Consider the following 53,085-nt stretch of genomic DNA (forward strand, 5'->3'; position numbering starts at 1 on the left):
AAGGTCGTATGGGGCTTCTTACTATTTAATAATGGACTAGTATTGCGTGCGCGGTTTATTATTTTTTCCGGCTGTTCCGCATTGCCGCCACTACAGTAACACTCTTGTCTTCCCCGTTTGCATAGCGTTCATATTCGGGTGAACCAACCTCATATAAAGCCAGTTTGCCTTCGGCGTTGAAATGAATGCCCCAGCCGTATTTTTTCGGCAGCATCGAAGCCCTCAGACATGCCATCGGCCGCTGGTAAAACTCATCTTTTAGCTGCGTTCCGTTCGCCTCAATCTCTTCCTGCGGTATCTCCTTGTGACGAACGTGCACCTCGAAGAGTAAATCTTCCTGGCTATATTGATAAGGATGATCAGCAACAAGATCGTACTCGATGCCGGGTTTGGTCTTGCCAGTTTTCTTCTCAGGCGGAACCAATCCCATCTCTGCGGGACAATCCGGCGCCACTTTGATAAAGGTATTATAGTAGTTCCACTCCATGCTAAGAATCCCCCTATTATCAATATTCCAATATCATCCATTATAAACGAATCGAGTTCAAATGATAAGGCGGCTACCAGATTCTACATCTGGCCGTTCCGGCTATAGTGTAACATTAATTTGCAAAACTGCTTCCCAAGCTAGATGATGTGTATTGCGCAAAATTTACTTGTCACGCCTCAATCATGAAGATCAATTACAATGATCAAATTCAAAGTAACATAGTTAGTTGGTTTATAGCGAAATAAGCAGCTTTGGCTTTATGGAGCAGGGTCGGCTCAGGCACACCTTTCTACAGCGAAACTGACTTCGCTATTTTGCGAACTTGATTCGCTGTAGACCTCGCATTCACTTGCAAAGCGAATTAGCGAAGCTGGTTCGCTTTTTAACGAACCTAACTTCGCTATGCACTATCTCAACGCAGGCGTTTCCCACATTAGCGAAGAGATTTTCGCTATCCGTGAACCTACGTTCATGAGTAGCGAAGATTGCTTCGCTGCGCTCTGGCTTGGCTCAGGCATACCCTCCTAGAGCGAAACTGACTTCGCTATTTTGCGAACCTGCTTCGTTATAGCCCCCGCATCACGCTTACAGCGAATGCAGCTTCGCTATTTGCGAATTCGCTTCGCTACTCCCCAGTGACTTCCGGCAGCTCCCCCGCTAATTGCCGGGCGAGCTGCCGGGCAACGTGAATGCCGCTCGCTGCCGCTTGCGACAGCGAATGCGTCACGCCGGAGCAATCACCGGCGGCATACAAACCAGGGACGCGCGTCTCCAGCGCTTCATTCGTCTCAATGCTTGGCGCGTAAAACTTGCCATCGATGCCGTATACCATCGTATCCTCGTCAATCGGCTCGCCAAGCAACCTCTCCAGCGCGGCCAAAAAATCAAGCAGCGCCTTCGTGTACAGCTCGGGAACCTCGTCCGCTAACTGACCTGGGTCGACCTGAAGCGTTGGCTTTACACGATTCTGCTGCATTATCCCCTGCTCAGTCGCCCTGCCGAGCTTCAAGTCTTCTAGCCGCTGAGCAACAATCCGCTCGCCGCCACGATTAATGCCACTAATAATGCCGCGTGCGAAGCTATCGGCCGCTTCCATAGAATCAAAATACCTCGGGACAAACAGCGTAAAGTTCAAGTTAGCCGAACCTTCCCCTTCGCGCTCCCGGAAATTTTGGCCGTCGGGCATGACCATTCCGTCCTGATGCTTGCGAATGACGCGGCCGCTCGGATTCATGCAATAGGTTGTCGCCATGTAGTCCTCGCCCACATATTGCAGCTTCGTCTCGAACGTTTCCCCCAAGATGGCATCCAGTTGGTTACCGCGCATCTCTACCCGCAGGCCAAGGTCCACTCTAACTGAGTCTTGTCCGATGCCAAGTGCCTGACATTGCGCAGCCATCCAATCGGCACCGCTTCGCCCCGTCGCAAAGACAAGCTTCCGCGTAGTCAACATCCGTCTTCCTTCCGCACCATCAAGCTCAAGTTTGAAGCCGCCGCCCTCCATCAACTGAATCGCCGCCACATCCGTCTCAAACGACAAAATGATACGGCTTAGCAAATAACGCTGCAGCTTCTCCAAAACAACAGTCGACAGCGCCGAGCCCAGATGGCGGGTTCTCGTCGTCAACACCGCTAGCCCTGCCTGCCGTGCGCGCTCTGTTAGTACCGGATTTTCTGTACTATAGTCGGCAGCAGCAGCCCCGCCATATTCACAGAGAACCGCATCCACTTCATCCATTAAAGCCATAGCGTTCTCGCTGCCGACCTTCCTTTCCAGACCGCCGCCAAAATCATTCGTATAGTTAAACTTTCCTTCCGATTTGCCCAGACCGCCAAAACCGATATATTTAGCACAGGCTGCACAGCTGCAGCTTTCTCCGAGGTCTAGCGGGCAGAACCGTTCCTCTACTCTTTTCCCCTTATCGATCAGCAAAATATTCAGCGGCTTCATTCCCTTCCGCCGTTCCTGAATTTTCGCCAATTCATGGGCTGCGAATACACCGCCAACTCCAGCACCAATAATCGTAACGTCATAATCCATATCTATCTTCACGCTTTTAGAGCTCCGAGGAATGGAAATCATATTCTTTTTCCACCTTGCATATTTTCACCTGATAGCTGGAGTACCATTGCTCCCGACCGGTCCGTTGAGCGGTCAAATGCTCCTCATTTCGCTTCCATTCGCGAATAGCCTCCAGGCTGTCCCAGTAGGATACCGTAATGCCTGCTCCTGAAGAATCTCTTACACTTTCAACACTAATAAAGCCGGGCTGCCGCGATGCAAGCTCCTCCATACGCTCGGCAATTACCCCATATCCATTATCGCCTTCCGTCCGTTTGCTGGTAAAAATAACGGCGTAGCGGCTGTCCAAATGTCCCGTTGTCTCCATTCGCTTCTCACCCTTCCAACCTAATCTTCCTACATTATAGCGCACCTGCTTCCCAGCCAACGACAAAAAAAGAGCCCCGCCGGACTCATCCGGACAAGGCTCCTTGCTTCCTATTATTCAAAAAGATCGGTTACTGCGCCTTTCGAAGCCGAGGACACCAGCCTAGAATACTTGGCCAAAACGCCTTTCGAAAATTTCAACGGCGGCTGAACCCAAGCTTGTGCCCGGCGCTCTATCTCCTCGTCCGTTACCTCGAAGCCGATTTCCTGTGTTTCACTGTCAATGACAACCTGATCGCCGTTTTGCAGCAGTCCGATTGGCCCGCCCACTTGCGCCTCAGGCGCGACATGCCCAATAACGAAGCCATGCGATCCGCCCGAAAATCTGCCATCCGTAATAAGTGCGACTTCTCCGCCCAATCCTTTGCCAACGATTAATGCCGTTACAGACAACATCTCCGGCATACCCGGCCCGCCCTTCGGCCCGCAATAACGGATAACGAGAACATCCCCTTTATGGATTTCATCGTTCAAAATCGCTGCCGTCGCCTCATCCTCGCTGTCGAACACTTTGGCCGGACCTGTAAAACGAAGCTTTTTCATTCCCGACATTTTCGCAATAGCGCCTTCCGGAGCTAGATTGCCTCTCAGAACGACAAGCGGACCCGTTGGCTTCAACGGCTGGTCGAACGGCCGAATGATTTCTTGATCCGCCTGCAGCGGTTCGGCATCCGCCAAGTTTTCAGCGAGCGTCTTGCCCGTTACGGTCAAGCAGTCCCCATGCAGCAGTCCTTGCTCCAGCAGCAGCTTCATTACGCCCGGCACGCCGCCGATATCATTCAAATCCTGCATGACGTATTTGCCGCTTGGCTTCAGATCCGCAATATGCGGTACGTTCAGACGAATCCGTTCAAAATCATCATAGGTAAGATCGACGCCAACTGAATGAGCAATTGCAGTCAAATGAAGAAACGCATTGGTCGAGCCGCCGAGTGCCATGACAACGGTGATCGCGTTTTCGAACGCTTTTTTCGTCATAATGTCCTTCGGATAAATTTCTTTCTCCAACAGCTCCAGCACCTGCTTGCCCGCTTCGGCGCATTCCACAGCCTTGCCTGGCGAAATCGCCGGCGTTGACGACGAGCCGGGAAGACTCATCCCCAGCGCCTCAGCAGCGGACGCCATCGTATTAGCAGTATACATGCCCCCGCAAGCGCCCGGTCCCGGACATACGCTGCATTCTACTTTATGCAGCTCTTTTTCCGTCATTTTACCATCATGATATTGGCCAACCGCTTCAAAAGCGGTAACGATATCGACGTCTTTGCCATCCAACTTGCCAGGCTGAATCGTTCCGCCGTACACATATACAGCGGGGATATTCATTCTCCCGATCGCCATGAGGCATGCTGGAGTATTTTTATCGCAGCCGCCAACAGCAACGAGACCGTCGAATCGCTCCGCATTCGTTACAATTTCGATCGAATCCGCAATCGTTTCCCGGCTTGGCAGTGAGAACAGCATGCCCTCATGCCCCATAGAAATACCGTCGGATACCGTAATGGTATTGAAAATAAGCGGGGCACCGCCGCTCGACTGAACTCCTTTTTTCGCATGAAGAGCTAGTCCGTCAATATGCATATTGCATGGCGTAACCTCGCTCCATGTACTGGCAACGCCAATCATCGGCTTCTTGAAATCCTCATCTTTAAATCCAACCGCCCGAAGCATCGCCCGGTTCGGCACCCGATTTGCGCCCTCGCTGATTACTTTACTCCGAATTCTTAAATCCTTACCGGTTGTCATTCTGATCCTTCCTTTCAACATGATCTGCTTATTAAAGGGGCTACACTGATTTTTATGATATATGCAATATATCGCATACATATATGGAATGCAAGATGTTTGTTTCTCGCTTTGCCTCTATTCAGTTCTTGCTGGCTTATGCTATGACTTCCGACATAAACAGCTTACGCCCCGTTATAGTAAATTACACATTGCGGAAAATAAAAAAACGCCTCTCGGCGTTTTTTTTAGATGGGTTTAAATGAGCGAGTACAACTCATTCATCGGCCGGATTAAATTTTGCTTCATAATGGCGGAAGCAGCTGCAGCATCTCTCTTTTCCAATGCGGAGATTAAAGCGGCATGCTCCTCAACTGAGCCTAGGGTCGTCGTGTTTGGCTGCTTCAAAAAAACATATTTAAATCTTCGGATATGGATTTGCAACGATGCGCTGAATGAAGCGATATAGGCATTATCCGACGCTTCCACGATCATATTGTGCAGCTGCTCATCGATCTCCATCGCCTGATACGGCTGTCCGCTATCAATTGCAGCGCCGAATTGTTCATTTAATAACTTCAGCGTCTCAATCTGCTGCGGCGTTATGAGGGCAGCGGCATGCTCCGCGGCTAGAGCGTGAAGCACAGCCATCGTCGGGTACATTTTCAAAATATCGTCTTTCTCGATGAGCGTCACTCGGGTTTCTTTTCCCGGATGCATAGAGACAAGTCCTTGCACCTCCAGCAGTTGGAGCGCCTCCCGAATCGGCGTGCGGCTTACCGCGAGAGATTCCGCCAGCTCGGCGTCGAGCAATTTTTCCCCAGGCAGCAATGTGCCTTCGATAATCCATCGTTGAAGCTGGGAGAAGGCCCGCTCTTTGGCCGTCATTCGGATCGGCGAAGCAAAATCTTTCGGTACCGGCATTGATCTCATCCTTCTCTATCTTTTTCTTCGCAATATATCGCATAAACATGCAGAATGCAAGCGTCACGGAGGTGAGTTTTGAGACCTGTTGGACTACCCATTGTGCTCGAATATGTGCAGGTTCAAGAACATAAAATGGTCCCATATTAAGCAGTATAATGAAGAGCATTTCAATGTCTACACCTTTAGCAGATACAACTGAAACGATTGCCTTGCATAAAAAATTTCGTTGACAGTCTCACATAACGGGTGATATATTGTTTTCATTCTAAAGCATAGTAATCAGGTCGGTTTTATTCAAATACTATGTTTATTTCAAGAGAGGATGTTCAACATGGAAAACAATCTGGTCACTGCCTTTCAGGAGAACTGGATTACACTAGGCGTTTCCGCAGTTCTTCTTGCACTGCTTTATTTTATGGCTAAAAAACGGGTCGGCTTCGGCACACGGGTGCTAGTCGCACTTGGTCTTGGTCTCGTTGCAGGCGTTATCTTCAACAACTTTCAATTGAAGTTTGAAGGCGTCGGCACAATCGGCTCGATCTATGTCAGCTTGATCCGCATGATCGTAATTCCGCTAGTATTTGTACTCGTCATTAACAGTATTATCTCTATAACCAACATTGCTTTTCTTAAAAAAATCGGTATCAAAACCGTTGCCTGGTTCCTCGGTACAACTGGCGTAGCTGCTATTATCGGCTTACTCGTTGCACTGGCAATCAACCCGGCCGGCACATTTGAGGCTAGTCAGCCTGAAGGATTCGAAGCCCGTGAAGTGCCAAGCTTCTTCCAGGTTATTCTCGATCTCGTGCCATCCAATCCGGTTAACGAAGCCGCTACTGGCAAAGTCCTTCCGGTATTGATCTTTGCACTATTCATTGCAATCGCAATCGTTAAAGTAGGCTCCAAAAAGCCCGAAGCCGTTCAGCCGGTTAAAGCGCTGTTCGCTTCCTTAACTGAAGTGCTGCATCAAGTTGTAAAATTCGTTCTTCGCTTCACTCCATACGGCGTGTATGCTCTGATCGCCGTTATGGCAGCCAAATATGGCTTGGAAACATTGAAGCCGCTGGCAACACTCATTCTTGTTAGCTATATTGCATTGATTTTGCATTTTGTCATCGTATTCGGCGGCCTCGTTGCCTTCGTTGGCAAGCTGAATCCGCTTCGCTTCTTTAAAAAGGCTTACCCTACAGTTGCCGTTGGATTTACAACCCGCAGCAGCTACGCAACTTTGCCAATCAACCTTGAAGTCATTACGAAACGCCTCGGCGTATCTCCGCGGATTGCCAGCTTTGTTGCTCCGCTTGGCGCTACGATGAACTTCAACGGCTGCGGCGGCATTTGGCCGGCTATCGTTTCCGTATTCGTTGCCAACATTTTTGACATGCAATTAAGCATTACGGACTACATCCTGATTGTTGCTGTCAGCGTTATTTCTTCCATCGGCGTTGCAGGTGTCCCTGGACCTGCCTCGATCTCAACAACTGTCGTATTGACGGCGCTTGGCCTTCCGCTCGAAGGACTTGCAATGGTTGTTGCCGTTGAGTCGCTGATCGACATGGGCCGTACTGCAGTTAACGCAACAGGAACTACGGTTACAGCCGTACTCGTTGCCAACTCCGAAGGCGAGCTCGACCGCGAAGTATTCAACAGCAATGACAATGATGCACTGGAATTGAACCCGGCTTAATAGCCGGCTTGCAGCAAAACTGCCCCTGATCACCAATGGTGATAGGGGCAGTTTTTTTGTTGCTTTGAAACTGGGATACTCCATCAGCTACAACTGTATTTCACCACTATCCTTATTCTAAGGTTTGGGATAGCACGAGCACTGCTGCTAGCCGCGAGAATAACGCCAACAGCGAAACGGCTTCGCTATTTTGACAAGTTTGCTTCGCTATCCGCTGATATGACTCGCTTCACAGACCTACAGCGAAGCAGGTTCGCTATTTTGCGAAGTTTGCTTCGCTACCTGATGATATGCCCCGTTTCACAGGTCTAGAGCGAAGCAGGTTCGCTATTTTGCGAACCTAACTTCGCTCTAGCATGCTTAGCAGCGTGCACTACCTCCTAGAGCGAACCTAATTTCGCTATTCGTGAACCTAGGTTCTCCAGTTGCGAAGCTAGCTTCGCTATTGGCTGATATGCCTCCCTTCACCAGCCTACAGCGAAGTTTGCTTCGTTATTTAACGAAGCTGCTTCGCTATCGGCTGATATGCCTCTGTTCCACCAGCCAACAGCGAAATTTGCTTCGTTATTTAACGAAGCCACTTCGCTGTTTGATGACTCCGTCTACTAACACCAGTATTGCTGAGTTAACGAAGCTACTTTGCTACAGAACAAAATCAGAGGTTACTCTAAATAACGTGTAAGTTACTGCTTCCTCGAGCCAACGTCGCTTAATCAAGCTACTCTATATTCGTCCTTACACCGTACTGTCCCGTTAACTCCCACCTCTACCCTACTCCCAGTAAACAACACTTCTTCGGCTAGCCGGCCGAGCAACTTGGCTAGTCTGCAACTCTACGCCATCAAACCCAGTTAGATCCTACCGCACACCTGCATGCATGTTTAGAACTCTGTATCTTCCCCGCCCTAACCACACATCCACGCAAGCAAACAAGGGCAGCCGATTGGCTGCCCTTGTTTGAATCTTTCTTATTTGCTAAGCAAGTTGTAAATAACTTGAGCTGCTTCTGCTCTTGTCGTGACGCCCAGCGGGTTAAGCTTGGCGTTGCTGCCGGAGACAACTCCGCCTTCAACCAGCGCTTTGAATGCTTCTGCAGCATAGCCGGCGATTTGATTCGCATCGCTATAGCTCGTAATCGTTGCATTCGTTTTCTTGGTTGGAAGCTCTCCGAGAATCGTTAGCGAACGATGCAGCAGCGTAAACAGATCTTGACGCGAGACGGCTTTGTTTGGCTCGAATTGATTGTCACCTGTGCCATTGGCAATGCCAAGACGCTTAGCTGCCGCCAGATACGGCGTGTAATACGTATTGCCTGCATCTGAGTAGTTATCTGTAGTATTGGCGTCTGCTTCGATACCATACGCATTAAGCAGCAGGACGATAAACTGGCCTCTAGTAATCGTTGCATTTGGACTAAAATGCGTATCGTCTGTTCCGTTAGCGATTTCCCTTGCCGCCAAATAATGTACCGCATTGGCATACCAAGCAGTTGGCGACACGTCCGCGAAGGTTACTGCATTCAGACCGATAATGTATTGCGAGAAATGCTTCGTTGCAAACTCTACCGTTCCCGTCTCCGCACGATATTGGCCGCGGATCGTCTCCAATCCTTCATCCGATACGTAATAAACGACAATCGCGTTCGCATCTTCTCCAGCTTTGAGTGTGTACGGAATGCTCACGTTAACCGTTCCGCCTCCGAAAGTAGTAATCTCCTTCTCGCCCGCAAAAATAGTCAAGTTATAAACCGGGCGGTCACCCAGCACTTCCTTGCCCTCTGCAGTAAGCTCACCCTTCGAGATTCTTACGTTAATGTTGTTCGAACCAGCTTCCGTTCCGATGCTTTTAACCGCTGCCGCATCCAGTACAATTGTGCCTACATTTGCAAAATCAAACTGTACAGCCGCTTTCGTGCTATCTCCAATTTGGGAGAAAGCACTGCCTGGAATCGTTACATCTGCGGACTTTGTTTGTGCAGGCGCATCGATCTTGATCGCTGCAAAAGCCGGTTTTCCTTCCGCTTCTGCCTTCTTGATATTCTCAAGCAGACCGTTCACCGCAGTCGTCGTAACGGTTGCACTTGTTGTGCCATCCGCTGCATTAGAGCTGGACACAGCCGTTATCGTTGTGGATCCAGAAGTACCCGGATTTGTCGTACCAGATCCGCCGGAAGCTGGAGGCGTACCGCCGCCTGTGTTGCCGTTGCCACCGTTACCACCATTGCCGCCATTACCTCCGCCGTTGTTACCGCCATCTCCGCCCCCAGTTGGAGGAACATATGCCGGAACGTCCAATTTCACAGACGGACTTGCCTTGTAGCCTTCTTTGGCAGCATATCGGATATAGTAAGTACCGGCGCCGAGACCCGTAATTGTAGTATCCGCAACTGGAGTGTATACCGTTGCTTGCGCCAGCTTGTACTCCAGACCTGCAACTGCACCAGTAATTTTGCCGTCATTATTGCTTGCTGACGTTGGCGCCGATGCCGCGAGTGGCAGTGAAGGAGCTGCCTGCGACGATTGACCTGTTAACGTTGGGAAGAGATTGTCCAATCCCTCTGTGTAGTTGTTATAATTGACACCCGTAGCGCCATTGCGCACATAATTTGGTTGGATATTTGTCCACGAGTACATGAGCTCAACATGGCCCAGAATTGGAGCCGCTTTGCCTTCCCCGTCTTTATGGTCTTTATCGTAAGTGAACAAGTACGGTACTTGAAGCTTGTTCGCAACAACCGTGTTGTTGTTAGCATCTACATAGCTTACATTGTTTCTCGACTTGTCGTAGAGCGTTACGATATTCGTCAAGTAAGTATTGACCAGATCGACATAAAGATTTGCATCCGGATGGCCGGTTGCCCGCACTTGAAGCCGGTTATTTGCGTGCGGGTCGTTCGTTGGGTTGGAGGCGTATACGCCTGCATCAAGCTTTGGATCCCACATGTAGATTTTATCGACATTGTAGGCTTTGGCATATTTGTTGATAAATTTGATCGCTGCTTGCGTATTCGGGCACCATGATCCTCCGAATAGAATCGCATACTTGCCTTCGCTGCCCAGTAAGCCCAGCAATTGATCATAAGTGACATGCTCAAATACGATCGATTGGTCTGAGCTATCAAAAATCGTCGCTTTTCCGTTCGTATTAAAGGCCGTCGTAAAATAATCAAAATCGTTAATCGTATCGATATTAGCCTTCCTAACGCCTTCAACTTCCTCGGAAACTTGGTCAAATAGTGCCTCTACCTGACTTCTATAGCTATCTGCTGCCAAATCACCAGCCTCTAAAGAAGCGATAATCGGAGCACGGCCGCCCTCCTCATCTACATGATCCTTATTGTAGATAAGCAAGTATGGCTCGTTCACTTTAGGCGCAGTTACTGCTCCCGCGCCAGCTTTATCATAGCTGACTAGTTCTTCCGAAGCCGTCTGCAGGTTAGTCAGATATTTATTGACAAGCTCCACGTAATAATCAGCAAACGGGCTGCTGCTGTCTGCAATATCCAGCGTTGCACCGTCCAGCTTGGTATCGAAATTATAAATCGTCTGAACACCGTATTGTTTGGCCGTTTCATTAATAATTCCGATATGCTCCTGTGTGCTGCCGCTCCAAGCCCCGCCGATCAAGACGGCAAAGGTGCCTGCACTGTCAAACAGATGAACGATATCCTCATAAGTGGCCGTTCTGAACACATGGTTCTCATCATTTAATCCGCTGTATACAGAATTGAAATAATTATAATGGCTTACTGCGCTTGATGAAGCTGCCGATGCACTTGGCGTTTGAAAAGCGGGCACGAGCAGCAATGCGGTCAAAAGCAAGGCTACGATTTTTTTAGAATTATAGGCTAGTTTCATATTGCTTCGATTCTCCTTTGGTTGAGTCTGATTTATCTAGGTTGAGTAAACTTCAGATTAGCAAATTTCTTCGTCCGAGCTGGAACCGGAAGAACCAGAACCGGAGGAAGAAGACGAAGAGCCGGAGCTAGAAGAAGAGCCCGATTCCGACGAACCGGAAGGCGCTGCTTTTTTCTCTTCCTTTTGAACGAAGCTTCCCGATTTCTTGTCCTTCGGCTGGGCTGTTGGCGCAGGTGCCGGAGCTTCTTGTGCTGGCGCGCTCGCTTGCGGCTGCTTCACTTCTGCAGCAGGCTTCGCTGTCGGCTGCACTTTATTATCCTCTGCCTTTGGAGCAGCGGTTGGTTGCACAGCAGGCTTGTCGTCACCTTTTGCTGCTGCCTGCGGCTGCTGCTTCGTTTCCGGTTTTGCAGCCGGCTCTGAAGTCTTCACTTCAGGCTTCGCCGTTGCTTCTGCCGCTGACAACTGCTGCTTCGTTTCCGATTTTGCAGCTGGCTCTGCCGCTGCCTTCACTTCAGGCTTCGCAACCGTCTCCGCAGCTGGCTGCTGTTTCTCCTCCGATACCGTCGTTGCTGTTGCATCTGCCTTCGGCTGCACGTCTGCCGGTGCCTCTGTCGCCTTTGGCTGCTCTCCAGCTGTCGTCGCTTGCTGCACGGCCGGTTCTTTCGTTGCCGCTGCTGCCGAATGATCACCAGATCCGTTATTTGCGAATACCGCCGCATACGTTACAACAAGAACTACTGCGGCGGCAGCAATAATTGATGCCGTTAATTTTTTTGTCCCGAGCTTTTTCATGATATAAAACAACCCTTTCGTTTCGCTCTTTGAGCTTAATGTTTTGCCATGACCCTGCTGTGTTCTTTTCTTTATTTGGATAAAAAAAGAAGACCCAACAAAGAGCAGTATTCGCTCATTGTTGAATCTCTGGCCGTCCAGTAGATTTATCATCCAATGTTATCCGATCAAGATGGTAAACTTTACATCCTGTTTTTTTATATTAACGGGCTATTTACATAGTGTCAATACATTATTCAATTTATCCTATCGTTTTTATAGGAATTATACTGAATAAAGTTTTAATTGACAGCATTTAAGAATAAATGGTAATATCTTCTCCCTGTCAAATTTACAAAGTTAGGAGGGATTTACACTTGATTCAGGTAGAAGGAATAAGCAAAGCCTTTCTGGTAGCCAAGCGGCCGCCAGGTCTTAAGCATGCTGTCAAATCGTTATTCCACCGGGAGTACACGAGAGTAGAAGCGCTTCAAGACATCAGCTTCCATATCCCCAAGGGAGAGATCGTCGGTTATATCGGACCTAACGGAGCTGGAAAATCGACCACCATCAAAGTAATGAGCGGCATTCTGGTGCCGGATCGCGGCAGCTGCACTATTATGGGTCATACACCATGGAAGGATCGCGTGGCTTATGTCAAAAATATCGGCGTCGTATTCGGACAGCGAAGCCAGCTGTGGTGGGACGTGCCGGTCATCGATTCCTTCGAGCTGCTTCGCGATATTTATCGGATTCCGCAGAGTGAATACAGCAGCATGCTCACCTTATTGACCGAGACGCTTGATCTGGGCAGCCTTCTCCACATGCCCGTAAGGCAGCTCAGTCTGGGACAGCGGATGCGCTGCGAAATTGCTGCTTCACTGCTGCACAGCCCCGACATCCTGTTCCTGGACGAGCCCACGATCGGTCTGGATGCCGTCTCGAAAATCGCGGTACGCAACTTCATCAAGACGATCAACAAGGAGAAAGGCGTTACGGTCATTCTCACCACGCATGACATGAACGACATTGAAGCGCTCGCCCATCGGATTCTGCTGATCGGCAAAGGCACCTTGCTCTACGACGGGAGCGTGCAAGGCTTGCGCGGCCGGTTCAGCACGAAACGGACGATTACGGCGGATTATCGCGAGAGCACAGTGCCGCTGCAGCTTCCGGGAGCATCTATCCTGTCCTGGACGCCAGACCGGGCCATCATTAGCGTGGATACCGAACAGGTGCTGATGGCGGAAGTGCTGACTCAGCTGTCCAGCCAAGTCGAGCTGCTGGATGTCGCCATTGATACACAGCCTATCGAGGATATAATCGTCCAAATGTACAAGGAGTACCAATTGTAATGAAGGCCTATATTTCTGTTTTCAAAATGCGCTTGAACAACGGCCTGCAGTACCGGGCGGCAGCGCTTGCCGGAATCGGTACTCAGTTTTTTTCGGATTCATCTTCATTATGATCTTCGAAGCCTTTTACGCCCATGCTGCTGCACCTCCTGAAATGACGCTCTCCGAGGTCATTACCTACACCTGGCTCAAGCAGGCTTTCTTGGCCTTTGTTGTCCTATGGCTGCGGGATAACGAGCTGTTTCAACTCATCACAAGCGGGAATATCGCCTATGAGCTGTGCCGGCCCAATGGCCTTTACGGACTTTGGTACGCCAAGCTGCTTGCCCAGCGCATCTCAAGCGCCCTGCTTCGCTGCTTCCCAATCCTTATCGTCACGATCTTTCTTCCCGAGCCTTACCGGCTTAAATTGCCGCCAGACCTGCTTTCTCTGCTTCTGTTCCTCGCGGTACTGATCGCCGGACTGCTCATGCTGGTTGCGATCTCGATGCTCATCTACATATCCGTGTTCGTTACGATGTCTCCAGCAGGGTCACTGCTCCTATTCAGCGTCTTTGGCGAATTTTTAGCCGGACTTATCATCCCCGTTCCGCTCATGCCGGATTGGATGCAAAAAATCGTCTATGTACTGCCCTTCCATTGGACGGCCGACTTTCCCTTCCGGGTATTCACCGGTAACATCGGCATCGAAGAGGCTTCAACCGGCTTGTTGATTCAACTCGTCTGGTTAGCTGCCTTAATTGCCCTAGGGTATTTTACGATGAAAAAAGCGCTGAGACGCATCGTGGTACAGGGAGGGTAATGGAGATGACTTTATATTTGAAATACATGCTCATGTTGTTTAAATCGCAAATGCAATATCGCGTTTCCTTCTTCTTCCTCGCAATCGGACAATGCTTAACGCCGTTTATTGCGTTTGCAGGCATTTACTTCCTGTTCGATAAATTTGGACAGCTGCAGGGATGGAGCTTTTATGAGGTCGCATTATGCTTTGCTATTACTCATATCGCATTCACCATTACGGAATGCTTTGCCCGGGGATTTGATTCCTTCTCGTCGCTTATCGTAACAGGGGATTTCGACAGGCTGCTAGTCAGGCCCCGGGGTACAGTCGTTCAAGTATTGGGCTCCCGATTCGAATTTGCCCGCATCGGAAGGCTGCTTCTCAGCGGCGTTGTTCTCACGTGGGCCGTCTCTAATATTGGAGTCGATTGGACGATGCTCAAAGCTATTGCACTTCTGCTTATGATCGCCAGCGGCGTCGTCATCTTCACCAGTATTTTCATTCTGGCCGCATCAATCAGCTTCTGGACGGTGCAAGGACTCGAGATTGCGAATATCTTCACCGACGGCGGCCGTGAAATGACACAATATCCGCTCGACATTTATACGAAGCGGGTTAGGCAGTTTTTCACCTTTATCATCCCGTTCGCCTGCTTCAATTACCTTCCGCTGCTGTACATTCTCGGACGCAAGGAACAGGAGCTTTATGCGTTCATCCCGCTTGCCGGGTTTCTCTTCCTTATTCCTTGTCTGTTCTTGTGGCGCGTTGGCGTTCGCCATTATCGCTCCACCGGTTCCTAGAACCTGCCTCATAGATCAACAAAAAAATGGCGATCCGGTATCAAACAAAACCTGTTCGCCATTTGAATCTCTCACTATCGCGGCAATCTATTTGCAATGCTTTTTCCATCTTGTTTTCGGCCTGGATACAACCCCGACGTCGACTGCTTTAATGGAAGAAAGCTTAATATAAGAGACAACGCCCTTCGCATTCAGAATAACGCAGCCGCCCTCAATGCCAAGAAAAATTCCCGTACGCGTAACTCCGTCAAACTGAATTCGAATATTTGGGGTGCCGATGCCGATTTTATTCAAGATGCAAAGAGCATAACTATCCGTTCCGCCGCTGCTATGGTGCCGGCTCCCTTCGCTTTTACCGCTGTCGCGACTTCCCCAGCTGTTCGCGTGCTTGTCTCCACGGCTCTTGCAACTGCAGTTGCTGCCACAGCCGCAGTTCTTGCAGCCTCCGCTTTTTTCGCCATGGCTTTTTTTGCTGCCGTCGCTTTTGCTCCCACTGCTCTTACAGCCATAGCTATAGCATCCCTGGCTGCGTTCACCGGAGCTGCTTCCTCCTTTTCTGGACAATTTCATCACTCCTTCATTCCGTTGTTTCTATAAGATATGCAGAATGCTAGAGTTATGCTTGTATCTTTATACTAGATTGCAAGATTCATTGTTTAATGATGCAAAAAAAAAGCCCGAGCTATGGTAATTTCGGGCTTCTTTTTCATAAGTGCTATTGCTTCGTTCCGGTCTGTCCGCTCGACTTCCCTTTACCGGTAAGCATAAGCACAGCCAGAACCACAAGCGGCAGCGCTATGCAGAAAACACCGTCGAACCAAGGATAATAGTACAACAGCAGCTGGTTATACTCAGAAATATTGGGAGTCCCGGCTATTGTAGCGACGATCAAAATCATGCCATAAGGTATCGTCAGCATACGGCTTTCCTTAAGACCAAATACTTGCGCAGTTCCGGCCGTTAATGCAAAAAACAAGAGCAGCGTCTTAAAAAAGACGGTAATAATCCAAATTAGCATCAGAATGACCTCAAGCCGCTCTAAAAACTGTCCAATCGTTATCTTTTGCGCCAGCACAAAGGTCGGATAATACTTGGTCTCCATCAGACTAGGGCCAAGCACAAGCACGCATAAATCAACTACAATGAAGAGGATTAAGCCGCCAATGGCATAACCCCATAAAATCGGTTTCGTCAGCTTCACTTTCCCTGTAACATGAGGGACCAGCATCAGCAGTACGACCATTTCAGTGAAACCGGTAACAAAAGCTGGAATTGCGCCCTGAATGACTGGAGTCAATCCTCTTGCCAACATCGGCTTCATATTTGAGATATCCACTTGAGGCGTCAAAAACACAACCATGAACAAGAATAGAAAAAGAAACAAAGGAAACAGTAGTTCACTTAAGCGCGCAAACGCTTCGATGCCATATCGATATGCGATAATAATTACAGCCATAAACAGCAGTAATATCGCATTGACCGGTGTCTCCGGCATCATTTGTGTCGTCATGAACTGGCTCATTTCACTCATTAATGTGAGACCGCCCATAAAAAAGTTAAACAGAAACAGCAGCCCCATAAAGCCGCCTGCTGCCTTGCCAATCCGGTTCTGCAGAGCGGTTATGGGACTCTGTCTCTGCAGACGGTTGGCGATTGCTGCAAAAACAGCTCCCAAAACAAGTCCCATTAATGTGGCTAATGCCATTGAGAGCCATGCATCCTGCTTAGAATAAGCCGCAACAATGGTTGGCATAATTAGAATAGAGTCACCAATAACTCCGATAATAATCAGAATCGTGAATTGGCGAACCGATATTTTAGCATTAGCGAATTGTCCCATTCGTTTTTCCTTTCGGTTAGCGCTTCTTCTAGCCTATCGTCCCTCCGAATGCGTATTTCAATAGGCCGAACGGGTTCGGAAGATCCTGCTCCAAGGCCAAAGCAATATATAATCCAGAGCCTATGGACAGCAATATGAGGAAAACGGCCAGTTCCCGCTTGCGTTTCCGTTTGACAAGCCCCGGCACCTCCAATCCGATGGCAGCTGCGGCTAATGCCAGCACTGCAAAGACCGATGACATAATCGCACCTCCATTACTTCAAGGTCGTATTGCCGGTCGTTCCTGTTTTGCGAATCAAAAGCTTAATCTTATATTGGATTTTAACATCCGGCAAATAGGTATCGTTCCAATCCGTTTTAACCTGCTGCCACACCGAGGGATGATCCTTCTGAAGCTGGTTGCCAAAGCCTAAAAAATCGGATTTCATCTCCTTCGCCTTCTTCACTGCCGCCTCGCAATGGTCTCGGATAACATTCCCCGCAGCGATCTGCAGCTTTTCGATTGTGGCAGGGTCCGCAATATCAACATCTCTGCAGCCTCTATCGACAATATTGCCTTCCGAACGGATATTAATCGTGAACTCCGGTTTTCCTCCAACTACTTTCGATTCGATACTGGCATTGGAAGAAGTAACCTCGACTCCGATATAGGTATCATTTTTTACACGGAATTCCGAGTGTGGTGCTTTGCAATTTATTCGTAATATCCGTGAAGCCTTTACTCTCGGTTTCATTCAACCATCCTACCAGCTTATCTCCTTTAAAAGCCGCGATTCCCTTGTAACGATAACGGCTTCGCGGAAGAAACGTCTCTACGTTTCGTTTCGATTCCGCCATCTCCACACTGCCGATTAGCTTGATGCCTGTCATCGTCAGCTCGATTCCGTCAGCAGACAGCTTCTTCAGCACATCATCCATCGTTACAGATACGGTTGGCGCCCAGTTTTTCTCAGATGTTTCAAGTGATCTCAGCATACTGTTGGTTGGCAGCTTATCAAGCGGTGTATACAGCTTTAATATATTTTCCGCTCTCGTCCCTCTTGCAATAACGAGGTTGAAATCCATTCTCTGCTCGTTGTCGCGAAGGGCATTATCGAAAAAATCGCCTATTCCCTTTCTTGCCAGCTCTTCGCTTATGATATACATCTGCAGATGTCCCATATATACCTTCCGGGGCGCCTCCGCCGTTAAGGAACGGGCCGCTTCCTGCATCGTTCTGCCCCGGCCTTGATACAAGGTGCTGGGAGGGCGCTCGCCGCCTCTTTTTTGCGCTGATATCTCACTTGGATTCACGACCTGGAACGACACGAGATATTCGCCATCCACCCAATCAAAGCCGATGCCCAGTACAATAAGCAGCTCGTTCAGTTCCCTCCGGCTCCAACAGCCATTCAGCATCAGCAGACATAGCAGAACGATCGTCATCTTGTAAAACATTCCGCGCCCCCTCACGGTTTACGTATCCTTGCGGTACCGCTGGAAATGGAAGTACCCGGACGTCTGAACTGAAGCCATCGCGGCAGCCGCACAAGCGAGTCCTCCAAATCCTCCGATTGCAGCGGGGAGATCGGAGACATATAGGGCTCGCTGAAGGATCGCAGTGCACACAGATGCAGCAGCAGAACAAAAAACGCCATAATAATACCAAACAATCCAAAGCTGGCAGCGACCATCATGAATACAAATCTTAATATCCTAACGGGAATTGACATGCTGTAAGCCGGAGTTGTAAACGTAGAAATCGCCGTTACCGCAACGACAATAACCATCGCAGCAGAGACGATGCCGGCTTCTACGGCAGCTTGGCCGATAACGAGCGTCCCCACTACCGATACGGCTTGGCCAATCGCACGCGGCATCCGCAAGCCAGCCTCCCGTAAAATCTCAAAAGTGACCTCCATGGCAAATGCTTCAACGAATGCCGGAAACGGCACTCCCTCCCGTTGCGCTGCAAGACTGATCAAGAGCGAGGTAGGAAGCATATCACGATGGAACGTTGTAATGGCGATATAAAGAGAAGGAAACAGCAGTGAAATGAAAAAGCTGGCAAACCTCAGCATTCGAAGTAAGCTTGCATAGACGGAACGCTGGTAATAATCCTCCGTCGATTGGAAAAAAGAAATAAATTGTGTCGGAACTAATAATACATTAGGCGTGCCGTCAACCAAAATCGCCACTTTGCCCTCCAGCAGCTGCGATGCGACGTTGTCGGGAAGCTCGGTATTGAACACCGTTGGAAAAACCGAGTATTTCCCGTCTTCTATTAATTCCTCGATATAGCCGCTGTCCAGTATGCTATCAATCCGAATCGCTTGCAGCCTGGAGCGGGTCGTATCAATAACCGATGTCTTCGCAATTTCTTTAATGTACATCATCGTAACATCCGTTTTCGTAACAGTGCCTAATGCATAGGTTTCGAGCCTCAACCGCGGATCTTTAATCTTTCTTCTAATCAAAGCGGTATTGGTACGAAGCGTCTCATTAAAGCTTTCTCTCGGTCCGCGAACGGACGTCTGATTCGTTGATTCGCTAATATCCCGGCTTTTCCATTGACGAATATCGGCAGAGAAGGCACGATCGCTTCCTTCCAGCAAAATAACGGCTTCGCCGGATAAAAGACATCGATAGAAAGAACCCATTTCATCTGCACTTCGTATCGATCCAACCCCAACGAGCAATTCTCTTGCCAGAGCAGTCTGGTCGCCCTCCAATGGACGAGCTTCCGGACCGGAGTCATGGATGCCTCTCATATTTCCAATCAGTACATCGAATATATATTGATTGATAATAGCCGAATCAGACAATCCGTCGATGTAGACGATTGCGGCTGCAGCTCTATCCGTTCCTTCGTATGGAATCTCGCGAACGATGACGTCGTCGCTCTCCCCTAAGTCGCGCCGAAGCTGTTCTACATTTTTCTCAATGGAACGTCTAATTGGGATATGTGCATATTCCGGATAAACTTGCGAGTTATCGGGCTGTCTGGATTGAGGCGATGTCTTCCGTTCCATGGGGCTGCACCTTCTCTCTGCGTTGCATCTACTCCCCATTATGACCATTGGTAAATCCGGCTAAACGCGAACATAGCTATGCAGATATCAGAATAAGTTTGAGGAGCGCATCAACACTGACATACAGCTGTCAGTCTTCACCCGCTACAATGGGATCATTCAAGCGGTTCAACCGGAGAGGAAGATATGAGAATGATGACAACGAAAAACGGAAGTAAAACGGGTTGGATCGTAGCTGGCTTGCTGCTCTCCATCTTGATGGCTTCTATGGACAACACGATTGTCTCGACAGCTATGGGCACGATTGTAGGCGAGCTGGGCGGACTAGATCAATTCGTCTGGGTTACATCTGCTTATATGGTAGCGGAGATGGCGGGCATGCCGATCTTTGGCAAGCTGTCCGATATGTATGGACGCAAAAGGTTTTTCCTGTTCGGAATTATCGTCTTTATGATTGGCTCCGCCTTATGCGGTACGGCAAGCTCGATCGCAGAGCTTAGTTTGTTCCGCGCTATTCAAGGTGTTGGTGCTGGGGCGCTTGTACCCATTACATTCACTATATTGCTAGATGCCGTATCCCCTGAAAATCGCGGCAAGCTTATGGGATTGTTCGGTGCCGTATTTGGCATGTCGAGTGTATTCGGACCGCTGCTTGGTGCGTTTCTGACTGACTATTGGAGCTGGCAGTGGATTTTCTATATTAATCTGCCAATTGGCGTTGTTGCTTTGATACTGGTCTCCAAATTTTATAAAGAATCAACCGCTCGTTCGAAGCAGCAAGTCGATTGGCTTGGCGCTTTATCGCTTATCGGAGCGACCGTCTGCCTGATCTTCTCGCTTGAGTTTGGCGGCAAGCTGTTTGCATGGAACTCACTGCCGATTATCGGATTGCTCGGGGGCTTCCTCATTCTCGCTATTCTGTTCATCTTCGCAGAAAGACGAGCGATAGAACCCATTATTTCGTTCGCGATGTTTAGAGTACGGCTGTTTGCGAGCAGCACGCTAATTGCGGTGCTTAGCGGAGCAGCATTCATTGCCGCTTCGGTATATCTGCCTATCTACATTCAGGGTGTGCTTGGCGGCACGGCTACCAATTCGGGATTTATGCTGCTGCCGATGATGCTGGGCACTGTCGTAACGGCCACCCTTGGCGGATTTGTGATGGCACGTCTGTCCTACAGAACGATTCTCGCCTCAACACTGGCATTACTGGTCATTGGTCTTGCGCTGCTGACTACCATCTCTGCTGACACTTCGCGTCTAGTCATCACCGTCTATATGATTATTGTAGGTCTTGGCATCGGCGCATCTTTCTCTGTGCTAAGTAACGCGGCGATTCAAGATATTCCGCCATCCCAAAGGGGATCCGCCACCTCGACGCTCAACTTCCTTCGTTCGTTTGGGATGATGCTGGGCATAACCGTATTCGGCATTTTGCAAAATCATCTGATGACCCGCAAACTGTCCGAGATGTTCCAAGGCGGCGGCATAGCGGACATTCCGCAAAACGTCAATCTTAAAGATCCCTATGTGCTCATGGAGCCTTCCGCCCGCGCTGCAATTCCAGAAGGCATTCTAGACCGGTTGCTTAGCGGTGTCTCCTCTTCTATTACAGACATTTTTCTGTGGGGGTTAATTCCCGCCGTTCTAGCTGTCGGAGCGGCCTTAGCAATGGGGCGTAAAAAGCATGACCCGCAAGCTGAAATGGAAGCTTACGGACATTAAGGATAGTGAGCGGGCAGTGAGAGGATAGATCCTCTTGCAGCCCGCTTCTTTTCTTGAAAAATCGGGCGCCTTTCGTCTATATACACTCCCCTTCGCCTTACATAAACTAAGAAAAAGACTGACTAGAGCGAGGTGAGCGAAGACATGCAGCCAGAATCAGCCCGCGTTGCGTGGCATTCCTCCAAAGTAAGTAAACAAAGCCGGCAGCTGTCCAACGGTCATCGCAGCTGCGTATTGTGGTTTACGGGATTGTCCGGCTCCGGCAAATCGACACTGGCAGCGGAATTGGAGCTTGCGCTGCATGAGCTCAATTACAGAAGTTATATGCTGGACGGCGATAATTTGCGCCTCGGCCTCAATCGGGGACTAGGGTTCAGCCAAGCTGACCGGTCTGAGAACATTCGGCGCATGGGGGAGACAGCCCGGCTGTTCGTTGACGCCGGCTTTATTACGCTGGCTGCAGCCATTTCTCCCTACCAAGCCGATCGGGAGCTTCTTCGTAACCGGTTCGGGCAAGGGGAATTTATTGAAGTGTATGTCCGGTGCACAATCGAGGAATGCGAGCGTCGGGACCCGAAAGGGCTGTATCGAAAAGCGAGGTCAGGCGAGATCCGCCAGTTCACTGGTATTTCGGATCCTTATGAAACACCCGTGCATCCGGAGATTGAAATAAACAGCGAGATGCTTGCCGTCCCCGAATCCGTTTCTATTCTTCTTAGCTATCTTCGCAGCCAAGGCTACTTGCCTGCTGACAGAAAGGCTGGGGAATAACCTTGGCAAATGTGAAAAATAAAGCAGACGACAGCCTCTTCTTGTTCATGCATATCCCCAAAACGGGGGGAACCTCGCTTACGCAGCTTTTGCTCCACCGATTCCCGAAGCTGGTGTACTACTTTGAAGTTGCAGACGATCAGACGCTTCTTCTGGAAAAGCTGCAGGAAGCAGACGCCTTTTGCGGCCATTATCCGTTTGGCCTTCACAGCTTCACGAGCCGTCCTTACCGCTACATGACGATGCTGCGGGATCCGGTAGAGCAGATCATCTCCTATTTTTACTTCAAATATAAAAACCCTAAGTATCCTGCGTCTTACAATATTGGAATCACGCTGGACTATTTCGTTAACGACGACAGTTTTGACCTTGAGTATGTGAATTTGCAAACCCGGTTCGTCAGTGGCGAGCTATGCACGACACAGCCTGATCTGGAGCTGGCTAAAGCAAACCTGCGGAATTACTTTGACTTCATTGGCATAACAGAGCGGTATGCCGATTCCCAGTTCCTGCTGTCGCGGCAGATGGGCTGGAAGCTGAAGTCCTATCCGAGATTGAACGAGACACCGAATCGAGTGCGGCAAAGCGAGTGTGCGGCGGAGACGATTGAGCGGATCAAAGCGAAAAACGCGGCTGATATGAAGCTTTATCGGTACGCCCTTGAACTGCTGGATCAAAAAACTAGCAGAGCTTTCTCCTGCGCAAACGAAGGCGCTCCGCAGATTCAACAAAGCCTCGCTATATGCTGCAAGAAAGCCCCGTCAGACCTGATTGTCAGGTTTCTGATGGGGCTTTCACTCGTATAGTGCAGATTATGATTGGCGCAGCTCCAGATGAAGCAGCGGGAACGGTTTGCCGGAGCCATCCAGCTCCGAGCGTCCCGTCTGAACAAAACCATAACGCCGATAGAAGGCGCAAGCTCCTTCATTTTGCTCATTAACGTCGACTTGAAGTAAGTTTCCTTTCAGTTCCTCGGCATGCTTAAGCAGTGCACGTCCGATTCCTTGGCCATGACGAACGGGATCGACAAAAAGCATTTCGACTTTCGTTCCATCCAGGCCGATAAATCCGGTTGGTTTATTAGCTTCATCATAATGGGTCCACAGCTCAACCCCGGTCAGCGCTTCGTTTCGAACCATCTCGTGGAAAAACTGAATGTCTTCTTCCGTCAAAAAATGATGGGTAGCTACCACCGCCCGATGCCAAATGCCGACAAGCTGCTCATGATCTTCTGACCGGTAAGGTATAATGTTGTTGCTCATAGTAACTAGAAATCTCCTTTCAAAGAGGCCGCTATAAAGCCCGCTCTATGAAATTGATTCTAGCATATTCATTCAACGAGTATCAAAAAAGCCGCTGGTGGCGTGCGAGCCCCACCAGCGGCTTTTTCCTTATAGCTGCTATTCCTTTACATAGCTGCGCCAAGCATGCTTCGGCTGCCACTTCAACAGCGCCTTTGCCTTCTCATTGCTCAGCAGCGATTCATGTCCTTCAAGCGGCTTACGAAAGTCGCTGATCTCCGGATAGCGTGCCGCCATCAGTTCCCGGCTTGGAATCGCCATACTGGAATCATCTGCCGCCAAATTCAATGCAACGCTTCCTAGTCCATCGGCTTCTATTGCCAGTTGAAACGCCTGCGCCGCATCACGAGTATCGATATAGCTCCAGAGAATTCGCTCTCGCTGCTCAGCGTCATGAATAAATTGCGGGAACCGCTCGTACGCTTCAGGCGCGATGACGTTGCCAAGCCGGAACGATACAACCTGCATGCCCGTCCGTCTGTTGAACATATCCGCCGTTTGCTCATTGACAATTTTGGACAAGCCGTAGCTGTCTTGCGGCAGCTGCGGATGTGCCTCATCAACGGGTACATATTGCGGTCCAATCGGATGCTCCGCGAATACGAGTCCATACGAGGATTCACTGGAAGCGATAACTGCCTTGCGGATGCCAAGGCCTGCTGCTGCTTCCAATACGTTATAAGTAGACATTACATTATTGTGAAAAGTAACTTCATTGGGATGAGAGTAGGCTACGGGTATTGCCGCCAGATGAACCACGGCATCCGCCCCCGCCAATATGCCATATACCTCGCCCAAGTTATTCAAATCAACAATGACCGTACGGCCAATCGGCTCTGCCGGATGCTTCACGTCCGCATTCAGCACCTCATACCCTTGCTCTAAGAAATGCTTCACTACCCACTTGCCCAACATACCGCTGCCGCCTGTTACAACTACCTTTGGCACTTGCAGTCACTCCTCTAGTCAGGTTCGGTTGCGGGCATCATTTGCTGCCCTGCACTTCCATTCTAGAGAAGTTTGTCCGGATTTGTAAGTAGGGAAAACAAAGTCACTATATTATAAGAAGTGTAGTTGGTATACGATAGGTTACTATTGAAGGGCAGATAAACACTCTATTTAATCAAAATGTAAAAGTGCAGGTTGTTCGCCGATTTATCGGCGTTTTTTGCCATCAAAATGTAATTGTGCAGGTTGTTCGGGCTAAAACGTACCGAATGAGCCAAAATATTAGTTTTCAACTGTACTTTTGCATCTTGATCACTTTTTCAGCCCTTTTTGGTCTTATCAAAATGCACTTTTACATTTCAAGTTGTTGCCGAAGAAGTCTCGACCGTTTTATTAGTCGTTTTACGAAGTAATGGCTATGAAATCACCCGCCCTCTCATACATCAAACAAGCCCTTTCATCCTCAGATAAAAGGGCTATTGCCTAATTCGGCTGCATCGCCTCGTTCAACGCGATAAGCGACATAACGTAAATCTTCAATGCCGTTAACAAATTCGGTATCGACTGCGCTTCGTCCGGACCGTGAATTTGCCCGTGGCCGGCAGGCATGCCGAGCACGCCGATAGCTGACGGCAATCCAGGGCCAAAGGCCACGGCATTCGGAATCTTGCGGGCGTAGGTTCCGCCGCCCATGACGAAGGGTTCCTCCTGCGTCCCCATTACCCGGTTGAACGTATCGTTCAGCAGCCGAACCTCGATGGCTTCTTTATTGCCGCGATTCGCTTCATTAATATGAACGCTTGCCAGCTTGAAGGCTCCTGCTTCGGCTGATTGGCGCAGCGAAGCCAATAAGTTTTGTGCATCGGCTGTAATGGGATAACGAATATTAATCGCAAGACGAACCTCGCCTGCCTCCAGTCTCCCAACTGCTCCCACACACGTCAGCTCGCCGGACAATTCGTCGGCACAAGTGATGCCTAGCGCTGATCCGTCATTCGTTGCGCAGATTGAGAGAATGAAACGGAACAAGCTCTCATCCGTGCCGTCCAGCAGCCCCGCAGCTATAACAGCGTCTAACAGCACGGCAATAGCATTGACGGACCCCGAAGGAAATGCAGCATGGCCAGAAATGCCTGTTGCCGCAAGCTTCACCACTTCCATCCCATTTACCGTTGTCCGCTCTGTCACAATAGACTCTGGCAGTTGCGACAGCTTGCCCGCCAGCATCTCATTCCAGCGCAGCGTTATTTCCGCATCACCCGGCACAATATTGGAGGCGCTGCCCGCCCGGAAATCGACGACTGCGCTGCTCTCGCTCTTCCAAGCGGCGGAAGCCAGCTCCGCCTCGATAATGCCCTTCTCTCCGTAGCAGACCGGGAAGCCGCTGTCCGCAACGATATTGAAATCCGGCACTTCATGATGCTCAACAAAATAAAGGGCATCCTGCATGCCAGCTTCTTCCGAGCAGCCGACAATTTGCTTCACCGTATAAAGTAGCGGGATTTGCAGCTCCTTGATGCAGCGCAAAGCATACAGCACCGCGACAGTAGGTCCTTTGTTGTCCTGCACCCCTCTGCCGATCAGAAAATCACCCTTCCGTGTAGATTCAAACGGAGGATAAATCCAATGTTCGCCGGCCGGGACGACATCAACATGTCCCCAAATACCCACGCTTTTGCCCGTTCCCTGCCCTGCTTCTATAACACCGCAGCGGTAATCGGCGTTGAACGTCCGGAAGCCGTACTGCTCGCCCAGCGCCAGCATCGTCTCCAGTGCTTCCGCGCAGGCTTCGCCATATACTTTCGGCTCGGCACTTTCCTCAGCCACGCTCGGAATTGCTACGAGCCTGCCGATATCGGCAAGCAATTGCTCCCTGTGCGCTTCGATCCACTCATCAATTCGCGTTTCCAGCATAACGGCGGCAGCCCCTTCCACTTTTCAATTAACCTTTTACCGCACCTTCAGTCAGTCCCGCGATAATGTGCTTTTGCCCAAAGGCATAGACGAGAATAATCGGGAGCATTGCCATCAGATAGGACGTAAACGCCATCGTATAGTTGAAGGAATACTCCGTTTTGAAATTGTATTGGAACAGCGGCAGCGTCCAAAACTCTTTTGCCTTATTGAGCAGCAGCAATGGCAGCATGAAGTCATTCCAGAACCACAGAGCGTCCATAATGACCAGCGTCACCAGCATCGGAGCAATCAGCCGCAAAATGATCGAATAGTAAATTTGAAACGTGCTGCAGCCGTCAATTCGGGCCGCTTCTTCAATTTCCGCCGGCATTTGCTGAATGTAGTTGACCAGCAGAAATACGCCCCTCGTCAAGCTGAGCGCTCCGTATAAAATAATAAGTCCAAACGGATTCAATAGCTGAATGCCGGTCATGATTTTCGTAAGCGGCAGCATGATGACTTGAAACGGTACAAACAAGCCCAGCAATAAATAGAAATAAATGATTTTATAGTAGGTTTTATGCGAATTTCTCGCTATCGCATAGGATACGGTGGGGTTGATCAGCACGACCAGCAAAATAGAGAAGAACGTAATATAGGTCGTATTCCATACATAACCCCAGTACTCGCCTTTGGATAAGAGCTCGGCATAGTTGTTGAAGTTCAAGCTTTGCGGCAGCGCGAAAAAGTTTCTTCCCGCCTCTGGCATCGTCTTGAAGGAGTTGACGAGAACGAGATACAGCGGACCGAGAATGATAATGATGCCCAGCACCAGAACGACGTTGCGAAGTATTCTCCAGCCCAAGCCTTCGGCTTTGATAGTCAGCTTCATTTTCCGTTCACACCGCCTTTACGGGATAGCCAAATCTGGACAAACGACAAGACGGCGATGATAACGAACAGCACGACCGACTCCGCATTCGCCATTGCAAATTTCATATTTTGGAAAGCATCGTTATAGATCATAATGCCAATCAGGTTGCTGGCTTTAATCGGCCCGCCTCCGGTCAGCGTATAAGCATAATCGAAGGAAGTAACCCCCGCCTTAATCGCCAGTACCATGTTGACGGTAATTGTCGGCACGAGAAACGGCATCGTGATGAACCGGAACCGTTTGAATGTCGATGCGCCATCAATCCGGGCAGACTCATACAGCTCATCGGGCACTGATTGCAGTCCCGCGATAAAGATAAGTGTCGGCAGCGCTACCGCCTGCCAGATATTGACCAGCACAATTGCGATCAACGCATATTTTGGACTTGCAAGCGGACTTTGAGACAGCGCCGCGATATTGAGCGCCTCGCCGATTTTCGGAGCGATCCGGTAAAACATCTGATCCCAGATAAGAGACAGCGTAACGGCGCTAATCATCGCAGGCAAGAAATAGACGGACTTGGTAAACGTCTTGAAGCGCTTGAGCGAATTCAGGCTGAGCGCCAGTATTAAGGATAATGCCATCACACCGATGACGAGCATCAACGCATATTTGCCCGTAACCTCAAGCGATTGCCAGAAGTTCGGGTTTTTGAACAGACTCAAGTAGTTGTCAAAGCCGATGTAGTTATAGCTTTTGCTAATCCCGTTCCAGTCCGTAAAGCTGTAATTGATGCCGACGATGACGGCATATACGAAAAAGAACGAGTACAATATGACCGCAGGAAGCGAAAACAAGAAATAAGTCAAACGGTCCCAGGAGAAGACTATCTTTTTGTTCATGCCGCACCTCTGTTCCTTCGAATTCGGATAGAAATAGGAAGGGGACGACTATTGAATTTGTTGCGCTTCAAAGATCGTCCCCTTGCCTTCTTACGGCGCGTTAGTTCGCGGCGTTTAATTTAATCGTAGCGTCGATATTTTGCAAATATTTCTCCACGCTTTGCTTCTCCAGCAGGAATGCCTGCGTCGTGCTGTACAGCTCCGTTACGATGTTGCTCGGAATCGTGGAAGCCATCCAGTCATGCACTTGGCCTTTGTCGATGAAATCGAGCAGCGGCTTCAAGTTGGCATCATCATATACCGTGCCCTCGATAATGGAAGGCTCCCCGGACAGATCAGACCATTTTTGCGCAACCTCCGGACGTGCAAGATAGTTAATGAACGTAATTGCCGCTTCTTTCTCCTCTGGCTTCGCTTTCGCCGATACGGAGAGAGCCGCGTTCACACCGCTGAGTACATTCGTCGTTTCTTGCGTATCATTCGGCAGCGGGAATGCCCCGAATTTCAGATCCGGATTCGCAAGCTTAATGTTGCCGCGGCCATAAGAGCCGGAAATGATCATTGCAGCTTGACCGTTCGCGAAGGCTTCTTGCATCATCGCTGTGCTGGCGCCAGCCGCATCTTTATTGGCGTAAGTGAACAGCTCGTTCAGCTTGTTGCCGAATGCTAGGAATGCCGGGTTGTTCTCCACTTGAGCTTCGCCTTTGGCAACCTTCACCATTTCCTCTACGCCGCCTGGCACGTAGGCAATGTTCGTCGCTTGGAAGATGTGGCCGACGTCTTTAATTGGCAGGTAAAGCGGAGTTACGCCGCTGGCAGCGAACTTCTTGCAAGCTTCAATGAATTCAGCATACGTCGTCGGAATGGCAACGTTGTTCTTCTCGAACAGATCGATATTGTAGTAGACCGCCATGTAGTTGCGCGCATAAGGAAGCGAATAATATTCGCCGTCTTCCGCAGGCGTCATCGCCAAGTACGATTTATTCACTTTCTCGATGAACGGCTGTCCGCTCAATTTCTCGATGTAGCCGTTTTTCACTTTTTCTTTAAATTGCAGCTGAGTCGGCCAGTCTGTGAACAACGGAGGGATATCGCCGGATGCAACTCTCGCCGTCAGCACCTTAACGGAGTCCGGTACGGTGTTCATCTCGATTTTGATATTCGGATATTCTTTGGAAAAGTCCTCGATAACTGCCTTGTAGGCGCTTTGAATGGCTTCTTCCCCTTGCTGCTGGAAAAACTCGATCTTTACAACGCCGTCGCCCGAAGCTTTACCGCCGTTGCTGTTGCTGCCGCTCTCGTTGTTCGCTGCTTTACCGCAGCCGGCAGCTACAATCGTAAACGCAGCCAGCAACAGGCAAATCAGCGTAAATTGTATTTTTTTCATTCATCGTCTTCCTTGTCTCCATTCTCATTATGGTGTCGGATTCGCCTGGCCGGACAGCTTGCCCGCAGCCTCGCTTCGGAAACGGGCCGCGCCCGCTCCGGAGTAATCCGCTTATACAAAATTTCCCGCTGCAGCGAGTTGAACAGCTTAACCAGTTCAGCGCCGGCCGCCGACTCCGGCGGATCGATCGGGCTTCCCCGCTGTTCCACCAGCGCGAGGTAATCCAGTACTTTTCTTTGCGTTAAAGAAAGGGAATCTTTAATGCTGGCAATAACGGTAGGATTGTATGGCAGTCCAAAATAACCGCTTAACGATTTGGCCGCTTCGATATTGTTCGTGAAAAAGTCGATGAACAACGCTGCTTCATCGGGATGAGCCGAGCTCCTCGCAATTCCGTGGTAGAAGGACGGCTTGATGTACATGCCCCGGTCTCCCGACCCCGGATACATAGCAAGTCCGATCGGGAAGCCCAGCTGATTTTCCATAATATCGATCTGATTGCTCCAATACGTCTGCGCGCCAAACGCCGTCAAGCCTTTCGGAAAGGCGCCGTCATCCAATCCTCTCGTGCTTTGCTCCAGCGCCGCCGTGCTGACAAGATCCTCGTCCATCCAGCGGAGCTGCTGCCTGAAGAAGGCGACGAATAATTCGTCATCCTCATACCCGAGTCCGGTTCGCGAGCTGTTGTACAGGGATTTGCCCTGCTGTCTCAGCCACACCTGAAAGTGCTTGAAGGTCAGCGTCGTATCCCCGTACACCCCGGTCCGCTGCTTGATCGTCCGAAGATCAGCTTCGTATTGCTCCCAGGTATAGTCCGGGCCGGGCGGCTCCACACCCGCTTCTTTCAGCAGTTGCGGATTGTAAAACATAGCGAGCGCGTTATTGCCGATATTAATGCCATAAGTGAGGCCGTTGACGGTTGCTCCTTGATTATGAACCGGATGGCTTGACCGCAGATCAATGACATTCGATTCAATATACGTGTTCAAAGGCAGCAGCAAATCCTTCTCGATATATTCGGAGATGTCGGTGTAATCGATGCGAATGATATCGGGCAGGCTGTTCGTAGCTGCCATCACCGACAAATTGCCGGTATAGGCGTCGCCCCAGAAATACTCCGCCTTCACGCGGATATTCGGATAAGCCTGCTCGAACAATCGAATGACCGCTTCGTTCTTCTCGACTGTTAGCTGGGAGTTGGCCCAGTAAGTCATTCTCAGCGTTATGGGCTCCTGACTTTCGGACGCACGGTTAGAAGACATGCGGTCTCGGTCGAATACCGAGCCCGTGCCCATTGCGCTCATGCATAGCGTCAGAACGACCGCCAGCAGCAGCAATATACCGATTCCTATTTTCCTCATGTGCACCATAGCGCTGCTTCCTTTACGAATAGACTTACTGCCCTTCTCTCAACTTAAGTCTCAGATTCAATCTCAGTCCGCTTCGGCGATAGCCCGATTGGCCAGATTCGTCAGTACGATGTCGTCCATCGGCGGATTATGCAGGCCCGCTCTAACGTCCCTGTACATGCGCTCCAGCGGCAAGCTGCGGGACAGGCTCAATCCTCCAACGATGCGCATTGCCTGATCCACGATGCGGACAGCCGCATTCGTTGCAATATATTTGGCCAACCCCAGATCGGTCCGCAGAGAAGCCCGGTTGTCCGGCTCCTTGTCCCAACGATCCGCCGTCTGGTAAAGATAGCTTCGGGCGGTAATGAGATCGACCTCGATCTGCGCCAGCTGGCGCTTCACATTGGGCAGCTCCGCAATGGAAACGGTCAGCGAGTTCGGCTTATGCTTTCTGGCGAAGGCAAGCGCGAAATCTCTGGCGCCATATGCAATTCCGATATAGCAGGCCGGAATATGCAGCATCGTGCCTTCCGTTGGAATCGGCTGCGTACCCGCAGCAGGCTGCTCCAGCCCGCGAATCGTCTCCGCATCCGAGACGAATACGTCCTGCAGCAGCACGTCATGACTGCCGGTCGCCCGCATGCCCATCGTATTCCATGTCTCTACGACACTCACACCGGGTCCGCTCCGTACGAGGAAGGCGCCTACCTTGTCGCTGCCTTCGATTCCTGCCGTTACGACGAACTGCTTCAGAATCGGGCTCAGCGTGCTGAACGTTTTGCGTCCGTTAATCCGCCAGCCGCCTTCTGTGCGGCTAGCCGTCGTCTCCGGTCTGCCGCCGCGGGTGGGGCTGCCTGTCGCCGGCTCGCTTGCCAGCTCATTGATGACGACTCCGTCCTGCACGACGTCCTTACACAGCTGGGCGTATAGCGGTTCCGGCCATGCGCGGGACAGCCGAAGCTGCATCATCATATGAAGATGCCAGCCTACTGCAAGTGCCGTAGAGCCGTCTCCACGAGCAAGCCGCTCCTGAGACAGCACCATTTCGTAAGCGGATGCTTCTTCTCCTCCGTAGGTTTGCGGGACGGTCAGCTTCAAATACCCCGAATCTCTCAGGTCTTTAAAGTTCTCAAACGGAAACGATCCCTCCAGATCATGCTTGGGAGCTCTCTCCGCGAATATCGACGCAAGCCGGTCAGCTCTTGCCGCGATTTCCGCTTCGCGTTCGTTGCGGATGAATGCATCTGGTGTACCGGGTCGAGTCATCTTCACCCCTACCGCCTTTCCCATATTTCTGATGAATTTACTGTGCTTTATACCTATATTAAGCCTAATACCTATTCGAAAATAGGTAAAAAACCGTACTCTTTGTTGTAAAAATCCGTGCTTATTCCGCTCCGCTGCTTATCCGTTTCCGGTATTCTGCAGGCGAGCAGTCATAGATTTTTTTGAATACATTTGCGAAATATTGCGGGTCCTGCTCAAAGCCGCACCGCTCTGCGATCTCATACATTTTCAGTTGCGGAAGCGACTCGATCAGCTCCTTGGCCTTCTGCATCCGCTTAACCGTTAAATAACGGGTATACTTCTCCCCCGTCTCCTGCCGAAACAGCTTGCCCAAATATTCCGAGTTCAGGAACAGATGATGCTGCGCCAGCCATTGCAGCGACAGCTGACGGTTCTCCAAGTGGTCGTCCGTCAACTGCTTAATGCGGGCGATAACCCGGGAACGCTTATCAGAGCGGAGCTCCCTCTGGCTGTCCATGATAGCGGAAAGCTCCTCCGTTATGTAGCGCTGAATCTCCTTCAGCGTCTTCATTTGCCAGATGCGGACTCCGTCGCTTTCCTTCTTATAGCCAAATGCAAGCGCCGCATCCTTGAAGACGGCGTCCAGCAGCTCCATACAGCGGCCAGTCGCAAATTTCGCCTCTGGACGCTTCTCGAACAGCGCATGGAAAAATACGGCCAGGCCGCTCTCAAGCTCCGCTTCCTCCCCGTTCCGGACTGCGGCCGTAATGACGCGCATATATTCATCCGCTTCCGCTGACCATACCGCTGTATTCGCAGCAGCATCAGCATCAGTTCCGCCTGGATAATGCTCCGCAGCGCTCGTCTCCCCGCCTTCAGCTGCTGCATAAAAAGCATGGTTTCTAGCCGACTGGCCGCTGCTGCCGGTCTCAGCCAACTGCCGCTGCATCCCTTCCCATTGAAGCTCCTTGCTCCGATGGGCATCGAGCTCTACACTCACCTCGCGAAGCACCTGTATAATCTCCTCTTCATTGCTTGGCTTCAGCAAATAGTGCTTGACCCCGTATTTCATCGCCTGCGCGGCAAGCTCAAATTCGCCATAGCCCGACAGGACAATGAAGGTGGTGCCGGAAAACTCCGACTGCGTCTTCTGAATAAGCTCCAGACCGCTTAATTTCGGCATTTTAATATCCGTAATGACGATATCCGGGCGCTGCTCAGCAATGGCCGAGTAACCCGACAGGCCGTCGGCTGCCGTGCCCGCCAGTGTCAGCCCCAGCGAGCTCCAATCGATCATATCGGCGATCCCCTCCCGGATCATCCGTTCATCGTCTACAACTAACACTTTATAGTTACTCATCCCGCTGCCTCGCTCCCCGTCATCACCGGCAAGGACACCCGTATCGTCGTCCCTTGATCCAGTCCCTGGTGAATACTAATTCCATATTGCTCCCCATACAGCAGATGAATCCGCTCGTGAATGCTTCGCAAGCCAAACCCTCCGCTAGACTTTCCTTGCTCTCCGGTACTAGTACTAGCAGCTCTATCTGATGATTGCAGCTGTGGTGACGGCCTGCCTCCCGCAGCCTCCAGATAACCGGGGTCCATGCCCGGTCCGCGATCTGTAATCCATAATTCCAGCCGTTCGCCGAATCTCTCGCCGCTAATGGAAATCTCGCATTCGCCCGTCGTCTCATCAATACCGTACTTCATACAGTTCTCAACGATCGGCTGCAAAATCATGCTCGGCAAATAAAGCTCCTGCAGCTCATCGGCAATCTCAATCTCATAGTGCAGCCGGTGTTCAAACCGGAATTGCTGAATTGAAAAATAGTTGTTCAGATGAGTAATCTCATCCCGAAGGGTAACGATTTCCTTCCGGCTGATCGTATTGCGCAGCATGTCGCCAAGCGCCTTCACCATTCGCGAAATCGCAGCTTGTCCGTTCCGTCTAGCGAGCCAGTTAATTGAATCTAGCGTATTATATAAAAAATGCGGATTCAGCTTCGCCTTAAGCGTCTCGTATTGCGACTCCTTCAGATGAATCTGCTTCACATAGTTTTCTTTAATCAAGTGATCCAGCCGGTCGGCCATCTTTGAAAAATTGATCGTAAGCAGTCCGATTTCATCCGGCTTCTTCACGGGGACAGTGTGGATAGATGAGAAATCTCCCTTTTCTACTTTTGCCATCCGCAGCGTTAATTCCTCCAGCGAGCGGGTTATGCTTCTGGAGAATATTAGACCAAACCAGATGAGTACAGCGAAAATACAACCGTATAAGACAAGCAAGATCCGCCGCATAAAGACCGCGGCTTCAAATAAAGATTCATACGGAACGAGATGGATGAACGTCCATCCGGTATAGGCGAGCGTTGAGTAGGTCGCCAAATATTTATGGTTTTTCACGCTAAGCATGCTGTACGGCTCCGGATTTCCCGCTTGCTCTCCTTGATGAAAGCCTGCCGGAAGCTCGACAGACAGAGCCTCGCCCGTGTCAGAATAGACCGGTTTCTCTCCGTCCTGGATAATGAGGGAAGTATTATAGCGCGTGCTTTTCTTATCCTTAAGGCTAACGATCTGACTGGCTTCCACCCGGATGATAAGCGTACCAAGCGGCTGCAGGTCCATATTCTGAACGGCTCGGATTTGCCGTACCGACAGGAACGTCATCGGCTCCTTGCCGCCAACCCAGTAGCTGGCACCCGCTTTATCGGCAGCCAGACGTATCATTTCGGAGTCATGCGCCGGCACCGGAGCATCCGCGAGCGAGCCTGCCAAATATTCATTACCGCTCGTATCTACAATAACAATCGACTTAATGGAATAGTCGTGAAAAGGATAAGTGAGCAGCTTTTGCTTCAAGGCGCTAACCGCAGTCAAATATTCGAGCGTCCCCTTTTCATGCTTAATCTGCTTAAGCCTCTCCTGAATATCAGGATCGCTGACGAGGGTGAGCGTGAACTTATCAATTTCATTGAGCTTCTCTTCCATCCGCTCCGAATACAAATAGAGCTTGTCGCTCGCTTCCTCATAGACAAGCCGCTCATATAACGTCTGCATTCTCTGGACATAAAGCAGACCGACAAAGCTAATGGCGACTGCCCCGATAATGACGAACAGCACCAGCTTGTGCCTCAGCTTAAGTTTCATGGCTCACCTTCCCGAATGATAGAGAAAAAGGCTTTCGCAGCAAGCCGCCGGCATTGCCGCCCTTGCCGAAAAGCCTCAGCCTGATCTATATTCAAACCCTATTAATCCGATACGCTTTGAATACTAGCATTCTAGCAAGCTTCCCCAAACGTGTCAATTTGGCAATAGAACCCACATGCGAATGCAACCATTTCACTGGGCAGCCAAATGAGTTCCTGACTCGGCTAGATGTCATCCGAATAGATCTGCATCATTTTGCCCAACGTCCTCTTCAGCTCCTGCCGCAAGCTCTCCGGCTCGATAATTTCCGCGTCCTCGCCAAAGCTGAGCAGCACCCGAATGAGCCACTTAGTATTGTCTGCATCGCGGAGCTGCAGCTTGATCGTCATCGATCCGTCTTCTTGATACGTTCGTTCCTGGTTATTGAAGTGATCCAGCGCCATGGCGAGCGACCGTTTCTTAAAGCGCAGTAATACGTCAACGGGCTCGGAGCCTTCCTCCCGGTAATAGGGGACCCGATCTTCCGGTGTCAGCTCGACTCTGCGCTGGAAGCGCTCCGGCAGTATCTTCAGCTCTGAAATGCGCGACAGCTTGAACTCTCTGAAATTGTCCCGTTCCCTGCAAAATCCGTACAGATACCAGGCTTGCCTTCTAAACTTCAGACTGGCAGGCTCCACGCTGCGCGTCGTAAGCTCGTTTTTCCAGCTGATATAATGAAATTGAATAACCGTCCTCTTCGTAATAGCCTCTCGCAGATCGCGAAGCAGCTGGTTATAAGACGGGTGCCCGCCCATCTCCAGATTGAGCACCGGATCGGCGTTATCCCTTTGAATCGTTTGCAGCTTGCGTACCGTATCCATTGCCTGTTCGTCCTCAAAGACGGTTGACAACCCGCTTAATACGGTAATCAGAGTCTCTGCATCATAGGCATTCAGCAGGCTCCTGTCCATTTTATAGGAATCGATAATGCCATAGCCGCCGTTCACACCCTGATAGGATACGACCGGAATGCCTGCAGCGCTTATCGCTTCGATATCGCGGTAGATCGTCCGCTGCGACACTTCATATTTATCCGCCAGCGCCGATGCCGATATCACTTCATTGTTCAATAACATGTAAATCATCGATATGAGACGCTCAAGCTTCACTCTTGTACTCCATCCTCTGCAATTGGCCTCTCTAAGCCTAATATTGAGGTTATTATACCATTTATTTGCTGCGGATCAGGCAGAAAGATTCTGCTGTCCGTTCATGCTATAATGACAACAAAAAAAGAATTGAGGCTGACCTCGTGATTGTACTCATCTGCCTGCTCGTCTTCGTATTGATGGCGGCCGTCTTGGTAATATTTCTGTATCCTCCACTTGGTAAAAGGCCTTCAGCTCTGCTGCGCAGCCATTATCAAAGCTATCCGAACTATGACGGCAGCAAGTTCCATAATCAAATTCCGACGTCCAAAAGCATGAAGCCCTCCGAGATGGCTAAAGTGATGGCCGATATGGCGAAGGGCGATCCATTAAGGAAGCCAAGCAGTCCGCTGGAAACGGTTCCGTTCCGTCCGGAGAAAACAGGCGAAGCCCGCGCCGTATGGCTTGGTCATTCAGCAGTCTGGGTTGAGCTTGCAGGAAAAACACTGCTGCTTGATCCGATGTTTGGCCGTTCGCCTTCGCCCTTCCCGATATTCGGCAACGGCCGCTATAGCCGTAAATTGCCGTTCGATATTAGCCAATTAGGTGTGATTGATGCCGTCATCCTATCGCATGACCATTATGACCATCTCGATTATGGCACCATTCGCAAGCTCAAAAACCGTGTCCGGCGCTTTATCGTACCGGCAGGCGTGAGCATCCATTTGGAAGCATGGGGTGTAAGGAAAGAAGCAATTGAAGAATACGGCTGGGGAGAAACAGCAGAATTTGAAGGTTTAAAGCTCGTATGCGCGCCTGCCAGACATTTCTCCGGACGCAACGTCGTTGGCGAAAACTCGTCTCTGTGGTGTTCATGGATTATTGAAGGCGGCGGGGACAAGCTGTTCTTCAGCGGCGACAGCGGCTACGGTCCGCATTTCCGTGAAATCGGGGAAAAGTATGGCCCGTTCGACCTGACGCTGATCGAATGCGGCCAATATGACGACCGCTGGCGCGATATTCATATGCTGCCTGAGCAATCGGTACAAGCCCATCTCGACGTTCGCGGAAAACGGATGGTGCCGATTCATTGGGGCGCATTTACACTCGCCGTCCATGACTGGCATGATCCCATCAACCGGGTCGTTCAAGCAGCCAAACAGCAGGGCGTAGAGCTCGCTACTCCGCGAATCGGCGAGCCGGTCGCCTTTCGCTCTGCTCGCTTCCCTGCCTCCGTCTGGTGGCAATAAAAGCGAGGTGAAAAAACGCTAGTGCCTTGCCTGCCGCTATGGCGAGCTTGCCACACGGCAAGGCAAATAAAAAGCATCGATTCCGTGGGCAGTCCCCTGGAATCGATGCTTTTTTATAAGTTGAATAATAAATGACCTTAATGTTTAACGGCAATCGTCACAATCTCGCAAGGCCCGACTGGCACTTGAACATAGGATTGCTCCCCGCCGTCTGCTTGAACAGTAAGACTTTCACCTGCCTGCTCCAGCACATCGCTCTTATAAGCCTCATCAACCGTTGCGTATGCAGCGCCAGACAACTTCAGCTCCGCAGTAGAAGCATTCATATTGAACCATCTCGCCATATAATCGCCGGATTGCTCGTTTACCTTCAACGAGGTAAACGCCATGCTGCTTCCTTCCCACTGGAACAAAGCGCCTGCCGGAGCAAGCTTGCCGGAATGTACGCCCGTCTGGCTAACCGTCCAAGGCGCTTGGAACTGGTAAGCCCCCGCGTAAGCGCCTGAAGCGGCACCGTCGCCGTTATGCGGCAGAATGGTCAAGCTGAATTGCTGCTCGCCCAGACATTGCGCTTCCGGTGTCGGGAATACGCCCCAATCGCCAAGCTCGGCAACTGCCCGAAGCAGCGTAACGGCGATGGATTGACGTCCGTCGCGCAGCACCTCGTACTCATTCAAGCCGAGGTTTGCTACCGTCAGACCTGCCTGTCCGTGACTCACGTCAACGAAAGCCTGCTGATGCTGAGCGTTGCTTGGATTGCTCCACTCCGGTGCCGGCTCGTTGTCGCGGCGAACAACCTCGAAGATCGAATCCGCATGATGATAGGTCGCAGCAAGATCCGTCGGGAACAATACGCGAACCCGGTGATCCTTCGCCTGGTTGTTGAAGGAAGACTTCCACTCCAGTCCCTTGCCATCGCGGCTTAATGCGATTTCAGTACGGATAACAAGCGGAACCGTTGTCTCCGTACGCTGTGATTTGCGCTCCGGGAAATAGACCGCTTCTTGTTTCTCCACCTCGAAATACGGCTCCGCCGAAGCAGGAATAGCCCATTCATGAATGATTTCGAAGGAAGCGCGGTATGGCGTATCTTCAATCAGACGAATGCGGGCTGGCAATCCCTTCGTCGTCAGCGCCTGCTCGCCATTCGGCTGCTTGTACATATATTCGTTGCCGATATCACCGGTGTTCTCATATACGCCAAGATCAGAGTAGACTTGACCGTTGCGCTTATCAGTCAATTGGAACGAGCCATCGTTATTGATGTCAACACGAAGCCATTCATTTTCCAGCGCATGCGTGCCAGCAGCCAGTGAAGCCGAAGCTTGCTCTTGAACTGCCGCTGCTTTGCGGACAAATCCGTAAGCTGCCAGACCCAGCGCTGCAACATCCTTCGCTTCGAAAGTAAGCTTTACTCTGCGAGCCATATATGGCTGACGGAACTTGTCGTCCGGCAGCTCATAGCCAAAGTGGAGCCCCAGATCGGCCATCGTGTGTGCAACTGCACTGCCGTTCGAGTCAACAAGCGTCCGGCCCGTCACATCAACGGCGTACATCATCTGGTTCATCGTCTCTAACGAATGACCATCGCGGAAGTAGATGCGCTCGATATCGAGTTCAATACTGACGACACCGCTGCGGCTCCAGCCCGTCGTATTGTAGACGACGAACGGAACGGCAGCCTCGCCGTATTGCTCGAATACCGAAGTATCAACAGCATCAGCGACGACTTGCTTGCTCTCGTCGATGATCGCCTCCGCCACATGGCGGCTCTTATCAAAGCGGGTCACCATCTCGCGGTGAACCTCGTCCACGCTGCAGCCGCAAATGCTGTCATGCGGATGGTTCTGCATCAGCGTCTTCCACGCATAAGTGAACAAATGATGCGGATATTCATGACCCAGCGAATAAGCGAATGCGGCTAGCGGCTCTGCCACTCGTTCCAGCATCGCTTGGCCCAGCTGATTCATTTGCTTCAAATACACCCGTGCAGATGCTGTATTCACAAGCGTGGACCAGCCGTCCGTACGCTGACTGCGAAGCTCGCCCTTCACAACGGACAGCTCGCGGGTCATTGATTCATTCACGGAAGCTAAGTAATCCTCGAAATTGGAATGAACGAACTCCGTGTCCGGGTAGAGCTTCCGCGCCATCTCCAGCGCGTCGGGCAAGTCCCGTTGGATTGGCTGATGATCGCAGCCGTTCATGAACAGCAATTGTCCGGTAGCGGCATATTTCTCCGCATCGGCAAGCTTGCGCTCCCAGTATTCCTTCGCGCTTGCCTCGTCCGCCGGCACTTCATTGCCGTTGGAGTACCAGTTGGCGAACAGGATGCCAAGTACACGGGAGCCGTCCGGCCCTTCCCAGATCAGCTCTGAGAACGAGGATTCATATTCAGAATCCGCTACCGTATTGTTGAAGCCGGTCGGCTTCACGCCACGGCCGAACACGGCATTATCAATGCCAGCCTGGCGCATCATTTGCGGCGCTTGGCCAATATTGCCGAACGTATCCGGGAAGTAACCGACTTTAGCAATCGTACCGTAGCGGCTTGCATCCTGATGTCCGATCTGCAGATTGCGAATATTCGCTTCGCTGCTCGTCAGGAAAGCGTCCTGCAGGATGTACCAAGGCCCAATTACGATACGGCCTTCTTTAATATAACGCTCCAGCCGCTCCCGGTTATCCGGACGAACCTGCAAGTAATCTTCCAGAATGATCGTTTGTCCATCCAAGTAAAAGCTTTTGAAATCTGGATCCGTCTCCAGTGTATGAAGCAGCGTATCCACTAATTTGACGAGCAGTACATGATGCTTCTCATATGGCAAATACCATTCGCGGTCCCAGTGAGTATGCGAGATGATATGCGCAGTACGTTTGTAGGTCATCGTTCAAACCCCTTTCTATGCTGATTCATTCTTAGTTGCTAGGCGAGGTCACCGTAATGCTGGACTCGTGGGGACGATAGACGGACAACAGCCTGCCTTGCAAATCCACGGCAAACATGACTGATCTTTCTTTCGGAAGCTCGAAAGAATAGCCTGCTCCAGTAGCAGGATCCTTCACTTCAATGTCTGCATGGCGGCCAAACTCTGATACGAAGATGAACAACGCGCCATCACGGAACTGGAGCTTGCGTCCATATACGCCCGGCAGTTCACCGCCCTTGATCCACTCCAGCTCCTGCACACAGCCCGAGGAGGCCAATGCGTACTTATACAGCGCCGTAAGAGTTTCCGTGCGATCATTCAGCTCTACCGGCAGCGGACACCAAATGATGCGTCCCTTACCAAGCGGCAGTTCTCTGAGATCATCTGCATCTGTATCCGCCTCGCCTTTGCGGGATTCCTTCCACACTTGCGCAATCCGGCGGCTGCCGTAAGAAACCGGCCATACCCGGTCGCCGATCCGAAGCTGCTCCTCACGTACAACGTTTTTGAGCTCTCTTTCTCCAAACAGCTCCACATAACGGTCATTCGTCCGCCAATACGCATCCAGACTGGTTGGCCCCGTCAGCAGCAGCGTCGCTCCCGATTGCTCGATACAGCCGAGCAACTGCTCAAACGCAGCGTCGTCCAAGTTATGAGCACTTGGTAAAATGACCAGCTTGGCAGGATTTGCTTCCAGCTCGTGCAAGTGGTATTCCGATACGCCGCGGAACGGCTTGTTCAGCTCATAAGCAAGCACTCTTGTCGCTTTCGTCGTGGCATCGAAGGCCAGCTTGCGGTTGGAGAAGTCATTGGAGTACGGGAAAACAACTGCCGTATCCTCCAGCTCTCTCCCAGTGAATAGATCCCGGATTTCCGCCATGAACCGGCCGAAATCATACGATACATCCGCCTCCGGCTTCTCCGTACCGTCTGCGCGAACCGCTCCAATATGGGATTCGTTAGCGTTATCCATATAGAAGTTCGTGTTCCAGATCCATTGCACAGCGCCTGCGCCGCCGGTCGAGAATGCATACGCATATTTGCGTTCCAGCATGTTCCGCAGCTCAGCTTCGGAGCGCTTCGCCCGGCCCTCCGGCGTCTCGACGTACATAATGCCGGTCTCCTGAACAAGGTTCGGCTTGTCCGCTGTCTTGGCAAAAATACCGTCCCAAACGAGATAATCGTTCAGCCACCAGGAATGAACAGTCGTGTAATCGACCGCCTCGCCATAGAAGAACGGGGAAGGCCGCTGTGCGCCAAGCGCCTCATCCTGACCGACCGTAACCATATGATCCGGGCATTCCTCTTTGATCGCATCGTACAATTCCTTAGCCCAGCGATTATGCATATCCATGGAGAAGAGGACATAGTCCAGCCAGCGCGTCCCTTTCTTGCCTTGGTGCATATCCTGCACGTCGAAGTTGATTTCCTCTGGCTCTGGCGGTACTGCCGAATCGAAATCCGGCAGCTGCTCCGGCGTCATATTCCATACTTGTTGAAGCCTCGCGATAGAGCCGTGACGCTCCTTCAGCCATGCCGCATAGGCAGCCTGCTCGAATGCATCACGCGACGATCTTGGGCCGTCCGAGAAAATCCGCGGCGGATCGAACATCGAAGGCTCATTGATCAAATCCCAATCGACATGCTTCGATTGGCTGTGACGGGAGACGATTGCCCGGATGAAACGTTTCTGGGCTTCCACGCTCCGCGGGTCCAGATACGGATTTTTCCCTTCCCAAGTTTCAGGAGTGAAGGAGAAGAACGTGAAGGTCACCTGCAGATCATGACGCTTTGCGGTTAAGAGGAATGCATCGATTGCGCGAAGCGCCTCCTCCGAAGCATGACCGTCCACCTGCATCACATTACGGTAGGCGGTCCATATGCCGGTACGAATCCAGTTAATGCCGGCCTTGCGCATTTGCGCCATATCACGTTCCCAGACCGACGCATTCGGCAGGAACAGAAACTTACGCGCCACATCCGAGGTCATATAGGTCATGCCAACAACCGGCATCGGACGTCCGTCCTTGATGAAATAATCACGTTCGCAAGTAACGGGAGTGCCGGATGCCAACAGCTCGCGATCCATGCCCCAGAAGCCTTGGCGAAGCACACGCCGCTCTCCTGTCGAAGACTCCGCAATGCACTCTACGTAGTAATAGCCGCTCTCAAGCGAAAGCGGAACTGGCAAGCGCAGAATCAGCTGCCTGCTTGTCGCTTCCTCCTGCAGACGGTTCGACCACAGTTGCTCTGGATGATTCTCATGCTGAACAGAGATGGCAAAGCTCCAGCTTGCAGGAGCCTTATCTGTGCTGGATTGACGGCTAAGCTGCTGCATTTGCAGCGTCAGCATCGCCCGTTCGCCCGGCTCATAAGAAGCGTAATTAGGCTTCAGCCAAAGCTCCGTTACGCCGGCACTGCAATACGCCGACCAGCGGAGCAGCTCTTGAACGCCTCCGCCTTGCCAGAAGACTTCGGTCAATGGCTGGTTAATGAACAGCCAACGGGCTCCTGCGAAAGCGCCCTTTGTGTTCTCCCATAGCAGAACAGGAGCGGCAACTTCTCTTCCTTCAGAAGAAATACCTTTAAGCAGCGGGTACAAATGAGCATCCATCGGACCTGCCGACCCCATTTGATGCGGCAAGTCGCTGCTCTTGGACACATGAGGCACCAGATTCCATGTAGGCGAAACTTCAAACAGAGATTCCTTGCCCGCCAGCAGCGGAATATCCGCCATGGCTGACAGCGTGCGGATTGGAGCGGCATCTACCGGCAAAGCTTCGTGAATTTGCAGCTCGCGGTGGTAAGCCGTCTGCTCCGGTTCCGCCTCCCATAATCCCGCTGCATTGCGCGACACTGGAATTTGAAACGGCGCTCCGCCAACGCTGATCAGACCGCCGCCACGCCGCAGGTAGGAGATAATCTCACTCCAGGCTTCCTTCGGGAAGTACGGCGCATGCAGATTGACAAAGCTGCCGCCATCGGCAGCAGCGAGCGCTTGTCCTAGACCGCTAGCCCCTACGACAGCCCCGCTCTCAGCAAGAAGCTGCTCCGCTGCCGGATTTGGCCGGGATGCCGCCGGAAACGAGGAATCATAGAAAATGATGGCGTTATGACTCATAGCAATTCATCCTTCATCGCCTGATACACAAGCTGTGAGAAGAGGCTGTTGGACCAAGCAAACCATTTGCGCGTGAACTGCGTCGGATCATCCGAATGGAAGCCTTCATGCATGTAGCCGGTATCCGCATCGGTTGCCTCCAGCATGTCGATCAATGCGAGCTTCTCTTCGCTGCTCGTTGCTGTAATACCCTGCATAGACAGAGCCATATGCCAAATATAGCCTGGCGGCGTGTGCGGACTGCCGATTCCTTTGGCCGCTTTCCCCTCGTAATAGAACGGGTTCTCCTTGCTGAGCGCGAACTGCCTTGTATTCTGATAGATTGGATCGTCGGCATTCGTATAGCCCAAGTAAGGGATCGAGATCAGACCTGGCGTACCTGCATCGTCCATTAAGCAGTAGTTGCCGAAGCCGTCGGTCTCGTAAGCATAGATCGGTCCAAACTCCGGATGACGGTAAATGCCGTACAGCTGAATGCCATGATCCACGTCTTCCTCCAGCTGTTTCAGCTCCTTCACGAGATCCATATCACGGAATACCCATTCCGCAATATCTCTCATCTGACGAAGCGCAACGACCGCGAACATATTGTCCGGAATGTTGTAATGGAAATCGCAAGCATCGTCACTGGAGCGGAAGCCCGACCAGATCATGCCGGTGTAATTGACAGGCATGCCAAGTCCGCTATTGCGCAGCGAATCCGTCGGAATGCCGTTATCCCGGACAAAACGGTACGGGGACAGCTCGAAGTGGCGCTGCTCTGTTTTCCAAAGCGAGACAATCGTACGAATCGCTGCTTTGAAGCCGGAATCGAAAATATCCGTCAGCTCCGTCTCTTTCCAGTAAGCATGGGCGAGACGCATCGAGAAGCAGATGGAATCAAGCTCGAATTTGCGCTCCCATACCCATGGAGACATATCCGTCTCGTCCGTCGTATTCCAATGCCAGTCATTGTCTGTCTCGTTGAACGCATTCGCATACGGATCGATCTGAATGTAATTGATATGGCGCTTGATCAAGCCGCTCAATATGCGCTGAAGCTCTTTGTCTTCCTTAGCAAGCGGAACATAATGAATCACTTGCTCGACGGAGTCACGCAGCCACATCGCCGGAATATCGCCGGTAATGACGAAGGTCGTGCCGTCCTCCATGGGCTTCGTTGTCGTTTCGAGCGTATTCGGGAAACAGTTTTTGAACAATTGCAGCAGCTTCGGACGATGCGCCAGCTTCTGCTCAGCTTCCTCCAGAACGTCTTGAACAGCCTTTGGCAGCGTAAGCTCCGGCATCGGGATTTTCGGTAATCTAAATTGCTCCATAGTAGTTAGATGCTCCTTTACAGACAGATAAGTAACTATTCCTTAACGGCACCAACCGTCAAGCCTTGAATGAAATAGCGTTGGAAGAACGGATATGCGAATACAATTGGACCTGTTGCCAGCACAACCATCGCCATACGCGACGTATCCTGCGGCATCGATTGCAGCACGCCTACGCTAAGCGAAGTGTTTTGCGCGTTCTGCATAATGAATTGCATATTATTTTCAATCCGCATCAGCATCGACTGCAGCGGCACTAAATTCGGCGTATTAATATACAGAAGTGCATTAAACCAGTCATTCCAGTAGCCCAGCGTGCTGAACAACGCGATCGTTGCGAGACCCGGAAGCGCCAAAGGCAGCACCAGCTTGAAGAAGATGCCGAACTCCCCTGCGCCGTCGATTCTGCCCGATTCGATAATCGCGTCCGGCACCATCGTCGAGAAAAACGTGCGCAAAATCATAATATAGAAGGCGTTGACCGCCAGCGGCAAAATAAGTGCCCAGATGGAATCTTTCAGCCCCAGCAATTGCGTAACGATAATATAGGTCGGCACCAGGCCGCCGTTGAACAGCATCGTGAAAAAGGCGAAAAACGCGAAGAAATTGCGGTATTTAAAGTCACGGCGTGAAATCGCGTAAGCGAAAAGAGCGGTAGCAATGACGCCAATGACTGTACCGATAACCGTAACGGCAATCGTAACCCCATAGGAGCGAAGCAATTGATCGCCTGCCTTGAATAAATAACTGTAAGCCTCTACGCTCCATTTTTCCGGAAATAGACTGTAGCCGTTTCTGGCGAGCGTATTCTCATCCGTAAAGGAAATAATCATAACGAATATAAAAGGAAAGACGCACATCAGAGCAAAAATACCAGCCATCGCATGAAAAATCACGTTCCATACCGGGCCTAGCTTATGAAAATCACGGCCTTTTGCCGATTGAGATTGAATTTGAGTTTGAGCGGACATAGCGGTTTTCCTCCCCTCGCAATGCTTGCCTGTTCAATTAGTGATAACTGGAAGGACTAGAACAAAGCATTGTCTTTGTTGAATTTGCGAACGATTCCGTTGGATGTAATGACAAGAACGAAGCCGATAAGCGATTGATACAGACCTGCAGCCGTACTCATCCCGATCTCGCCTGTCGATTTCAGGCCGCGATAGACGTACGTATCGATAACGTTGGTTACGCTGTACAGCGTTCCCGAATCCCTTGGCACCTGATAGAACAGTCCAAAGTCCGCATAAAAGATTTTACCGATCGCAAGCAGCGTCAATATCGTAATGAGCGGTGTCAGCATCGGAATCGTAATGTTGCGGATTTGCTGCCATTTGTTCGCGCCGTCGATCATCGCCGCTTCATACAGCGATTTATCGATGCCCATAATGGCTGCCAAGTAGATAACACTGTTATAGCCGACCGATTTCCACAGGAAGACGACGACGATAATAATCGGCCAGTAGGTCGGATCGGAATACCAGTTCATAGGGTCGATGCCAAACGAACCAGCGATCCGGTTCACGACGCCCCGGTCTAGGCTCAGGAAGCTGAATACGAAATAGCCGACGATAACCCAAGACAGGAAGTATGGCAGAAACATGCCTGTCTGATAAATTTTCGCCAGCTTCTTATTCGTAATTTCCGCCAGGACGATAGCCATTGCAACGGCAATAATAAGTCCCAGAACGATGAAAAACACATTGTAAAGCACCGTATTGCGCGTAATGATATAGGCATCATTCGTGCTGAACAAGAATTTGAAGTTTTGCAGGCCTACCCACTTGCTCTCGATAATGCTCGCCAGAAACCCGTCCCGGCTGTAGCGGTATTCCTTAAACGCGATAACCATGCCGGCCATCGGCAAATAGGAGAATAAGATAAACCAGAGCGTCGCCGGCAAAACCATAACCAGCATCGCTTTATTTTTCGTTGATGTCTTTGAAAAAACGTCCAAAGGCTCCCATGTGATCACCTCTCTGCTGTTAAATGAATGAGAGAAGGTATGAATCGATAGACTGCCGACCCATACCTTCCCGCTTGATTACTTGTTGGCGGCTCTCCACTCGTCAAGCTGGCGCTGCGCTTCAGCCATAACTTTATCCAGTCCGGCTGCCTTGAATTTCTCGTTAGCGCGCTGCAGGTACACATCAGGGTCAACCGTACCTGTCATTAATGCAGCCCAGAACTCTTGCTTCACATTGTTTACAGCTGCAATTTCAGTTGCGACTTTCGACGTATCGAAGTTGAAGCCAAGCAGCGGAGCTTTCGTACCCGCATCGTTGAACTTCTTGAACTCTTCCCACTTGTTCGCAGGGTCCGTCGTGTTCAGGTAAGTGAGCATAACATTGCCAAGTGCAAACGTCGGCATGTCGTAGTTTTTGGATTCATCCAGATTTTCCATTACGTTGTCATTCACTTTCTTGTAGTGAACGCCTTCGATACCGGAATCAACCATGTTCCGAAGAACCGGATCGGTGTTCAGCAGGTTCAAGAATTGCATCGCTTTCTCCGGGTACTTCGTGTTAGCGGAGATAGCCTGCATGGAGCCCATTACGGACCAGTTGTAGATCAGCGGTTCGCTGGCTGGTGTCGATACAACCGGGTAACCATAGCTTGCGGACCACAGATTGTCTGCAAACGGCTGCGAGGTTGCACGGTCTGCGAACCATCTGCCCGTCGCTTGCAGATCCGTCAGTGAATCAAGCGTTGCCGCTTCAGTCGGGATGTAGCCGGCTTTATAGTATTTGTGCATCGTTTTCAAAATTTGCTTCATTTCAGGCGTATCCAGCACGTTAACGATTTTGAAATCGGTCGTGTTGAGCGGTACGGCCATTGGAAGCTTCTCAATAACGTAATCGTAAGGCACGTAAGGAACTTGGTTCTTATCTACAGCAAGCGGATAAACGTCCGGCTCGCTAGCTTTAATCTTTTGGAGCATTGGCTCCAGGCTTTCTAACGAATAGACTTTGGAAATGTCCAGGTTGTACTTGTCCAACAGCTTCTTGTTGAAGCGCCATACTTCTTGAGCAGGCAGCTCCTTATTAGCAGGAATACCGTAGTTGTGTCCATCCACCTTGGAGCCTTCCAGGAATGCCGGGTCAAGGGTATCTACGATGCCTTGGCCATATTCCTTGAGCAGATCATCCGTCTGCAGGAATGCACCTTTTCTTGCGTTTTGAACGTAGTCAAACGCCCACGAAGATGTAAACATGATGTCTACCGCCTCACCGGAAGCCGTCATTACTTGCAGCTTCTGTGCGTAGTCGCCCCAGTCAACCATGCTCATTTTAACGGTAACGCCGATTTTTTCTGCTGTATATTTGCTTACTTCAGCCATGACTTTGTCGACATCTTTCTGCGGCGTGCCAATCGTGTACCAGATCAGCTCAACCGGTTTTTCCGGCGTGCCTTCCACTCCGCCCTTGCCCCCGCAAGCGCTTAACACAATCGACATGACCATCAGCAGCGCAAGCGCCGGTATGAAGCCTTTTTTCTTTCTGCTCATCGTAATCCTCCCGTGTATATCGTAGTGCGAATCATTTGCATACAGCCCCCGAGAAAGCGTTTTATTGTACGCCCCCATTTAAGAATCCGTTTTCAAAGGCTAATATAAAAGTACCGGATGTAACGGTTTTCAAATAGAGAACAAAGTAAAGATATGATGTACAAATTAAAGAAAAGACCGCTCCAATCTAACATTAGAGCAGTCCTTTATAATCAGTTGGAGATATGCCGACATACTTCTTAAATTGTTTGTAGAAATAGCCAGTCTCCCAATAGCCGACCCGCATGGCAATTTCCTGCACCTTCAACTGCGTATCCTTCAGCATCTCCTTCGCCCTGTCGATGCGGTATTTGTTGATGTAGTCCGTAAACGTCTCGCTCGTTTCTTTTTGAAACAGATGGCCGAGATAAACCGGATGGATATTATACTGCTGGCTAAGCGACTTCAGCGACAGCGGCTGCGCGTAATTGTCATGTACATTGGCAAGCAGCTGCTGGATAATAGGGCTCTTTACGTCCCTTACGAGCGAATCAACCGTTAGAGTTGCTGCTTCCTTAACGACATCGGCCAGCTCTTCAATTTTATCAGCCTGCATAATTTGCACGAAACCGGCCTTGTACAGCTCCGGCTGGTCAGCGCGCTTAATTTCCTTCAGCTCCATCTTGAAACGGATCATCATCTCGATTGCCATGCTTTGAATATAGGCAGGCGTTACGCCTTCGGTCAGTTGAACGTGCTCGAATTCCGCTTCGATCGCCTCATGCAGCTGATCCAGCTCCTTCGCTTTGATCAGCTTGGAAAATGGCGACCAATCCAGCGCGAAAGACGTGTGCCCGGTGCTGTCAGAGCGCTCCGCCAGCGATTCGTAATCCAAGACAACAGGTTCGTCGTGCAGCATAAAATATTCCTGTGCTTCCTTCGCTTGCGTGTAGCTGTCTGGTGCGCCTTCCTCCGTCTTCTCCACGCTGCCCAGCGATATGCGCAGCAGACCGCTGCCGACGACAGGGAGCAGTTCGCTCTGCAAGCCGTTTAATAAATCGAGTGCCTTCGACTTACCCTGATCCCGGTCCGAGAACAGGAATATGATAACCTGATCCCCGTCGATGTCTACGAAAGGCAGCAACGATTTATCCTCGTCAGCCAACTGCTGCACGGCGTCATAAAACGGCTTGCTAGGACTGTCTGTACGGAGCACTGCAACGGCAAGATACGGGGCATCCAACCGGATGTTCAGCATTTCCGTCCGTTCGTTCAGCTCATAAGATGCAATTCGCCGGGTCAGCCAGCGATACAATATATTATCCCTAAGAATACGAATATCATAAGCGTTGAACATCCGATCCGGACGACCCTGGTCCAGCTTGTCGATCGTATTGGCAAGCGTCTCCTGCAGCTCGTCAATATTAATCGGCTTGAGCAAATAGTTCTCTACGCCGAGCTTGAGTCCGGACTTAATATAGTCAAACTCATTGTAGCCGCTCAAAATAATGACTTTGAGTTCCGGGTGAACCTGCCGCGCACTGCGGATTAAGGTTAAGCCATCCATCACCGGCATCGAGATATCGGTTAGCAGAATATCGACCGACAGCCCCTTGAGCGCTTCCAGCGCATCCCGGCCATTTTCCGCAGATCCGACAATTTCCAGCCCGTAAGCAGACCAATCGATAATATCGTATAATCCTTCGATAATGAACGGCTCATCATCGACTACGAATACTCTATACATGCTATCCCTCCTGTTCTCCGGGAAACTCGATGCTCACCCTTGTGCCCTCGCCCGGTGCACTTGTCATTTCAAGTCCGTACTCATTGCCGTACAGCAGCTTCAGCCGCTCATGGACGCTTCGCAGCCCGAATGATTCTCCAGTCTCCTCGACGGCATCCAGTGAATGACGAATTTGCGCCAGCCGCTCCGCTTCGATTCCGCTGCCATTGTCCTCGATTTCCATACGAATCCGGCCATCCTGTTCCGAGACGCGGATTTCGACCCGGTTATCAGCTCTATGGGGCTGCAGGCCATGGACAACATAGTTTTCGATGATGGGCTGCAAAGCCATTCGCATAATTTTTTTCCGCCCAAGACTCTCCTCGCATTGAATTTCATAAGACAGCTTGTCCTTGTAGCGGATTCGGAACAGCTCCAGATAAAGCCGGGACGTCTCGAGCTCTTCCTTAATGGTGCTCTCCCCTTTGGGCTGCACGAAGCTTTTGAAAAGAACAGACAGGCTGTAGATCATTTCTCCGACGTCCTTAGCCCCTTGGGAAATGGCCCGCATGCGAATGACTTCCAGCGTATTGTACAGAAAATGAGGATTAACCCGCGCTTGCAGCGCTGCCAGCTCCGTATGCTTCTGCTTAATCTCTGCCACATAGACACGGTCGATGTGACGGGCTAGCTCTTCAAGCATATCGTTGAAGCTGCGGGAGATCTGTCCCAGCTCGTCCTCCTTCTCATCATGGATACGAGCGGACAAATCGCCGCTCTCCACCTTGCGCATGAAGCGGATAATTTTATTCGTACGTTTCGCATAATTGATGACGACAAGCACGGGAACGAGCAGCACTATCGCTATACAAATAGCGCTAATGAGTATAATGGTTTGCTTGAGTCCCTGGTAGGATGAAGCAATCTCTGCTTTCGGAGCAACTCCGACGACCATATAACCGGCCTGATTTTGCGACAGTGTCGTGACGAAGGATTCCTGCTCCAGCAGCGCTGTGTTATTAAGCGGGTCGATTCGGTCTGTATAAGGGTAACGGGTGCCGTAATAGCGGTTTGAAGAGTCAAACAGCACCTCACCGCTTGGCCCCAGCACCAGAATATAGCCCTTCAACTGCTCCCTGTAGCTGTCGAGCGCCTGGGCGATGCCGTCGGAATTAAAATAGACGAGCATCTGGCCGAGATTTTTCAGCGTGTTTTTATCCGTAATCGGAACCCGCATCGCATACAGCTTCGGATCATCCTGATCGATGGCTTGACGAACCCATTCGTTTGGCACAGACATTGCGCTGTTCTCGAGCGCCATTGCATCAGGGATGTACGAGCGTGATGCATTGGTTGAAATTAATTTGTTCACATGATCCTTTTTATAAGCAAATAAGAACTGCTTTTCCGAGCTGTACAGCAGCAAATTTTCAATATCAGTGTCATTCTCCAGCTTATTGTTGAAATAATCGAGCCCCTTCGGCACATCGACATCGGCTCCGCTCGCATATTGATCCAGCTGATACTTCACATAATCCTCGAATGGATGCTGGAGAAAATAAGCAAGATGAATCGACAGCGATTCATTCCGGTACACATCGCGCATAATGGCTTGCACCGACTCATATTTGCGGGTCATATAGCTGTTGACGCTCTCCATCGCCTTTTTCTGATTTTCGAGGTCGTTGCCAATGATCGACTGCGTCATCACGTTGAACATAAAGTAGGAAAAAGTAACGATCGTCGCCGTCGTAATGAGCGCGAACAGCAGGATCATTTTCATAAACAAGTTGTTTTTGAGATAGCTGTCGTATAAGCCTCTGCCTTTCAAAACGAGCTCCTTTCCCGTGCGTGCATCTCTAACTAATCACGATGTTCGTTTCAATGTCTAATCATACTGCACGGTTATTTGCGGATACAAGTAGGCTACCCAAATCGAGAGTGGATGTAAACCGCTTTCACGAAAGGAAATGTGACATGGGGTTGAATGCTGTCTTGGAAGGGGCGTATAATGTGGGGGTGAGGAAGAAGTGAAAGGAGTGATGATCGTATGACGCTGGGTAAAATGCTTCGCAATGTTTCTGTCGGTCTAATTTTCGGCATCATCGCAATCGGACTCCTGCCGTTTTTAGTTATTTTCAACTGGGTGGAAATGATCAATGTGGCCGAAATCGAAGCCTCGCCGTTGTTCTTAATTATCGGACGGTTCGTCGGCACTGTTGCCCGCAAGGACAAGAAGAATGAGCCGGATCAGTCGCAGCAGATCGACTCGCAATGATTTGTACACTTTATGGCCCAGAGGCGCTTAGTCGCTTCTGGGCCTTTCTTTTTTGTATGGAATCATGCCACGGGTGCGGCATTGTGTGGCGATTACGACTCGTCAGCGCGCACTGGATGCCGCACACTTATTTTGTCGAGTACAATTTAACAGCATACTTCTTAACAGCACACCTCCACGCAGGACTGCCGCGTTTATAGCAACAAGATGTTTTTCACCTCCGCAATGGCCCTTCATACAATGGTAATGGAGGTGAATACGCGATGCTGCAATTGGCATGGTATTCCAAAGCATTGGGACTGGTCGGCCAGCCTGTCGGCGTGTCTCTAACGAATGGGCAGGGCGTCACTGGCGTATTGTGCAGCCTTACGGGCGGCAGCGTTGTTCTGCAAGAGTACTTGTACCAAAGTCAGTTCGCCACCAAGCAATATCCGTTCAACACTATACGGGATATTAATGGTTTTCCCGGCTGCGCGGTTCCGGGGCCGCTTTTTTAAGCGGTTTAGTTCGCTATTGGCCCCACAGCGCCCGATGGAACCATCGCCCAACGAAGTTAGCTTCGTTAATTTGCGAAGATGGTTCGCTCCAAAGACCAGCACT

At 50.6% G+C, this 53,085-nt stretch carries 40 protein-coding genes and 1 pseudogene; 10 read left to right on the forward strand and 31 right to left on the reverse strand.

Translation table 11 applies throughout. From position 1 onward, the window contains the following. Nucleotides 1–58 precede the first annotated feature (58 nt). The 5 genes from TY10_RS20255 to TY10_RS20275 form a co-directional block, all read right to left on the reverse strand. Entirely contained in the window at nt 59–487 is a 429-nt protein-coding gene (locus TY10_RS20255; RefSeq protein ID WP_042167447.1) for a DUF6157 family protein, read from the reverse strand. A gap of 628 nt (nt 488–1,115) precedes the next feature. After that, the gene (locus tag TY10_RS20260; RefSeq protein WP_042167539.1) at nt 1,116–2,531 is read right to left on the reverse strand and encodes an NAD(P)/FAD-dependent oxidoreductase; all 1,416 of its coding nucleotides are present in this window, start codon (nt 2,529–2,531) and stop codon (nt 1,116–1,118) included. A gap of 16 nt (nt 2,532–2,547) precedes the next feature. Further along, nucleotides 2,548–2,880, reverse strand: coding sequence for an antibiotic biosynthesis monooxygenase family protein (locus tag TY10_RS20265; RefSeq protein ID WP_042167451.1), 333 nt, complete (start codon nt 2,878–2,880; stop codon nt 2,548–2,550). Nucleotides 2,881–2,993: 113 nt separating this feature from the next. Continuing rightward, nucleotides 2,994–4,685: a dihydroxy-acid dehydratase gene (ilvD, locus tag TY10_RS20270; protein ID WP_042167454.1), complete on the reverse strand. Its 1,692-nt coding sequence runs from the start codon at nt 4,683–4,685 to the stop codon at nt 2,994–2,996. Between the two features lie 237 nt (nt 4,686–4,922). Then, nucleotides 4,923–5,588 carry a GntR family transcriptional regulator gene (locus tag TY10_RS20275; RefSeq protein WP_042167456.1) on the reverse strand — a complete coding sequence of 222 codons (666 nt, stop codon included), beginning with the start codon at nt 5,586–5,588 and terminating at the stop codon, nt 4,923–4,925. 334 nt (nt 5,589–5,922) lie between these two features. Here TY10_RS20275 and TY10_RS20280 point away from each other — a divergent pair, with 334 nt between their 5' ends. Beyond that, on the forward strand, nt 5,923–7,278 hold the full coding sequence (locus tag TY10_RS20280; RefSeq protein WP_042167459.1) for a dicarboxylate/amino acid:cation symporter: 1,356 nt from the start codon (nt 5,923–5,925) through the stop codon (nt 7,276–7,278). A 968-nt stretch (nt 7,279–8,246) separates the two neighbouring features. On the opposite strand, the gene TY10_RS20285 is transcribed toward TY10_RS20280, so the two are convergent. Then, nucleotides 8,247–11,135, reverse strand: coding sequence for an S-layer homology domain-containing protein (locus tag TY10_RS20285; RefSeq protein WP_042167462.1), 2,889 nt, complete (start codon nt 11,133–11,135; stop codon nt 8,247–8,249). Between the two features lie 57 nt (nt 11,136–11,192). After that, nucleotides 11,193–11,927 (reverse strand): hypothetical protein, encoded by a 735-nt coding sequence (locus TY10_RS29090; RefSeq protein ID WP_155985988.1) that lies wholly within the window; start codon nt 11,925–11,927, stop codon nt 11,193–11,195. A 356-nt stretch (nt 11,928–12,283) separates the two neighbouring features. Between TY10_RS29090 and TY10_RS20295 the strand changes: the two genes are divergently transcribed. From TY10_RS20295 to TY10_RS20305, 3 genes are all read left to right on the forward strand, one after another. Then, a complete protein-coding gene (locus TY10_RS20295) occupies nt 12,284–13,261 on the forward strand; it encodes an ABC transporter ATP-binding protein (RefSeq protein WP_337588377.1) in 978 nt (325 codons plus the stop codon). 109 nt (nt 13,262–13,370) lie between these two features. Continuing rightward, complete coding sequence (locus TY10_RS20300; protein WP_238327816.1) at nt 13,371–14,063, forward strand: ABC transporter permease; 693 nt, start codon at nt 13,371–13,373, stop codon at nt 14,061–14,063. 5 nt (nt 14,064–14,068) lie between these two features. After that, the gene (locus tag TY10_RS20305; RefSeq protein WP_042167465.1) at nt 14,069–14,845 is read left to right on the forward strand and encodes an ABC transporter permease; all 777 of its coding nucleotides are present in this window, start codon (nt 14,069–14,071) and stop codon (nt 14,843–14,845) included. Between the two features lie 290 nt (nt 14,846–15,135). Here TY10_RS20305 and TY10_RS30580 read toward each other — a convergent pair whose 3' ends face one another. The 5 genes and pseudogenes from TY10_RS30580 to TY10_RS20330 all read right to left on the reverse strand — a co-directional run bounded on the left by TY10_RS30580 (nt 15,136) and on the right by TY10_RS20330 (nt 19,696). Continuing rightward, nucleotides 15,136–15,381, reverse strand: a complete 246-nt coding sequence (locus TY10_RS30580) for a hypothetical protein (protein ID WP_155985990.1) — start codon at nt 15,379–15,381, stop codon at nt 15,136–15,138. A 179-nt stretch (nt 15,382–15,560) separates the two neighbouring features. After that, a complete protein-coding gene (locus TY10_RS20315; protein ID WP_042167469.1) occupies nt 15,561–16,685 on the reverse strand; it encodes a GerAB/ArcD/ProY family transporter in 1,125 nt (374 codons plus the stop codon). 28 nt (nt 16,686–16,713) lie between these two features. Further along, nucleotides 16,714–16,926, reverse strand: coding sequence for a hypothetical protein (locus tag TY10_RS20320; protein WP_042167472.1), 213 nt, complete (start codon nt 16,924–16,926; stop codon nt 16,714–16,716). 13 nt (nt 16,927–16,939) lie between these two features. Continuing rightward, nucleotides 16,940–18,122, reverse strand: a pseudogene (locus TY10_RS20325) (Ger(x)C family spore germination protein). A gap of 11 nt (nt 18,123–18,133) precedes the next feature. Continuing rightward, the gene (locus TY10_RS20330) at nt 18,134–19,696 is read right to left on the reverse strand and encodes a spore germination protein (RefSeq protein WP_042167474.1); all 1,563 of its coding nucleotides are present in this window, start codon (nt 19,694–19,696) and stop codon (nt 18,134–18,136) included. 195 nt (nt 19,697–19,891) lie between these two features. Between TY10_RS20330 and TY10_RS20335 the strand changes: the two genes are divergently transcribed. The 3 genes from TY10_RS20335 to TY10_RS20345 all read left to right on the forward strand — a co-directional run bounded on the left by TY10_RS20335 (nt 19,892) and on the right by TY10_RS20345 (nt 22,998). Beyond that, nucleotides 19,892–21,421 carry an MDR family MFS transporter gene (locus tag TY10_RS20335; protein ID WP_420329422.1) on the forward strand — a complete coding sequence of 510 codons (1,530 nt, stop codon included), beginning with the start codon at nt 19,892–19,894 and terminating at the stop codon, nt 21,419–21,421. 144 nt (nt 21,422–21,565) lie between these two features. Then, on the forward strand, nt 21,566–22,192 hold the full coding sequence (gene cysC, locus TY10_RS20340; RefSeq protein ID WP_042167483.1) for an adenylyl-sulfate kinase: 627 nt from the start codon (nt 21,566–21,568) through the stop codon (nt 22,190–22,192). 11 nt (nt 22,193–22,203) lie between these two features. Next, nucleotides 22,204–22,998, forward strand: coding sequence for a sulfotransferase family 2 domain-containing protein (locus TY10_RS20345; protein ID WP_238327824.1), 795 nt, complete (start codon nt 22,204–22,206; stop codon nt 22,996–22,998). Nucleotides 22,999–23,004: 6 nt separating this feature from the next. On the opposite strand, the gene TY10_RS20350 is transcribed toward TY10_RS20345, so the two are convergent. The 11 genes from TY10_RS20350 to TY10_RS20400 form a co-directional block, all read right to left on the reverse strand. Further along, on the reverse strand, nt 23,005–23,454 hold the full coding sequence (locus TY10_RS20350; RefSeq protein WP_042167489.1) for an acetyltransferase: 450 nt from the start codon (nt 23,452–23,454) through the stop codon (nt 23,005–23,007). Between the two features lie 138 nt (nt 23,455–23,592). After that, entirely contained in the window at nt 23,593–24,441 is an 849-nt protein-coding gene (locus TY10_RS20355) for an NAD-dependent epimerase/dehydratase family protein (RefSeq protein ID WP_042167493.1), read from the reverse strand. A 483-nt stretch (nt 24,442–24,924) separates the two neighbouring features. After that, nucleotides 24,925–26,355, reverse strand: coding sequence for a Sapep family Mn(2+)-dependent dipeptidase (locus TY10_RS20360; RefSeq protein WP_042167544.1), 1,431 nt, complete (start codon nt 26,353–26,355; stop codon nt 24,925–24,927). Between the two features lie 28 nt (nt 26,356–26,383). Beyond that, a complete protein-coding gene (locus tag TY10_RS20365) occupies nt 26,384–27,229 on the reverse strand; it encodes a carbohydrate ABC transporter permease (protein ID WP_042167496.1) in 846 nt (281 codons plus the stop codon). Continuing rightward, entirely contained in the window at nt 27,226–28,113 is an 888-nt protein-coding gene (locus TY10_RS20370) for a carbohydrate ABC transporter permease (RefSeq protein ID WP_042167497.1), read from the reverse strand. The genes TY10_RS20365 and TY10_RS20370 overlap by 4 nt, the downstream gene beginning before the upstream one ends. Nucleotides 28,114–28,213: 100 nt before the next feature. Further along, on the reverse strand, nt 28,214–29,500 hold the full coding sequence (locus TY10_RS20375) for an ABC transporter substrate-binding protein (RefSeq protein WP_042167500.1): 1,287 nt from the start codon (nt 29,498–29,500) through the stop codon (nt 28,214–28,216). After that, a complete protein-coding gene (locus tag TY10_RS20380; RefSeq protein WP_162160651.1) occupies nt 29,497–30,861 on the reverse strand; it encodes an ABC transporter substrate-binding protein in 1,365 nt (454 codons plus the stop codon). The genes TY10_RS20375 and TY10_RS20380 overlap by 4 nt, the downstream gene beginning before the upstream one ends. Before the next feature lie 72 nt (nt 30,862–30,933). Next, nucleotides 30,934–32,118, reverse strand: a complete 1,185-nt coding sequence (locus tag TY10_RS20385; protein WP_042167505.1) for an acyl-CoA dehydrogenase family protein — start codon at nt 32,116–32,118, stop codon at nt 30,934–30,936. A 121-nt stretch (nt 32,119–32,239) separates the two neighbouring features. Further along, the gene (locus TY10_RS20390; protein WP_042167508.1) at nt 32,240–33,460 is read right to left on the reverse strand and encodes a response regulator transcription factor; all 1,221 of its coding nucleotides are present in this window, start codon (nt 33,458–33,460) and stop codon (nt 32,240–32,242) included. Then, on the reverse strand, nt 33,457–35,250 hold the full coding sequence (locus TY10_RS20395; protein ID WP_042167511.1) for a cache domain-containing sensor histidine kinase: 1,794 nt from the start codon (nt 35,248–35,250) through the stop codon (nt 33,457–33,459). The genes TY10_RS20390 and TY10_RS20395 overlap by 4 nt, the downstream gene beginning before the upstream one ends. 224 nt (nt 35,251–35,474) lie before the next feature. After that, a complete protein-coding gene (locus tag TY10_RS20400) occupies nt 35,475–36,398 on the reverse strand; it encodes a helix-turn-helix transcriptional regulator (protein ID WP_042167514.1) in 924 nt (307 codons plus the stop codon). A 143-nt stretch (nt 36,399–36,541) separates the two neighbouring features. Here TY10_RS20400 and TY10_RS20405 point away from each other — a divergent pair, with 143 nt between their 5' ends. Continuing rightward, the gene (locus tag TY10_RS20405) at nt 36,542–37,627 is read left to right on the forward strand and encodes an MBL fold metallo-hydrolase (protein WP_238327822.1); all 1,086 of its coding nucleotides are present in this window, start codon (nt 36,542–36,544) and stop codon (nt 37,625–37,627) included. A 137-nt stretch (nt 37,628–37,764) separates the two neighbouring features. On the opposite strand, the gene TY10_RS20410 is transcribed toward TY10_RS20405, so the two are convergent. From TY10_RS20410 to TY10_RS20445, 8 genes are all read right to left on the reverse strand, one after another. Next, nucleotides 37,765–40,515, reverse strand: a complete 2,751-nt coding sequence (locus TY10_RS20410) for an alpha-mannosidase (RefSeq protein ID WP_042167517.1) — start codon at nt 40,513–40,515, stop codon at nt 37,765–37,767. A gap of 31 nt (nt 40,516–40,546) precedes the next feature. Then, nucleotides 40,547–43,678 (reverse strand): beta-galactosidase, encoded by a 3,132-nt coding sequence (locus TY10_RS20415; RefSeq protein WP_042167520.1) that lies wholly within the window; start codon nt 43,676–43,678, stop codon nt 40,547–40,549. After that, nucleotides 43,675–44,994: a glycoside hydrolase family 125 protein gene (locus TY10_RS20420; RefSeq protein WP_042167522.1), complete on the reverse strand. Its 1,320-nt coding sequence runs from the start codon at nt 44,992–44,994 to the stop codon at nt 43,675–43,677. Before TY10_RS20420 ends, TY10_RS20415 begins: the two co-directional genes overlap by 4 nt. Before the next feature lie 35 nt (nt 44,995–45,029). Next, nucleotides 45,030–45,965, reverse strand: coding sequence for a carbohydrate ABC transporter permease (locus tag TY10_RS20425; RefSeq protein WP_042167525.1), 936 nt, complete (start codon nt 45,963–45,965; stop codon nt 45,030–45,032). Nucleotides 45,966–46,021: 56 nt separating this feature from the next. Next, nucleotides 46,022–46,912, reverse strand: a complete 891-nt coding sequence (locus tag TY10_RS20430; RefSeq protein ID WP_042167552.1) for an ABC transporter permease — start codon at nt 46,910–46,912, stop codon at nt 46,022–46,024. A gap of 126 nt (nt 46,913–47,038) precedes the next feature. Continuing rightward, a complete protein-coding gene (locus TY10_RS20435; protein ID WP_042167528.1) occupies nt 47,039–48,502 on the reverse strand; it encodes an ABC transporter substrate-binding protein in 1,464 nt (487 codons plus the stop codon). 193 nt (nt 48,503–48,695) lie between these two features. After that, nucleotides 48,696–50,228 (reverse strand): response regulator transcription factor, encoded by a 1,533-nt coding sequence (locus TY10_RS20440; protein ID WP_042167530.1) that lies wholly within the window; start codon nt 50,226–50,228, stop codon nt 48,696–48,698. Between the two features lies 1 nt (nt 50,229). Next, complete coding sequence (locus TY10_RS20445) at nt 50,230–52,038, reverse strand: sensor histidine kinase (RefSeq protein WP_155985994.1); 1,809 nt, start codon at nt 52,036–52,038, stop codon at nt 50,230–50,232. 219 nt (nt 52,039–52,257) lie between these two features. Between TY10_RS20445 and TY10_RS20450 the strand changes: the two genes are divergently transcribed. Then, nucleotides 52,258–52,485, forward strand: a complete 228-nt coding sequence (locus tag TY10_RS20450) for a hypothetical protein (RefSeq protein ID WP_042167532.1) — start codon at nt 52,258–52,260, stop codon at nt 52,483–52,485. A gap of 272 nt (nt 52,486–52,757) precedes the next feature. Next, nucleotides 52,758–52,982, forward strand: a complete 225-nt coding sequence (locus TY10_RS20455) for a hypothetical protein (RefSeq protein ID WP_188889320.1) — start codon at nt 52,758–52,760, stop codon at nt 52,980–52,982. Nucleotides 52,983–53,085 lie beyond the last annotated feature (103 nt).

The organism is Paenibacillus gorillae, from assembly GCF_000513275.1.
Lineage (GTDB): Bacteria > Bacillota > Bacilli > Paenibacillales > Paenibacillaceae > Pristimantibacillus > Pristimantibacillus gorillae.

What these genes read in the sequence shown, in the direction of transcription:
- TY10_RS20255 (WP_042167447.1), bottom strand. Translation starts at nt 487, where the DNA reads ATGGAGTGGAACTACTATAATACCTTTATCAAAGTGGCGCCGGATTGT.
- TY10_RS20260 (WP_042167539.1), bottom strand. Translation starts at nt 2,531, where the DNA reads ATGGATTATGACGTTACGATTATTGGTGCTGGAGTTGGCGGTGTATTC.
- TY10_RS20265 (WP_042167451.1), bottom strand. Translation starts at nt 2,880, where the DNA reads ATGGAGACAACGGGACATTTGGACAGCCGCTACGCCGTTATTTTTACC.
- ilvD (WP_042167454.1), bottom strand. Translation starts at nt 4,685, where the DNA reads ATGACAACCGGTAAGGATTTAAGAATTCGGAGTAAAGTAATCAGCGAG.
- TY10_RS20275 (WP_042167456.1), bottom strand. Translation starts at nt 5,588, where the DNA reads ATGCCGGTACCGAAAGATTTTGCTTCGCCGATCCGAATGACGGCCAAA.
- TY10_RS20280 (WP_042167459.1), top strand. Translation starts at nt 5,923, where the DNA reads ATGGAAAACAATCTGGTCACTGCCTTTCAGGAGAACTGGATTACACTA.
- TY10_RS20285 (WP_042167462.1), bottom strand. Translation starts at nt 11,135, where the DNA reads ATGAAACTAGCCTATAATTCTAAAAAAATCGTAGCCTTGCTTTTGACC.
- TY10_RS29090 (WP_155985988.1), bottom strand. Translation starts at nt 11,927, where the DNA reads ATGAAAAAGCTCGGGACAAAAAAATTAACGGCATCAATTATTGCTGCC.
- TY10_RS20300 (WP_238327816.1), top strand. Translation starts at nt 13,371, where the DNA reads ATGATCTTCGAAGCCTTTTACGCCCATGCTGCTGCACCTCCTGAAATG.
- TY10_RS20305 (WP_042167465.1), top strand. Translation starts at nt 14,069, where the DNA reads ATGACTTTATATTTGAAATACATGCTCATGTTGTTTAAATCGCAAATG.
- TY10_RS20315 (WP_042167469.1), bottom strand. Translation starts at nt 16,685, where the DNA reads ATGGGACAATTCGCTAATGCTAAAATATCGGTTCGCCAATTCACGATT.
- TY10_RS20320 (WP_042167472.1), bottom strand. Translation starts at nt 16,926, where the DNA reads ATGTCATCGGTCTTTGCAGTGCTGGCATTAGCCGCAGCTGCCATCGGA.
- TY10_RS20330 (WP_042167474.1), bottom strand. Translation starts at nt 19,696, where the DNA reads ATGGAACGGAAGACATCGCCTCAATCCAGACAGCCCGATAACTCGCAA.
- TY10_RS20335 (WP_420329422.1), top strand. Translation starts at nt 19,892, where the DNA reads ATGACAACGAAAAACGGAAGTAAAACGGGTTGGATCGTAGCTGGCTTG.
- cysC (WP_042167483.1), top strand. Translation starts at nt 21,566, where the DNA reads ATGCAGCCAGAATCAGCCCGCGTTGCGTGGCATTCCTCCAAAGTAAGT.
- TY10_RS20350 (WP_042167489.1), bottom strand. Translation starts at nt 23,454, where the DNA reads ATGAGCAACAACATTATACCTTACCGGTCAGAAGATCATGAGCAGCTT.
- TY10_RS20360 (WP_042167544.1), bottom strand. Translation starts at nt 26,355, where the DNA reads ATGCTGGAAACGCGAATTGATGAGTGGATCGAAGCGCACAGGGAGCAA.
- TY10_RS20365 (WP_042167496.1), bottom strand. Translation starts at nt 27,229, where the DNA reads ATGAAGCTGACTATCAAAGCCGAAGGCTTGGGCTGGAGAATACTTCGC.
- TY10_RS20370 (WP_042167497.1), bottom strand. Translation starts at nt 28,113, where the DNA reads ATGAACAAAAAGATAGTCTTCTCCTGGGACCGTTTGACTTATTTCTTG.
- TY10_RS20375 (WP_042167500.1), bottom strand. Translation starts at nt 29,500, where the DNA reads ATGAAAAAAATACAATTTACGCTGATTTGCCTGTTGCTGGCTGCGTTT.
- TY10_RS20380 (WP_162160651.1), bottom strand. Translation starts at nt 30,861, where the DNA reads ATGAGGAAAATAGGAATCGGTATATTGCTGCTGCTGGCGGTCGTTCTG.
- TY10_RS20385 (WP_042167505.1), bottom strand. Translation starts at nt 32,118, where the DNA reads ATGACTCGACCCGGTACACCAGATGCATTCATCCGCAACGAACGCGAA.
- TY10_RS20390 (WP_042167508.1), bottom strand. Translation starts at nt 33,460, where the DNA reads ATGAGTAACTATAAAGTGTTAGTTGTAGACGATGAACGGATGATCCGG.
- TY10_RS20395 (WP_042167511.1), bottom strand. Translation starts at nt 35,250, where the DNA reads ATGAAACTTAAGCTGAGGCACAAGCTGGTGCTGTTCGTCATTATCGGG.
- TY10_RS20410 (WP_042167517.1), bottom strand. Translation starts at nt 40,515, where the DNA reads ATGACCTACAAACGTACTGCGCATATCATCTCGCATACTCACTGGGAC.
- TY10_RS20415 (WP_042167520.1), bottom strand. Translation starts at nt 43,678, where the DNA reads ATGAGTCATAACGCCATCATTTTCTATGATTCCTCGTTTCCGGCGGCA.
- TY10_RS20420 (WP_042167522.1), bottom strand. Translation starts at nt 44,994, where the DNA reads ATGGAGCAATTTAGATTACCGAAAATCCCGATGCCGGAGCTTACGCTG.
- TY10_RS20425 (WP_042167525.1), bottom strand. Translation starts at nt 45,965, where the DNA reads ATGTCCGCTCAAACTCAAATTCAATCTCAATCGGCAAAAGGCCGTGAT.
- TY10_RS20430 (WP_042167552.1), bottom strand. Translation starts at nt 46,912, where the DNA reads ATGCTGGTTATGGTTTTGCCGGCGACGCTCTGGTTTATCTTATTCTCC.
- TY10_RS20435 (WP_042167528.1), bottom strand. Translation starts at nt 48,502, where the DNA reads ATGAGCAGAAAGAAAAAAGGCTTCATACCGGCGCTTGCGCTGCTGATG.
- TY10_RS20440 (WP_042167530.1), bottom strand. Translation starts at nt 50,228, where the DNA reads ATGTATAGAGTATTCGTAGTCGATGATGAGCCGTTCATTATCGAAGGA.
- TY10_RS20450 (WP_042167532.1), top strand. Translation starts at nt 52,258, where the DNA reads ATGACGCTGGGTAAAATGCTTCGCAATGTTTCTGTCGGTCTAATTTTC.